This window comes from Promicromonospora sp. MEB111 (assembly GCF_030209445.1).
Classification (GTDB): domain Bacteria; phylum Actinomycetota; class Actinomycetes; order Actinomycetales; family Cellulomonadaceae; genus Promicromonospora.
The window spans coordinates 1-57,671 of sequence record NZ_JARVSD010000004.1 but is presented as its reverse complement, the minus strand read 5'-3'; the positions used below and the strand labels follow the sequence as shown (position 1 = coordinate 57,671).

At 71.8% G+C, this 57,671-nt stretch carries 48 protein-coding genes (1 of these 48 running past the window's edge); 10 read left to right on the top strand and 38 right to left on the bottom strand.

The window, feature by feature from the left end; translation table 11 throughout:
- Together QRN56_RS03955 and QRN56_RS03950 are read left to right on the top strand one after the other, a co-directional pair.
- Window positions 1-1,425, top strand: partial view of an enolase C-terminal domain-like protein gene (locus tag QRN56_RS03955; protein ID WP_285101344.1) — the 3' portion only. The gene continues 12 nt to the left of window position 1, outside the view; only the last 1,425 of its 1,437 coding nucleotides appear in the window; the start codon falls outside the window, past its left edge; its stop codon occupies window positions 1,423-1,425.
- Window positions 1,412-2,116 (top strand): FadR/GntR family transcriptional regulator, encoded by a 705-nt coding sequence (locus QRN56_RS03950; protein ID WP_285101341.1) that lies wholly within the window; start codon window positions 1,412-1,414, stop codon window positions 2,114-2,116. The genes QRN56_RS03955 and QRN56_RS03950 overlap by 14 nt, the downstream gene beginning before the upstream one ends.
- Before the next feature lie 25 nt (window positions 2,117-2,141).
- Here QRN56_RS03950 and QRN56_RS03945 read toward each other — a convergent pair whose 3' ends face one another.
- The 4 genes from QRN56_RS03945 to QRN56_RS03930 all read right to left on the bottom strand — a co-directional run bounded on the left by QRN56_RS03945 (window position 2,142) and on the right by QRN56_RS03930 (window position 6,865).
- The gene (locus tag QRN56_RS03945; RefSeq protein ID WP_285101339.1) at window positions 2,142-3,128 is read right to left on the bottom strand and encodes an ABC transporter substrate-binding protein; all 987 of its coding nucleotides are present in this window, start codon (window positions 3,126-3,128) and stop codon (window positions 2,142-2,144) included.
- A 73-nt stretch (window positions 3,129-3,201) separates the two neighbouring features.
- Entirely contained in the window at window positions 3,202-4,161 is a 960-nt protein-coding gene (locus QRN56_RS03940; protein WP_285101337.1) for an ABC transporter permease, read from the bottom strand.
- A complete protein-coding gene (locus tag QRN56_RS03935) occupies window positions 4,158-5,696 on the bottom strand; it encodes a sugar ABC transporter ATP-binding protein (protein WP_285101335.1) in 1,539 nt (512 codons plus the stop codon). The genes QRN56_RS03940 and QRN56_RS03935 overlap by 4 nt, the downstream gene beginning before the upstream one ends.
- A gap of 149 nt (window positions 5,697-5,845) precedes the next feature.
- A complete protein-coding gene (locus QRN56_RS03930) occupies window positions 5,846-6,865 on the bottom strand; it encodes an aldo/keto reductase (RefSeq protein WP_285101333.1) in 1,020 nt (339 codons plus the stop codon).
- Window positions 6,866-6,976: 111 nt separating this feature from the next.
- Here QRN56_RS03930 and ilvD point away from each other — a divergent pair, with 111 nt between their 5' ends.
- From ilvD to QRN56_RS03915, 3 genes are read left to right on the top strand one after another with little or no spacing between them, the layout of a single operon-like run.
- Window positions 6,977-8,686 (top strand): dihydroxy-acid dehydratase, encoded by a 1,710-nt coding sequence (ilvD, locus tag QRN56_RS03925; protein ID WP_285101331.1) that lies wholly within the window; start codon window positions 6,977-6,979, stop codon window positions 8,684-8,686.
- 59 nt (window positions 8,687-8,745) lie between these two features.
- Window positions 8,746-9,975: an MFS transporter gene (locus QRN56_RS03920; protein WP_285101329.1), complete on the top strand. Its 1,230-nt coding sequence runs from the start codon at window positions 8,746-8,748 to the stop codon at window positions 9,973-9,975.
- Window positions 9,976-10,017: 42 nt separating this feature from the next.
- Window positions 10,018-11,022 (top strand): hypothetical protein, encoded by a 1,005-nt coding sequence (locus QRN56_RS03915; protein ID WP_285101327.1) that lies wholly within the window; start codon window positions 10,018-10,020, stop codon window positions 11,020-11,022.
- A gap of 27 nt (window positions 11,023-11,049) precedes the next feature.
- On the opposite strand, the gene QRN56_RS03910 is transcribed toward QRN56_RS03915, so the two are convergent.
- The 8 genes from QRN56_RS03910 to QRN56_RS03875 all read right to left on the bottom strand — a co-directional run bounded on the left by QRN56_RS03910 (window position 11,050) and on the right by QRN56_RS03875 (window position 18,280).
- Entirely contained in the window at window positions 11,050-11,457 is a 408-nt protein-coding gene (locus tag QRN56_RS03910) for a MerR family transcriptional regulator (RefSeq protein WP_285101325.1), read from the bottom strand.
- 279 nt (window positions 11,458-11,736) lie between these two features.
- On the bottom strand, window positions 11,737-12,249 hold the full coding sequence (locus tag QRN56_RS03905; protein ID WP_285101323.1) for an AAA family ATPase: 513 nt from the start codon (window positions 12,247-12,249) through the stop codon (window positions 11,737-11,739).
- A gap of 11 nt (window positions 12,250-12,260) precedes the next feature.
- Window positions 12,261-12,914, bottom strand: coding sequence for a LysE family translocator (locus QRN56_RS03900; protein WP_285101321.1), 654 nt, complete (start codon window positions 12,912-12,914; stop codon window positions 12,261-12,263).
- Window positions 12,915-12,923: 9 nt separating this feature from the next.
- Entirely contained in the window at window positions 12,924-14,363 is a 1,440-nt protein-coding gene (locus tag QRN56_RS03895; RefSeq protein WP_502928743.1) for a peptide MFS transporter, read from the bottom strand.
- 154 nt (window positions 14,364-14,517) lie between these two features.
- Entirely contained in the window at window positions 14,518-15,213 is a 696-nt protein-coding gene (locus QRN56_RS03890) for a cytochrome b/b6 domain-containing protein (protein ID WP_285101317.1), read from the bottom strand.
- 10 nt (window positions 15,214-15,223) lie between these two features.
- The gene (locus QRN56_RS03885; RefSeq protein ID WP_285101314.1) at window positions 15,224-16,222 is read right to left on the bottom strand and encodes a GlxA family transcriptional regulator; all 999 of its coding nucleotides are present in this window, start codon (window positions 16,220-16,222) and stop codon (window positions 15,224-15,226) included.
- 64 nt (window positions 16,223-16,286) lie between these two features.
- Window positions 16,287-16,925 carry an HD domain-containing protein gene (locus tag QRN56_RS03880; RefSeq protein WP_285101312.1) on the bottom strand — a complete coding sequence of 213 codons (639 nt, stop codon included), beginning with the start codon at window positions 16,923-16,925 and terminating at the stop codon, window positions 16,287-16,289.
- 296 nt (window positions 16,926-17,221) lie between these two features.
- Window positions 17,222-18,280 carry a LacI family DNA-binding transcriptional regulator gene (locus tag QRN56_RS03875; RefSeq protein ID WP_285101310.1) on the bottom strand — a complete coding sequence of 353 codons (1,059 nt, stop codon included), beginning with the start codon at window positions 18,278-18,280 and terminating at the stop codon, window positions 17,222-17,224.
- Window positions 18,281-18,749: 469 nt separating this feature from the next.
- Here QRN56_RS03875 and QRN56_RS03870 point away from each other — a divergent pair, with 469 nt between their 5' ends.
- The 3 genes from QRN56_RS03870 to QRN56_RS03860 all read left to right on the top strand — a co-directional run bounded on the left by QRN56_RS03870 (window position 18,750) and on the right by QRN56_RS03860 (window position 22,484).
- Window positions 18,750-19,751 (top strand): ABC transporter permease, encoded by a 1,002-nt coding sequence (locus tag QRN56_RS03870; RefSeq protein WP_285101308.1) that lies wholly within the window; start codon window positions 18,750-18,752, stop codon window positions 19,749-19,751.
- Entirely contained in the window at window positions 19,748-20,716 is a 969-nt protein-coding gene (locus tag QRN56_RS03865) for a carbohydrate ABC transporter permease (RefSeq protein WP_285101306.1), read from the top strand. The genes QRN56_RS03870 and QRN56_RS03865 overlap by 4 nt, the downstream gene beginning before the upstream one ends.
- A gap of 136 nt (window positions 20,717-20,852) precedes the next feature.
- Window positions 20,853-22,484, top strand: a complete 1,632-nt coding sequence (locus QRN56_RS03860) for a type 2 periplasmic-binding domain-containing protein (RefSeq protein ID WP_285101304.1) — start codon at window positions 20,853-20,855, stop codon at window positions 22,482-22,484.
- A 431-nt stretch (window positions 22,485-22,915) separates the two neighbouring features.
- On the opposite strand, the gene QRN56_RS03855 is transcribed toward QRN56_RS03860, so the two are convergent.
- Window positions 22,916-23,314 carry a winged helix-turn-helix transcriptional regulator gene (locus tag QRN56_RS03855; RefSeq protein ID WP_285101302.1) on the bottom strand — a complete coding sequence of 133 codons (399 nt, stop codon included), beginning with the start codon at window positions 23,312-23,314 and terminating at the stop codon, window positions 22,916-22,918.
- Window positions 23,315-23,409: 95 nt separating this feature from the next.
- On the opposite strand from QRN56_RS03855, the gene QRN56_RS03850 reads away from it, so the two are divergent.
- Window positions 23,410-24,225 (top strand): SDR family NAD(P)-dependent oxidoreductase, encoded by an 816-nt coding sequence (locus tag QRN56_RS03850; RefSeq protein ID WP_285101300.1) that lies wholly within the window; start codon window positions 23,410-23,412, stop codon window positions 24,223-24,225.
- A 79-nt stretch (window positions 24,226-24,304) separates the two neighbouring features.
- On the opposite strand, the gene QRN56_RS03845 is transcribed toward QRN56_RS03850, so the two are convergent.
- The 23 genes from QRN56_RS03845 to QRN56_RS03735 all read right to left on the bottom strand — a co-directional run bounded on the left by QRN56_RS03845 (window position 24,305) and on the right by QRN56_RS03735 (window position 53,179).
- Window positions 24,305-26,029, bottom strand: coding sequence for an HNH endonuclease signature motif containing protein (locus QRN56_RS03845; RefSeq protein ID WP_285101662.1), 1,725 nt, complete (start codon window positions 26,027-26,029; stop codon window positions 24,305-24,307).
- Window positions 26,030-26,339: 310 nt separating this feature from the next.
- Window positions 26,340-26,708 (bottom strand): DUF2200 domain-containing protein, encoded by a 369-nt coding sequence (locus QRN56_RS03840; RefSeq protein WP_285101298.1) that lies wholly within the window; start codon window positions 26,706-26,708, stop codon window positions 26,340-26,342.
- A gap of 39 nt (window positions 26,709-26,747) precedes the next feature.
- Window positions 26,748-27,410, bottom strand: a complete 663-nt coding sequence (locus QRN56_RS03835) for a BMP family ABC transporter substrate-binding protein (protein ID WP_285101295.1) — start codon at window positions 27,408-27,410, stop codon at window positions 26,748-26,750.
- Window positions 27,411-27,421: 11 nt separating this feature from the next.
- Window positions 27,422-28,705 (bottom strand): WxL protein peptidoglycan domain-containing protein, encoded by a 1,284-nt coding sequence (locus QRN56_RS03830; RefSeq protein ID WP_285101293.1) that lies wholly within the window; start codon window positions 28,703-28,705, stop codon window positions 27,422-27,424.
- Between the two features lie 210 nt (window positions 28,706-28,915).
- Window positions 28,916-31,366: a purple acid phosphatase family protein gene (locus tag QRN56_RS03825; protein ID WP_285101291.1), complete on the bottom strand. Its 2,451-nt coding sequence runs from the start codon at window positions 31,364-31,366 to the stop codon at window positions 28,916-28,918.
- A gap of 209 nt (window positions 31,367-31,575) precedes the next feature.
- The gene (locus tag QRN56_RS03820; protein WP_285101289.1) at window positions 31,576-32,817 is read right to left on the bottom strand and encodes a HupE/UreJ family protein; all 1,242 of its coding nucleotides are present in this window, start codon (window positions 32,815-32,817) and stop codon (window positions 31,576-31,578) included.
- A gap of 147 nt (window positions 32,818-32,964) precedes the next feature.
- Window positions 32,965-37,395 carry an FtsK/SpoIIIE domain-containing protein gene (locus QRN56_RS03815; protein ID WP_285101287.1) on the bottom strand — a complete coding sequence of 1,477 codons (4,431 nt, stop codon included), beginning with the start codon at window positions 37,393-37,395 and terminating at the stop codon, window positions 32,965-32,967.
- A 1-nt stretch (window position 37,396) separates the two neighbouring features.
- Complete coding sequence (locus tag QRN56_RS03810) at window positions 37,397-39,181, bottom strand: discoidin domain-containing protein (RefSeq protein ID WP_285101285.1); 1,785 nt, start codon at window positions 39,179-39,181, stop codon at window positions 37,397-37,399.
- A gap of 43 nt (window positions 39,182-39,224) precedes the next feature.
- Window positions 39,225-40,907, bottom strand: a complete 1,683-nt coding sequence (locus tag QRN56_RS03805; protein ID WP_285101284.1) for a LysM peptidoglycan-binding domain-containing protein — start codon at window positions 40,905-40,907, stop codon at window positions 39,225-39,227.
- Window positions 40,908-41,021: 114 nt separating this feature from the next.
- Entirely contained in the window at window positions 41,022-41,768 is a 747-nt protein-coding gene (locus tag QRN56_RS03800) for a hypothetical protein (RefSeq protein ID WP_285101282.1), read from the bottom strand.
- Window positions 41,765-42,412: a hypothetical protein gene (locus QRN56_RS03795; protein WP_285101279.1), complete on the bottom strand. Its 648-nt coding sequence runs from the start codon at window positions 42,410-42,412 to the stop codon at window positions 41,765-41,767. The genes QRN56_RS03800 and QRN56_RS03795 overlap by 4 nt, the downstream gene beginning before the upstream one ends.
- Window positions 42,413-42,472: 60 nt before the next feature.
- Window positions 42,473-43,747, bottom strand: a complete 1,275-nt coding sequence (locus QRN56_RS03790; protein WP_285101277.1) for an NfeD family protein — start codon at window positions 43,745-43,747, stop codon at window positions 42,473-42,475.
- A gap of 84 nt (window positions 43,748-43,831) precedes the next feature.
- A complete protein-coding gene (locus QRN56_RS03785; protein ID WP_285101276.1) occupies window positions 43,832-44,116 on the bottom strand; it encodes a hypothetical protein in 285 nt (94 codons plus the stop codon).
- A 7-nt stretch (window positions 44,117-44,123) separates the two neighbouring features.
- Window positions 44,124-44,420, bottom strand: coding sequence for a WXG100 family type VII secretion target (locus QRN56_RS03780; RefSeq protein ID WP_182617598.1), 297 nt, complete (start codon window positions 44,418-44,420; stop codon window positions 44,124-44,126).
- A gap of 85 nt (window positions 44,421-44,505) precedes the next feature.
- Complete coding sequence (locus QRN56_RS03775; RefSeq protein ID WP_285101275.1) at window positions 44,506-45,324, bottom strand: hypothetical protein; 819 nt, start codon at window positions 45,322-45,324, stop codon at window positions 44,506-44,508.
- 20 nt (window positions 45,325-45,344) lie between these two features.
- Window positions 45,345-46,031, bottom strand: a complete 687-nt coding sequence (locus QRN56_RS03770) for a hypothetical protein (RefSeq protein WP_285101273.1) — start codon at window positions 46,029-46,031, stop codon at window positions 45,345-45,347.
- On the bottom strand, window positions 46,028-47,476 hold the full coding sequence (locus QRN56_RS03765; protein WP_285101271.1) for a hypothetical protein: 1,449 nt from the start codon (window positions 47,474-47,476) through the stop codon (window positions 46,028-46,030). Before QRN56_RS03765 ends, QRN56_RS03770 begins: the two co-directional genes overlap by 4 nt.
- Window positions 47,477-47,587: 111 nt before the next feature.
- Complete coding sequence (locus tag QRN56_RS03760; RefSeq protein WP_285101269.1) at window positions 47,588-47,869, bottom strand: hypothetical protein; 282 nt, start codon at window positions 47,867-47,869, stop codon at window positions 47,588-47,590.
- Window positions 47,870-47,873: 4 nt separating this feature from the next.
- On the bottom strand, window positions 47,874-48,170 hold the full coding sequence (locus QRN56_RS03755) for a WXG100 family type VII secretion target (protein WP_182617607.1): 297 nt from the start codon (window positions 48,168-48,170) through the stop codon (window positions 47,874-47,876).
- Window positions 48,171-48,394: 224 nt separating this feature from the next.
- On the bottom strand, window positions 48,395-49,747 hold the full coding sequence (locus QRN56_RS03750; protein ID WP_285101267.1) for a lipase family protein: 1,353 nt from the start codon (window positions 49,745-49,747) through the stop codon (window positions 48,395-48,397).
- A gap of 207 nt (window positions 49,748-49,954) precedes the next feature.
- Entirely contained in the window at window positions 49,955-50,584 is a 630-nt protein-coding gene (locus QRN56_RS03745) for a DUF6580 family putative transport protein (protein ID WP_285101266.1), read from the bottom strand.
- Window positions 50,563-51,012 carry a DUF4430 domain-containing protein gene (locus QRN56_RS03740; RefSeq protein ID WP_285101264.1) on the bottom strand — a complete coding sequence of 150 codons (450 nt, stop codon included), beginning with the start codon at window positions 51,010-51,012 and terminating at the stop codon, window positions 50,563-50,565. The genes QRN56_RS03745 and QRN56_RS03740 overlap by 22 nt, the downstream gene beginning before the upstream one ends.
- A 43-nt stretch (window positions 51,013-51,055) precedes the next feature.
- The gene (locus QRN56_RS03735; RefSeq protein WP_285101262.1) at window positions 51,056-53,179 is read right to left on the bottom strand and encodes a DNA gyrase/topoisomerase IV subunit B; all 2,124 of its coding nucleotides are present in this window, start codon (window positions 53,177-53,179) and stop codon (window positions 51,056-51,058) included.
- A gap of 198 nt (window positions 53,180-53,377) precedes the next feature.
- Here QRN56_RS03735 and QRN56_RS03730 point away from each other — a divergent pair, with 198 nt between their 5' ends.
- On the top strand, window positions 53,378-53,617 hold the full coding sequence (locus tag QRN56_RS03730; protein WP_051109391.1) for a DUF7455 domain-containing protein: 240 nt from the start codon (window positions 53,378-53,380) through the stop codon (window positions 53,615-53,617).
- Between the two features lie 119 nt (window positions 53,618-53,736).
- Here the strand turns inward: QRN56_RS03730 and QRN56_RS03725 are convergent, their stop codons facing one another.
- Window positions 53,737-55,329: a SpoIID/LytB domain-containing protein gene (locus QRN56_RS03725; protein WP_285101260.1), complete on the bottom strand. Its 1,593-nt coding sequence runs from the start codon at window positions 55,327-55,329 to the stop codon at window positions 53,737-53,739.
- 105 nt (window positions 55,330-55,434) lie between these two features.
- The gene (locus QRN56_RS03720; protein WP_502928742.1) at window positions 55,435-57,126 is read right to left on the bottom strand and encodes an RNA polymerase sigma factor; all 1,692 of its coding nucleotides are present in this window, start codon (window positions 57,124-57,126) and stop codon (window positions 55,435-55,437) included.
- Window positions 57,127-57,671: the final 545 nt, after the last annotated feature.

Here is a 57,671-nt window from a genome sequence, read left to right as displayed (position 1 = left end):
ACCGGAGTGCGCGTCGAGGACGTGCGGTTCCCGACGTCGGCCACCGCCGACGGCTCGGACGCGATGAACAAGGACGCCGACTACTCGGCGGCCTACGTCGTGCTGGAGACCGACGCGCCCGACCCCGCCGCCTCGGATTCCGCCGGCCCGTCCGGATCCGGAGGCACGCTCGGCGGGTACGGCCTGACGTTCACGATCGGCCGGGGCAACGACATCGTGGCGGAGGCCGCGCGGCAGCAGGCCGCGGTGCTCGTGGGCCGCGACGTCGACGAGCTCGTCGCGGACATGGGCGCGGTCTACCGCGACCTGACCGCCGACAGCCAGCTGCGCTGGCTCGGACCCGAGAAGGGCGTGGTGCACTTGTCGCTGGCGGCCGTGCTCAACGCCGCCTGGGACCTGGCGGCGCGCCGCGCGGGCAAGCCGCTGTGGCGGCTGCTCGTGGACATGACCCCCGAGCAGCTCGTCGACGTCGCCGACCTGCGCTACCTCTCCGACGCCCTGACCCGCGACGAGGCGCTGGCGATCCTGAGGTCCCGGGAAGCAGGACGGCAGGAGCGCCTGGACCACCTGGAGCGCACCGGCTACCCCGTCTACACGACGTCGGCCGGCTGGCTCGGCTACAGCGACGACAAGCTGCGGCGGCTGTGCCAGGAGGCCGTGGACGCCGGGTACCAGCACGTGAAGCTGAAGGTCGGGGCGAACCTCGACGAGGACGTCCGCCGGCTGACCATCGCGCGCGAGGTGCTGGGCCCCGACCGGAACCTGATGATCGACGCCAACCAGGTGTGGGACGTGCCGCAGGCGATCGAGTGGATGCGCGAGCTGGCGCGGTTCGACCCCCTGTGGATCGAGGAGCCCACCTCGCCCGACGACATCCTGGGCCACGCCGCGGTGCGCCGCGCCGTCGCGCCGGTCGGCGTCGCGACGGGCGAGCACTGCCACAACCGCGTGATGTTCAAGCAGCTCTTCCAGGCCGAGGCGATCGACTACTGCCAGCTCGACACCGGGCGGCTGGCCAGCATCAACGAGATCGTCGCCGTGCTGCTGCTCGCGGCCAGGTTCGGCGTGCCGGTGTGCCCGCACGCGGGCGGCGTCGGCCTGTGCGAGATGGTGCAGCACGTCTCCGTGCTGGACTACGTGGCGATCGGCGGCGACCTCACCGGCCGCGTGACCGAGTACGTGGACCACCTGCACGAGCACTTCACCGACCCGTGCGTCGTCGCCGACCGGGGCGCGGGCACCGCGTACGTGCTGCCGGCGCTGCCCGGCTACTCCACGCAGATGTACGAGGAGTCGATCGACCGGTTCCGGTTCCCGGACGGGACGTACTGGGTGGGCGAGACCTCGGTGGGCGGCGCTCCGGTACGCGACACACCTGTGCCGGATACTTCTGTGCGGGATACTTCGGGGCATGTCCCGCACTGACGAGGTCGTCGACGGCATCCGCAGGATGATCCTCGACGGCAGGCTGCGACCCGGCGACCGCCTGCCGGTGGAGAAGGACCTGGCCGACGAGCTCCAGGTCTCCCGCGGCTCCCTGCGCGAGGGCGTGCGCGCGCTGTCGATCCTCGGCGTGCTGCACACCCGGCAGGGTGACGGCACGTACGTCACCAGCCTCGACGCCGCGCGCCTGCTCTCCCCCATGGCCCTGGTCCTCGACCTGCAGGACGACGGCGCGCTGCCCGCCTTCCACAGCGTCCGCCGCGTCCTGGAGACGGAGGCCGCCGGGCTGGCGGCCACCCGGATGACCGACGAGGCGCTCGCCGAGGCCCGGGCCGTCCTGGACCAGGTCGCCGGGGTGCTGGACGGCGCAGAGGTGGACCACGACCGGTTCATCGAGGTCGACATCGCGTTCCACCGCGTGATCGCGGCGCACACCGGCAACCCGGTGCTGGAGGCGCTGATCGAGTCGTTCGCCGGCCGCACCGTGCGGGCGCGCCTGTGGCGCGTGCTGCACGCCGAGGGCATCGAGGCGCGCACGCACGGCGAGCACGAGGCCGTCTGGCGTGCGCTCGCCGCGCGTGATCCCGAGGCCGCCCGGATCCGGATGGCGGCCCACCTCCTGGGCGTCGAGGACTGGCTGCCGAAGCCGGAGAACCTGGACGAGGACTCCTGACACGTGCGGGAGGGTCTGCCACGCGCTACTCGTACAGCACCGCGGCGATCTCCTCGTCGTCGATGTTCGTCTGGTCGTACCAGTAGAAGCCGGAGTCGATGACGGGCTCGACCTCCTCGCCGTCGATCGCGGCGACGGCGGCCTTCACCGTCTCGTAGCCCATCTTGATCGGGTCCTGGGTGATCGCCCCGGCCATCAGGCCGTCGCGGATCGCGTCGGTCTGCGCCTTGCCGGAGTCGAAGCCGATCACGGTGAGCTCGCCCGACCGCCCGGACTCCTGGACCGCCTTGACGACGCCGATCGCCGACCCCTCGTTGGTGCCGTAGATGCCCTTGAGGTCGGGGTGGGCCTGCATGATCGCCTTCGCGGCGTCGGCCGACTTGAGCTGGTCGCCCGCGGCGTACTGGGTGTCGACGATCTCGATGTCCGGCGCGTTCTCGTGGATGTACGCGGTGAACCCCTCGACGCGCTGCTGCCCGGTCTGCGACGTCTGGTCGTGCCCCACGATCGCGATCTTGCCGCTGCCGACCAGCTCGGCCATGTGCTTGGCCGCCTCGGCCGACGCGGCGAGGTTGTCCGTGGACACCGTGGTCACCGGCACGTCGGAGTCCACGCCCGAGTCGAAGGCGATGACGGGGATGCCCCGCGACTGCGCGTCCGTCATCATCGGGATGGACGCCTCGGAGTCCAGGGCCGCGTAGCCGATCGCGTCCGGGCTCTTGTCCAGGGCCGTCTGCAGCATGGTGAGCTGCTTCTCCACCTCGGTCTCGGTCTCCGGCCCCTCGAACGTGACCTCGACGCCGAGCTCGGCCGCGGCGTCGTCGGCGCCCTGCTTGACCGCCTGCCAGAACTGGTGCTGGAAACCCTTCGAGACCAGGGCCACGTAGGGCTTGTCCCCCGTCCCGGGCGCCCCGCCTCCCGAGCCGCCCGAGGCGCACGCCCCGAGGGCGAGGACGGCGACGGACGCGGCGAGGGCCATCAGGCGCCTGCGCGTGGTGCTGCTGCTGTTCATCCGGGTCCAGCTCCTTCGGTGGTCGGTTCGAACGTCCGTGGTCGGTTCGAACGTCCGTGGTCGGACGGCGGCGTCAGGCTTCCTTGCCCCGCCGCAACATGTCGGCGTACACCGCCAGCACGATCACGATGCCGACGGCGACCTTCTGCCACTCCTGCGGGATCGACATGATCCGCAGGCCGTTGGTGAGCGTCGCCATGATCAGCGCGCCGATGACGGTGCCGAGGATCGTCGCCTTGCCGCCACGCAGCGAGGTGCCGCCGATGACGACGGCGGCGATGGCCTCCAGCTCGTACCCCAGCCCGAGGCCGGGCTGCGCGGAGTTGAGGCGCGAGGCCATGACGACGCCGGCGAGCCCCGTGAACAGGCCGGCCACGACGTAGATGACCACCTTCCACCGACGCACGTCGACGCCGGAGATCGCCGTCGCCTCCTCGTTGGAGCCGATCGACAGGGCGTAGCGCCCCGTGAGCGTCTTGCTGAGCGTCACGCCCGCCAGCACGGCGGCGACGAAGAAGATGAGGACGGCGTTGGGCAGCCCGGGCACGAGCTCGCCGCCCGCGAGCTGGCCGAACCCGGGCACGTCGCTGAAGTAGATGGGCTTGGTCCCCGAGATGACCAGCGAGAGCCCCTGCGCCACCATCATCATCGCGAGCGTGGCGATGAACGGCGGCAGCCGGAGGTACGCGACGTTCAGCCCGTTGAGCAGGCCGATCAGCGCCCCGATCGCCAGCCCGCCCAGCACCCCGACCACGAGCGGCAGCCCGAGGTTCGCCAGGAACACGCCGGTCATCACCGAGCACAGCGTCATGCCGGTACCCACGGACAGGTCGATCCCGCCCGTCGCGATGACGAGCGTGGCGCCCAGCGCCATGATCCCGGTGACGGCGGTGGCGAGCAGGATGCCCTTCACGTTGGCCCAGTCGAGGAAGTACGGGCTGGCCACCGAGAAGAACACGAAGATGACCACCAGCCCGCCGAAGGCGAGGAGCTGCTGGAGCTGCTGGCGGTTGCCGAGCCTGGTGACATTCATGCGTCGCCTCCGGTCGTGACGAGCGAGCGGTCGGCACCGAACCGCGTCGCGAGCTCCATGATGTGGTGCTGGGTCGCGTCGGCGTTGGCGAGCGTGCCGGTGACCCGGCCCTCGCACATGACGACGATCCGGTCGGCCAGCCGCAGCACCTCCGGCAGCTCCGACGAGATGACGACGATCGACTTGCCCTGCGCGGCCAGGCCCGTGAGCAGGGTGTAGATCTCGTCCTTGGCGCCGACGTCGATCCCGCGCGTCGGCTCGTCGACGATCAGCACGTCGCAGTCCCGCACCAGCCACTTGGCCAGGACCACCTTCTGCTGGTTGCCGCCCGAGAGGTTCTTGGCCCGCTGGGTCACCGACGGGGTCCGGATCGAGAGCCGGTCCACCATCTCGGCGGCGACCCGGCGCCCGTCGGCGTCCCGCACGAACCCGCCCCGCGTCATGCCGGGCAGCGAGGACAGCATGACGTTGCGGACCACGTCCTGGTCCAGCAGCAGGCCGTAGCGCTTGCGGTCCTCGGAGAGGTAGCCGATGCCGTGCCGGACGGCGTCGGCGGGACTGCGCACCGTGACCGGCTTGCCGTTCACCTCGACCGCGCCCGAGGACCGGTCCGCCCCGATGATCGCCCGGGCCACCTCCGTGCGGCCGGCGCCCATGAGCCCCGCGAGGCCGAGGATCTCGCCGCGGTACAGCTCGAAGGACACGTCCTTGAGCAGAGCGCGGGTGCTGAGGCCCCGCACCGCGAGCGCCACCTCACGGTCCGCCACCCCGGGTGCGGGCTCCGGCCGCACCCCGGTCGCGAGCTGTCGCCCCACCATGGCGGCGATGACGTCCCGCGTCGCGGTCCCCGCCGTGGGCAGCGTGTCGACGTACCGGCCGTCGCGCAGCACGGTGATGCGGTCGGAGATCTCCTTGATCTCGTCCATCCGGTGCGACACGTAGATGACGCCGGTGCGCGGGGAGACGAAGTCGCGCACGATGCGGAACAGCGTGGCGACCTCGGTCTCGGTCAGCGCCGCCGTCGGCTCGTCCATGATCAGCACGCGGGCGTCGAACGAGAGCGCCTTGGCGATCTCGACCATCTGCTGGCCGGCGACACTCAGGTGCGCCACGGGCTGCCGCGGGTCCAGGGGGATGCCGAGCCGCTCGAAGAGCCTGCCCGCGCGACGCTCCAGCTCGTCGTCGCGGATGAGCAGCCCGGCGCGCCGGGGCTCGCGACCGATGAAGATGTTCTGCGCGACCGTGAGGTCGGGCATGAGGTGGAACTCCTGGTGGATCACGCTGATGCCGAGCTCGTTGGCCTGCCGCGGGCCTGCAGGGCTCATGGGCGCACCGTCGAGCTCCATGGTCCCCGCGTCGGGCCGGTGGATCCCGGACAGCAGCTTGAGGAGCGTGGACTTGCCCGCCCCGTTCTCGCCGACGAGCGCCAGCACCTCGCCGTGCCGCAGGTCGAGGTGGACGTCGTCGAGCGCGCGCACCCCGGGGAAGGACTTGCTGATCCCCGTGGCACGAAGAAGTGCCGGGCCGTCCGTCACGTGAGCTCCCTTGCGTACGTGCCTCGCATCCAACCGCTGGCATTCAACCGCAGACATCGGATGCATCTCAAGACTTTCGGCAAGATTCATGCGAATTTGCCCCGTTCGACGGGGGTGGGGCACAGATAGATCGGACGTTTACCGTCCGGTCAGAGCTCTGCGTCCGGCACTGCGTCCGGCACTGTTTCCGGGACCGCGTCCGGGGCGAGCAGGCCGGCGTCGGCGAGCGCCTGCCACAGCTCCCCCGGAACCCGCACGGCCGCCCGCTGCGCGGCCTGCACCGCGTGCCCGGGCTCCCCGAGCCCCACGACGGTGCTCGCCACCGCCGGGTGCGTGCGCACGTAGGCGAGCGCCGCCTGGGGCAGCGTGACGCCGTGCTCCTCGCACACCGCCGCGATGCGGCGGGCGCGGTCGAGCGGTCCGGCGGGGACGGGCGCGTAGTCGTAGGTCGCGTCCGACGGCGGCCGGTCGTGCGCCAGGAGCCCCGAGTTGTAGACGGCGGCCGCGACGACCGCCACGCCGCGCTCGGCAGCGGCGGGGAGCAGGTCGGCCAGCGCGGGCTGCTCCAGGAGCGTGAACCGCCCGGCGCACATGACGACGTCGACGTCGGTCTCGCGCACGAACCGGGTCAGCATCGCGGACTGGTTCATCCCGGCGCCGATCGCGCCGACCACACCCTGGTCGCGCAGCTCGACGAGCGCGGGCAGCGCCTCGTAGGCCGCCTGCGCCCAGTGCTCGTCGGGGTCGTGCAGGTAGACGACGTCGAACCGGTCCAGGCCCGTGCGCTCCAGGCTGGCCTCGATCGAGGCCAGCACACCGTCGCGGGAGAAGTCCCAGACCCGGCGCGCGGTGGCCGGCACGTCGAACATCTCGGAGTCGGTGCGGTCGGCGGTCTCGGGCGACGGGACGAGCAGTCGTCCGACCTTCGTGGAGACCACCACCTCGCCGCGCGGCCGGGTGCGCAGGTAGGCGCCGAGCCGGCGCTCCGACAGGCCGAGGCCGTAGTGCGGCGCCGTGTCGAAGTAGCGGATCCCGGCGTCCCACGCGGCCTCGAAGGTCGCGTGGACCGCCTCGTCCGTGGTCGCCCGGTACAGGTTGCCGGCCGGGGCGGCACCGCATCCGAGCGTGGTGAGCCGGACGCCGGTGGCGCGCACCTCGGTGGTCAGCATGGGGGTCCTCCTCGACGGCACCGGCGAAAACATCAGATGTATAGCACGCCTGCGCCCGGAGCGGGTCCTCCCAGCGGCTGCTCGGCCGGCTCGCACGAGGCACAATGCAGGATGACCACTGACGAGAACCCCCCGGTCGACGTCAAGCCCCGCTCCCGCCAGGTGACCGACGGCCTCGAGGCCACCGCGTCGCGCGGCATGCTCCGCGCCGTCGGGCTGGGTGACGACGACTTCGCCAAACCGCAGATCGGCGTCGCGAGCTCGTGGAACGAGATCACGCCCTGCAACCTCTCGCTGGACCGGCTCGCGAAGGCGAGCAAGGAGGGTGTGCACGCCGCGGGCGGCTACCCGCTGGAGTTCGGCACCATCTCCGTCTCGGACGGCATCTCGATGGGGCACGAGGGCATGCACTTCTCGCTCGTGTCGCGCGAGGTGATCGCCGACTCCGTCGAGACCGTCATGCAGGCCGAGCGCCTGGACGGCTCGGTGCTGCTGGCCGGGTGCGACAAGTCGCTGCCGGGCATGCTGATGGCCGCCGCCCGCCTGGACCTGTCCAGCGTGTTCCTCTACGCGGGCTCGATCATGCCGGGCTGGGTCAAGCTGACGGACGGCACCGAGAAGCAGGTCACCATCATCGACGCCTTCGAGGCGGTCGGCGCGTGCGCGCGCGGGCTGATGAGCCAGGAGGACGTCGACCGCATCGAGCGGGCGATCTGCCCCGGCGAGGGCGCCTGCGGCGGCATGTACACCGCCAACACGATGGCGTCGGCGGCCGAGGCGCTCGGCATGTCGCTGCCCGGCTCCGCGGCGCCGCCCGCGGCCGACCGCCGCCGCGACACGTGGGCGCACCGGTCGGGCGAGGCCGTGGTGAACCTGCTGCGCAAGGGCATCACGGCGCGCGACATCCTGACCAAGGAGGCGTTCGAGAACGCCATCGCCGTGGTCATGGCGTTCGGCGGGTCCACGAACGCGGTGCTGCACCTGCTCGCCATCGCGCACGAGGCCGAGGTGGAGCTCACCCTCGACGACTTCTCCCGCGTGGCCGACCGCGTGCCGCACCTGGGCGACCTCAAGCCGTTCGGCCGGTACGTGATGAACGACGTCGACCGCATCGGCGGCGTGCCCGTGGTGATGAAGGCGCTGCTCGACGCCGGGCTGCTGCACGGGGACGCCCTGACCGTCACGGGCCGCACCATGGCCGAGAACCTCGCCGACATCGCGCCGCCCGACCCGGACGGCAAGATCCTGCGCGCGATGGACAACCCGATCCACCGCACCGGCGGCATCACGATCCTGAACGGGTCGCTGGCCCCGCAGGGCGCCGTCGTGAAGTCGGCGGGCTTCGACTCGGACGTGTTCGAGGGCACCGCGCGCGTGTTCGAGCGCGAGCGGGGCGCGCTCGACGCGCTGGAGGACGGGACGATCCAGGCCGGCGACGTCGTCGTCATCCGCTACGAGGGCCCCAAGGGCGGGCCGGGCATGCGCGAGATGCTCGCCATCACCGGCGCCATCAAGGGCGCGGGCCTCGGCAAGGACGTGCTGCTCATCACCGACGGTCGCTTCTCCGGCGGCACCACCGGCCTGTGCGTGGGGCACATCGCGCCCGAGGCCGTGGACGCAGGACCCATCGCCTTCGTGCGCGACGGCGACCGCATCCGCCTCGACGTGGCGAGCAAGACCCTCGACCTCCTGGTGGACCCGGTCGAGCTGGAGGCCCGCTCGGCGGGCTGGGCTCCCCTGCCCCACTCCTACCAGCGCGGCGTGCTCGCCAAGTACTCGAAGCTGGTCCAGTCGGCGTCGAAGGGGGCCGTGCTCGAGTAGACAAGCCCACACTGCGGACCAGGTCGTTGCCGAAGGTAACTATCTGGCACGATGGCGGTGTGACGAACGACGGTGGTAGCGGCGGTTCAGGGGACGATCGGGACTTCCGCTTTCGCGACATCGCCGTCGTCGCCTACCTGCCGTCCGTCGTCAGCTCGATCGGCCACGGCGCGGTCATGCCCGTGCTGGCGATCCACGCCGGCGACCTCGGGGCGGGTACCGCGCTGGCGGCGCTCGTCGTCGCGCTGCTGGGGATCGGTCAGCTCGCCAACTCGCTGCCGTCGGGCGCGCTCGTGGCGCGGCTCGGCGAGCGCCGCACCCTGGTGATCGCCGGGCTGGTCGACGCGGTGGCGATGCTGGTCGCGTTCTTCGTGCCCTCGGTCTGGCTGCTGTGCGTCTGCGTCTTCGTCAGCGGCATGAGCTGGACGGCGTTCCTCCTGGCCCGGCAGGGGTTCCTCATCGACGCGGTACCGGTGAGCCACCGGGCGCGCGGCATGGCGCTGCTCGGCGGGTCGATGCGGCTCGGCATCCTGGTCGGCCCGTTGCTGGGCGCGCTGCTGATCCACCTGTTCGACGTGCGCTCGGTGTTCCTGCTCGCGGCGTGCGCGTCGGTCGCGTCCGCGCTGATCGTCACGCGGATGCCGGACTTCGGCCGCGTACGCCGCGGCGCCGTCCCGCTGCCGGTGCACTCGGTGCTCCGGGAGCACCGCCGCACGCTGCTCACGCTCGGCGTGGCCGTCATCATCATCGGCGCGTCGCGGTCGGTGCGCACCGGCCTGCTGCCGCTGTGGGCCGACCACGTGCACATCTCCGCCGCGGTGGTCTCCCTGCTGTTCGCGGTCGCCGCGACGATCGACATCGCGCTCACCCTGCCGGGCGGCTGGCTGCTCGACACCAAGGGCCGCCGGGTGGTGGCGGTGCCGGTCGTGCTCGCCGTCGGCGTCGGCTGCCTGCTCCTTCCCCTCGCCGACTCGGCGCTCACCGTCGGCCTGGTGATGGCGCTCATCGCGCTCGGCAACGGGCTGGGCTCGGGGATCGTCATGACCCTGGGCGCCGACGTCGCGCCCGAGGAGGGCCGGTCGCAGTTCCTCGGCGGCTGGCGGCTGTGCGGCGACATCGGCAACACCGGCGGGCCGCTGCTCGTCTCGGCGGTGGCCGCGATCGCGCCGCTCGCCGCCGCGCCCGTCCTCATCGGCGTGCTGGCGCTGCTCGGCGCGATCTGGGTGGGGCACTGGACCGGCAAGGCCGACCGGGACCGCCGCGCCGGGGGCGGCGCCGCCCCCGCGTAGGGACGGCGGGCGCGACGCGCTCCTCCGTGCCACGGTGAGACCGTGACAGCGTCGCCCGCACCTCCGGACCCGGCTGAGTCCGCTGACCCGACAGGCCCGGCCAGCCCGGCCAGCCCGGCCGCCATCGACGCAGCCGTCGACGCCCTCTACACGCAGCCGCTCGACGGTTTCGTGGCCGCCCGCGACGCTGCGGCCCGCAAGGTGGCCGACGGCGGCGACCGGCTCGGCGCGGAGCGCCTCAAGCGGCTGCCCAAGCCGTCGGTCGCGGCCTGGGTGATCAACCACGTGGTGCGGGAGCGGCCTGACGACGTCGCGGCGCTCACCACCGTGGGCGACGAGCTCCGCGCCGCCACGCAGGACCGCGACCGCGCCCGGATCAAGGCGCTGGACCACCTGCGCCGCGAGCGGACGGAGGCCCTGGTCGGCGCGGTGCGGGACGCCGGCGAGGTGGACGGGCGGCCCGTCTCGGCCGCCGTCCTCGACCGTCTCACCGAGACCCTGACCGCCGCCGTCATGGACGCGGACGCCGGCGCGGCCGTGCGCGCCGGACGCCTCTCGCGCGGCCTGCAGCACGCCGGGTTCGGGATCGTGGACGAGCTCGGCGAGGAGGCAGACCTCGTGGCACTGCGCCCGGAAGCGGCGGAGCCGGACGCGACAGAGGCAGAGCCGGAGACGGCAGAGACCGAGCCGGACAAGGTCGCCGCAGAGCCGGACAGCGGGCGGGACACGGCGGAGGCCGCCGAACGGGCCGTCGAGGAGACCTCCGCGCAGGTGGACCGGCTGGAGGCCCGACGCGACGACGCCAGCGACCGCCTGCGCGCCGCGGACGCCGCCGTCGAGCACGCGGAGGGCGAGACGGCACGCCTGGACGAGGAGCTCGCACGGCTGACCGCCGAGCGCGACGCGGCGCGCCGTGTCCTCGACGAGGCCCGGGCGGCGGCGGACGAGGCGCGCACCGGCCTGACCGCCGTCGAGGAGGAGCTCGACGACGCGGAGGCGCGTGCGGCGCAGGCCCGCCGTCGTCGCCGGGCGGCGCGGGGGCGCTGAGTGCGGGCGCTGAGTGCCGGCAGGACGTCAGTCGTCCGGGCCGGGCTCCCGGACCGTGTGCAGCACCCGGACGTGCTGGTCGTCGACCGGCGCCGCATCCGGTCCGAGGTCCGGCGTGGCCCCGTGCTCCCGGAGCACGGCGATCACGGCCCGCCGGCTGGTGTGCCGCCGGATCTCGGCGGCCGCCTCGCGGTCGAGCCGGTCCAGGAGCTCAGCGGCGGCGGCGGGGTCGTCGAGCACGTCCGGCAGCTCTGCCGGCGGCACGCCCAGCTCGGTCAGTCGCGCGATCCGTAGCAGCCGGGCCAGGTGGCGCACGTCGTACTCGTGGTCGTCGTCGGCCGTACGTCTCGGCTCCTCGAGCAGCCCGATCTGGTGATAGTGCCTCAGGGCACGGATCGTCACGCCGGCGAGACCTGCCAGCTCGCTGCTGCGCACGGTCACCTCCTTCGGCGGCTCGACGACGTACGCCCCCGAGCGGAAGGCCTGCCTGCCCCTCCGCAGGGGCCCGCTGCGGAGGGGTTTGCTCGGTAGTTCCCGTCCCAGACACGGGAACTACCAATCGCAACGTATCAGGTGGGATGTGGCCTTCACCCGCAAGAATGCGCGGAAAGTCGGTAATGAGCTAGATCAATTCATCCACCTTTGTCACCCCTCTCGCCCCCGGAGATTTCTTATCGCGAAGACGGCCGGACGTCGGCCGGACCGGCCGGCCCGTCAGGGGCCACCAAGCGCCACCAACAGCTTCTCCACGGTCTCCTCGACGGTCGACTCCTGCCCCACGACGAACTCCTCCTCGACGCGCAGCCGGTCGTCGGGGGTGAACCAGTCCGCCATCTGCTCCGGCGTGAATTCGGCCGCCTGCGGCCGGGTCGTGTGCCGGCGGAGCGTCTCGTCGAACGGCACGTCCAGGTACGCGCACGCCGTCGTTCCGGCGTGGTCGGCGACCAGGGCGGTGAGCATGGGCCCGTAGTGGTCGCCGGCCAGGATGCCCTCCAGCACCACGGAGCAGCCGGCGTCGAGCGAGTGGCGCACCACGGTGTCGATCAGCCCGATGTTGACCCCGCCGGGCACGTCCTTCTCCCACAGCAGGATGCGGCGCAGGTAGTCCTGCTGCACGAGCGCCGTCCCCCGGCCCATCCGGCGGCGCAGCTCCGCGGCCACGGTCGACTTGCCCGCCCCGGACGGGCCGCGTACGACGGCGAGGCGGGTCTCGGCGCTCCCGCTCAAGCCCTGCCCGCTCAAGCCCTGCTGCCGGTGAGCGCGAGCGTCCCGCCGAGGCCGATCATCATGCCGCCGCCGGTGGCCCTGATCGCGGAGAGGCGGCTCGGCGACGACGCGAACCACGTGCGCGCGGCACCCGCCAGGAGCGCCCACAGGCTGTCGAAGACCAGGGCGACGAGCGTGAACACCAGGCCGAGCACCATCATCTGCAGCGGCACGTGCCCGGCGCGCACGTCCACGAACTGGGGCAGCGCGGCCACGAAGAACACGATCGTCTTGGGGTTGGTCACGCCCACGACGAAGCCCTGGCGCAGGATCACCCAGCGCGACGGCGCCCGGCGCCCCGGTGCGCCGTCCACCTCGCCGTCCGGCCCCACGCCGTCACGCCGGTGCCGGATCGCCTGCACGCCCAGGTAGACCAGGTAGCCGGCGCCCAGCAGCTTGAGCACCGTGAACGCCACGATCGACTCGGCCACGACGGTGCCGACGCCGAGCGCGACGGCCGCGACCAGCGGCAGGGCGCCGAGCTCGTTCCCGAGCACACTGAGCAGGCCGCCGGGGCGGCCCAGGGAGAGCGAGCGTCCGACGACGAACAGGACGCTCGGCCCGGGGATCACGATGAGGATCACGGACGCCGCGACGAACGCGACGAGGGTCTCGATGGTCGGCATGGCGCCACCCTATTCCCCGCTCGTGTGCACCCCTTCGAGCTGGTCGGCCCGGCGCACGTGCCGGGTGACCCACGGCCCGAGCAGCGCGAGGACGGCCGCGAAGCCCAGGGCGACGAGGCCGATGCCGCCGAAGTACGCGGTGTCGGACGCGCCCTCGGTGGCCTGGACGAGCTGCGCCGTGATGGCCTGCCCGGCGGCGGGCGCGAGGAACCACAGCGCCATGGCCTGCCCCTGGTAGGCGCGCGGCGCGAGCAGGGTCGTGGCGGCCAGGCCCACGGGCGAGAGGCACAGCTCGCCGAGGGTCTGGATCACGTACACGACGACGAGCACCCAGCCGGGCGTGAGGTCGTCACCCGCCAGGGCCGAGGCGCCGGCCAGCACCAGGAACGACAGGGCCGCGAGCGCCAGGCCGATCGCAAACTTGTACGGCGTCGGCGGCCGGTCCTTGGTGCGGACCCACAGCCAGGCGAACGCGGGGGCCAGGATGATGATCGCGGCAGGGTTGATCGACTGGAAGAACTCCGGGCTGACTGTGAACCCGAGGATCTCGCGCGAGGTCCGGTCGGCGGCGAACGTCGCGAGCGTCGTCGCCGCCTGCTCGAAGATCATGAAGAAGAGCATGGCCGCGACGAACAGGGGGATGTAGGCGACCAGGCGGGGCCGCTCGGCGTCGGTCACGCGCGGCGACCGGTACATGGTGATGAAGAACGCGATCGGCGCGAGGAACGCGATGTAGCTGAGGGTGTCGATGAGGGCGTGCACGCCCCACTCGCCCGAGACGAGCCGGGCCACGAGGTACACCAGGATCACGGCGCCGAGGATGATCGCGAACATGCGCACCACCGCCGGCCGCTCCCCGGGCCGCACGGGGTTGGGCACGACGTCGCCCGCGCCCTGCAGGTTCTTGCGGCCGAGCACGAAGAACACGAGCGCGATGCCCATGCCGATCGCGGCCACGGAGAAGGCGGCGTGGTAACCCCAGACGGCCCGCACGGCGCCGACGATGATCGGCGAGAAGAACGAGCCGATGTTGATGCCCATGTAGAAGATCGAGAACGCCGACTCGCGCCGGGGGTCCTGCCGCTCGTACAGCGCGCCCACCATCGAGGACACGTTGGGCTTGAGCAGGCCGGTGCCGAGCGCGACGAGCACGATGCCCAGGTAGGAGAACCCGGCGGTGGGGACCGTGAGGCACACGTGGCCGGCGGCGATGATGATGCCGCCGTAGAGCGTGGAGCGCCGGGCGCCGATGACCCGGTCGGCGAGCCAGCCGCCGACCACGGACAGCAGGTAGACGCCGGTGCCGTAGATCGAGACCACGGCCTCGCCCAGCGTCTCCTCGAGGCCCAGGCCGCCGTTCGCGATCGTGTCGGTCAGGTAGAAGACCAGGATCGCGCGCATGCCGTAGTAGCTGAACCGCTCCCACAGCTCGGTCGTGAACAGCGTCATCAGACCGAGGGGATGCCCGAAGAAGCGCCGGTCGCCCGCCACTGCGGCGGGTGGGGTCGGGTCCGGTCCGGTTCCTGACGGCGGTGTCGCCGAGCCTGTGCTCATCCCCCGATCGTCGGTGCCGCGACGGAAGGCCGCACGTCGGGCGGGAAACTCACCGCGCGGCCGCCGACCGCCCCCAGAGCATCCGGCCCACCACCCGCCGTCGGACCACCACGCCGACGTGCACCGCCAGTGCGGCGTAGAAGCACAGGTGCGCGGCGATGTGCAGCGGCAGGAGGTCGGAGCTGCCCAGCACCAGCGCGATCCCGGTCGCGGGGACCACGAAGAGCATCGCGAGCAGGATGCGCTCGGCGTGGTGCAGCACCTTCCGGTCGGTCCTGGTCAGCCGCGGGTCCCAGGGCGGGAGCGGCGTGGTGCTGCGCCACACCACGCGCAGCACGCCGATCGCGACGATCGCCAGCCCGAGCAGGACGTGCCACGCCGGCAGCGCGAGCCCGCCCTGGCCGTCGAGGAGGCCACTCGCACCGCTACCTGTCCCGCTCCCCGCCCAGTCGCCCGTCCACAGGTCCGCCCACGCGGAGCCGACGGCGTCGTCGGCGTCCTGCTCACGCAGGTCCTGGGCCTGCTCGCAGGCCTCCTCGAGCCGGTCGAACCGGTCCTCCTCGGCGTCGGTCGTGTCGCCGCCGCTGCGGTCCTCCCCCACCGGGTCGCAGTCGACGTCGGGCACGTCGCCGTCGTCGTCCATCGCGTAGCCCACCGCGAGCTGGGCGGCCAGGAGCGCGACCGTCGACCAGTGCAGGACCTTCGTGACGATGCCGTAGCCGTGCCCGCCGTTGCGCCACCTCATGCGGGCAACCTCAGCGCAGGCGGGCGGTCCTGTCCAGCCCGCGACCCCAGGTCGCGGCAAAACGCGCGCGGTACTGGCTCGGCGAGGTGCCGAGGCGGGCGACGAAGCGGCGGCGCATCGTCTCGGGGCTCCCGAACCCGGCCGCACCCGCGGCCGCGGTGACCGAGTGGCCCGCGTCGAGCAGCGACCGGGCGCGGTCCAGGCGGGCGTCCTCGACGAACCGCGCCGGTGAGGTGCCGAGCTCGGCCGCGAACAGGCGGGTGAGGTGCCTCGGTGAGACGCCGGCGACGGCGGCGAGCGACGTCGCGGTGTGATCGAGCGCGGGCTGCGCCGCGACCAGGTCGACCACCTCCCGCAGCGCGGAGGAACGGGGCGGACGCAGCTCGAGCGGAGCGGAGAACTGCGACTGGCCGCCGGGCCGCCGCATGAACATCACCAGGTTGCGCGCGACGTCCCGCGCGAGCTCGGGGCCGTGGTCCTGCTCGACGAGCGCGAGTGCGAGGTCCATGCCGGCCGAGACCCCCGCGGACGTGAACACACCGCGGTCCTCGACGAACAGCGCGTCGAGCTCGACGACGACGTCCGGGTAGGTCCGGGCGAGGACCTGACCGTGCCTCCAGTGGGTGGTGGCACGGTGCCCGTCGAGGAGACCGGCCGCGGCCAGGACGAACGATCCGGTGCAGATCGATACGAGCCTGCGCGCTCGGGGCCCGACCTCGCGGACGGCGGCGGTCAGCCCGCCCGGCACCGGCCGGCGGACGAGCTCGTCCCCGCCTGCGACGACGACCGTGTCCACCTCCCCGAGACCGGACACCGCCGCGTCGACGGGCAACCGGGTCCCGATCGACGTGCGCACGGGCTCGCCCGACACCGAGGCATAGCTGAGGCGGTACGCCGCACCGAAGGTGTTGGCCTCGGCGAGAACCTCGGCCGGACCGGAGACGTCGAGCATCTTCATGCCGTCGAACACGACGAACACGACGTCCCGCTCGGTCACCACCTGGCTCACCTCCGTCACGCTCTGCGGGCCCGGCGGCCCAGCGGTCACACTCAAGCACGACCTGGAGGGGCGGTCACTCGGGCCAGTCGTTGTCCTGGATGATCCGCACGAAGTCCTGCCGCCGGAACGACGGGTCGAAGTGCGCGAGCACGTCGTCGTTCATGGTGCCGAACGTCGTGCCGGGCCGGCCGGCCATGCCCTCGTAGAAGGCCCGCAGGATGCGGTTCTTGAAGTCCGGCCGCGGGTGCGCGGCGACTGTCTCGGCGCGCTGCCAGGGTGCGATCTCACCGAGGTCGAGGCCGAGCACGTCGGTCTCCACCCCCAGGGTCACGACGGCGACCTCGGGCGCGAGCAGGTGCGGCACCTCCGGCGTCGTGTGCAGGGCGACGGCAAGCCAGACGGCGCGGACCTCCTCCGGCGAGCGGCCGTGGCCGCGCAGGAACGCCGACGCCGCCTCGGCACCGTCGATCTCGAAGCGACGGTCCTGGGTGCCGTACGCCGCCGTCAGACCGAGATCGTGGAACATCGCCCCGACATAGGCGAGCTCGGGATCGACCGGCAGACCACGGGCGGCCGCCTTGAGCATCCCCCAGACGAAGACCCGGCGGGAGTGGTGGAACACGAGGTCGTCGGCGGCCTGCCGCACCAGCGCGGTCGCGTCCCGGACGAGCTCGGTGTCCGGGACGGCGATCCCGGCGATGGTCTCAGGCATGTGGGGCTCCTCGGTCGATGGCTGGGCACGGTGCGTACGTCGTCGCACCCGCCCACCGTCCCCGGTGCCGGGCCGTCGGCGCACCGTCCGGACGGACCGGTACCCCACAGATCCGGCCATCGCGGTGCGCGGCCTCGCGCCCGCTGGATCACCGCTCCTCAGCCCGCACGACCGTCGCGGACACGGCGTCGTCCCCATACGCCATCCGTTGTCGAGAGTTGAGTGCTGGGTTTTCGCCCTTCTGGCACACGAAAAAGGGCGAAAACCCAGCACTCAACGATGACCCCGGCGGGCGGTCAGGAGGGCGCCGGGCCCGTCGAGCCGCGCCAGATGATCGTGTTCAGCGGCCCGTCCGACGCCGCCTCGGCCTCGCGCGCTGCGGCCGTCTCCGGCTGGAGCGTGGCGACCAGCCGCGCCATGGCCGCCCGGCCGAGCTTGCGGTGGTCGACGTTGACGGTGGTCAGCGTGGGCTCCAGGTACGCCCCGAGCTGGTTGTTGTCCCAGCCGGTCACGCTGAGGTCGCCCGGAATGGTCCACCCGCGCTCCCGGGCGCCCAGCACCACGCCGGCCGCGCCGACGTCGCTCGCGGCGATGACGGCGGTCGGGTGGTCCTTCTCGGGCAGGGACAGGACGGCGGCGTGGGCACCCTCGGCCGACCAGTCGCTCTCGATGACCTGGGCCGGGCCCAGCCCGAGCCGTTCGACCGTGGCGACGAAGACGTCGCGGCGGCCGCGGGCGGAGGCGTAGTCGAGCGCGCCGGTCACGTGCAGGAACCGGCGGTGACCCAGCTCCGCGAGGCGTACGACCAGGTCCTCGACGGGCGAGCCGTCGGCCAGCTCGCCGACGCCGCGGAACTTGTCGTCGTAGTCGGCGGACACGACGATCGCGGCCCGCTCGGGAAACCTCCCGCCGGAACCCGGCGGCAGCGGCGCGAGGGCGAGGACGCCCTCGACCTGACCCGAGTCGGCGAGCTCCCGCACCCGCTCGAAGCGGTCGGCCGGCGTGCCCTCGACGCTGAACGCCTCGACGGTGTAGCCGTGCTCGTGGGCCACCTCCATCACCCCGCTCAGGATCTGCGGCGGGCCGTACGTGGCCACCGCCGGGAGCAGCACGGCCACCCGGCCGCTGCGCCGGGTGCGCATGGACCGGGCGGTCAGGTTGGGGCGGTAGTCGAGCTCCTCGACGGCCTGGCGCACGCGCGCCACGGTCTCGGGCCGCATCTTGGCGTCGTTGCGCAGGTAGCGGGAGACGGTCTGGTGGGAGACCCCGGCGGCCTTCGCGACCTCCCAGATCGTGGCGCGCCGCCGGTCGGTCGCAGTGTCCGTCGACGTGTCGGTCGAGCTCTCGTTCGCCATGCCCCGTCCTCGCTGGTCGTCACTGCTGGTCATCACGGCTGGTCACCGCTGGTCATCACCGTTGGTTGTCAACGCTGGTCAGCGCCGCTCATCACCGCTGGTCAGCGCCCGCGTCCGTGTGGCACGCGAGCATTCTGGCACGCCCCCGCAGATCACCGTCGCGTGAGAGGCCCTTGCGAAGTGATCGATCACCTCCTAGCCTAACCCGCAAGCGGTGATCGATCACTCTGCAATGGTGCAGCCCCGTGGCAATGGAGCTGGCGATGGAGCAGGTCGTGGCAGATCGCCCTTGGAACAACGATGTACCACCCAACGACGAATGAGCCGGCAGCGCCCGGACCCGCATGGCGGGTCGTCCGAGCCCGGGGAGAGGCCCCGGGCCATCAAGTTCACCATCAGTCCGTTCACCGAGGAGCGACACCATGCCTGAGAACGCGCCGCACGTCCGTGACGTGCCGGGGATCGCGGGATGACCGCGGTCGACGAGACCCGCGCGGGACGCGCCGGTTCCCGTCCTCGCGCGCCGGAAGGCGGCGACGGATCACCGCCGATCCGCCGGCCCATGCCCTGGTGGCGGCGGCTGGCGCGCGACCGGGCCGTGCTGCTGCTGGCGCTGCCCGGGATGGCGGTCATCGTCGTCTTCCAGTACCTGGCCCTCGGCGGCAACGTCATCGCCTTCCAGGACTACCAGCCGTACCTCGGCATCGAGCGCAGCCTCTGGGTCGGGTTCGAGAACTTCCAGATCCTGTTCTCCGGCGACCCCGAGTTCCTGGCCGCGCTGCGCAACACCCTGGTCATCACGCTGCTGCAGACGGTCTTCGTCTTCCCCGCGCCGATCGTCCTGGCCCTGCTGCTGCACAGCCTGGTGTCCAACCGCGTGCGCCAGTGGGTGCAGTCGATCCTGTACCTGCCCCACTTCCTGTCGTGGGTGATCGTCGTCGCGGTGTTCCAACAGATCCTCGGCGGGGCCGGGCTGATCAACAACTTCCTCCGGTCGCACGGCTGGCAGCCCATCGACATCATCGGCAACTCCGACGCCTTCTACGCGCTCATCACGTCGCAGGTGATCTGGAAGGACACCGGGTGGGCCACCATCCTGTTCCTCGCCGTGCTGGCCGGGATCGACAAGTCGCTGTACGAGGCCTCGGCCGTCGACGGCGCGTCGCGCTGGCGCCAGACCTGGCACATCACCCTGCCCGGGATGCGGCCGATCATCATCATGCTGCTCATCCTCAAGCTCGGCGACTCCCTGAGCGTCGGGTTCGAGCAGCTGATCCTTCAGCAGCAGGCGGTCGGGCTCGGCGTGTCGGACGTGCTGGACACCTATGTCTACAACCAGGGCGTCTTGGGCGGGTTCTGGGGCGTCGCGGCCGCCGTCGGCCTCGTGAAGGGAGCGATCGGGCTGGTCCTGGTCCTCGTCGCCAACAAGACCGCCCACGCCTTCGGCGAGGAAGGGGTGTACCGAGCATGAGCACCACCACCACCGCAGGACCTGCCCCGACCACGGCGGGCCCCACCATGAACGACGACCGACCGCGCGGCCGCATGCGCCCCGTGATCGACGGCGTGGCGATGCCCGGCCCCATGGAACGCACCGTCAAGGGCATCGTCCTGACGATCGCCTGCGCGCTGGTGATCCTGCCGTTCGTCGGCATCATCTCCACGAGCCTGGCCACGCCGGAGCAGGTCACCGAGGCGGGCGGCTTCGTGCTCCTGCCCACCGGGATCGACCTGAGCGCCTACCGGATGATCTTCGCCGGCGGCGTCGTCACGCAGGCGCTGTGGATCAGCATCCTCGTCACGGGCATCGGCACCACGCTGAGCCTCGCGCTGACGACGACGCTCGGCTGGGCCCTGAGCCGCAAGGGTGCGTTCGGCGTCCGGGCGATGCTGCTCGTGGTGCTGATCAGCCTGCTCTTCAACCCCGGGATCATCCCGAGCTATCTCGTGGTCCAGCGGCTCGGCCTGCTGGACACGCTGTGGGCGCTGATCATCCCGACGTCGGTCTCGGCCTTCAACGTGGTGGTCGTGCGCGCGTTCTTCGTGCAGCTCCCGAACGAGGTGATCGACGCCGCGCGCATCGACGGCGCCACCGAGTGGCAGCTCTTCTGGCGCATCGGGCTGCCGCTGTCCAAGCCGGTGCTCGCCGTCGTCGGCCTGTTCTACGGCGTCGGCTACTGGAACGCGTTCTTCAACGCGCTGCTCTACATGTCGGACGCGAGCAAGTGGCCCCTGCAGCTCGTGCTGCGCACCTACGTGGTCGACGGCGCCCAGCTCGGCTCCCAGGACCTGGGCATCGACGCCGCGTCCCTGCCGCCCCAGACGTCGCTGCAGATGGCGATCCTCGTGGTCTCCATCGTGCCGGTGCTGCTGGTCTACCCCTTCCTGCAGCGCCACTTCGCCAAGGGGATGCTCACGGGCGCGGTCAAGGGCTGACCCGCGCGGCCGGCGTCGTCGGGCGCCTGCCCGGTCTCCTTCCCGTTCTTCCCTTGCGGCTGTCCCCGTTGTCCCCGCTTTCCCCTGCTCAACCCTGCTTTCTCCGCTTTCTCCCCCCGCTCGATGAGGAGTAGTCATGAACCGTTTGCTCACGGAGACGAACATCAGCCGCCGCAGCCTGCTGATGGGAGGCATGGGCCTCGGCGCGTTCGCCGTGCTCGGCCTCGCCGGCTGCAGCAACGAGGGCCGCGGTGGCGGTGCCCTGACCGGCAACGCCACCGTCGCCCTGCCCACGTACGTCCCGTACGACGGCGTGCCGATGGACATCAAGGGCGCCGACGGCGTGCCCGACACCATGCTGAAGTACCCCGCCAGCCCCCAGAAGGTCACCAGCGGCCAGCCCGGCGACGGCGAGGACGTCGGCATCTTCGGGATGACCAACACCCCGGTGCCGCCGTCGGTCGACAACAACGCCTACTGGCAGGAGCTGCACGAACGGCTCGGGTTCGCCCTGACGATCGCACTCACGCCGGCCGGCGACTTCTCCGACCGGTTCCAGACGACGGTGGCCGGCGACCGGCTGCCGGACATCTTCGAGATGTTCCCCGGCGACGTCCCCGGCCTGCCGAGCCTGCTGGAGGAGCGGGCGACCGACCTGACCGAGTTCCTCTCGGGAGACGCGGTCAAGAAGTACCCGTTCCTCGCGAACATCCCCACGGAGAGCTGGCAGTCCTGCGTCTACAACGGCAAGATCTTCGCCGTGCCGGTCCCCCGCGGCCCGGCGCAGAGCGGTGTGTTCTACGCGCGCCAGGACTGGTTCGAGGCCGAGGGCATCGACCCGCAGGTGACGTCGGCCGAGGAGTTCTACGACCTGTGCAAGGAGCTCTCGGGCGGCAACACCTGGGCGCTCGGGCGTGTGCCGCTCGGGCACCTGCGCCAGATGTACGAGATCCCGAACGGCTGGTCCGAGGACGGCGGCAAGCTCACCAGCGCCAACCTGCACGAGCGTCAGCAGGAGGCCCTGGAGCTCGGGCGGCGCCTGGTCGCGGACGGGTTCGTGCACCCGGACGGCGTCCCCGCCACCCAGCCGCAGCGCAAGACGTGGCTCGTCAACGGCACCATCCGCATGCTCGACGACACGTTCAGCGCGTGGCCCGACTTCTCGAACTACCCGATCGACGAGAACTTCCGGCTCTCCGTCGCACCGCCCCCGCTCGCCGAGGGCGGCGGCACGGCGGGCATCCACCTCGGGGCGCCCGTCCAGAACATCACGTCGATCAGCAAGAAGTCCGCCGGCCGCGTGGAGGCGCTGCTCGACGTGCTCAACTACCTCGCCGCCCCGTTCGGCTCGGAGGAGCACCTCTTCCGGACCTACGGCGTCGAGGGCGTGCACCACGAGCTCGACGGGACGGACCCGGTGCTCACCGAGAAGGGCCGCACCGAGATCCAGCTCGGGCTCAAGTACGTCGTCGAGGGCCCCTGGGTCAACTTCCAGGCCGGCGACCCCGACGTCGCGCAGGCCGAGCACGACGCCCAGGCCGCCGTCGTGCCGACCGCCGTGGCCAACCCGGTGCAGGGTCTGTTCAGCGACACGGCCAGCCGCAAGGGCGGCCAGCTCGGCGAGAAGCTCGTCTCCGTGGAGTCCGACATCCTCGCCGGGCGCAAGCCCGTCACCGCCTGGGCCGACGCCGCCGCGGCGTGGGCGAAGGGCGGCGGCGACAAGATCCGCGACGAGTACCAGACGGCGCTGGCGGAGCGGCAGGGCTGACCCGCACCCGCCCTCGTCCACCGCGGAGTGCTGGGCATGTGCGGGATCGGGCTACCTGATCCCGCACATGCCCAGCACTCAACAGGTCGTGCGGCTGGACGGGCGGTTCAGTCCTGTGCGGGACGGCCGGCGGGGTGTCCGGGCGACGGCGCTGCCGCCGCGCATCCGACGCGCCGCTAATCGGCGGAATTCCGCCGCTCAAGACGTGACCATGAGGTCCGGGAGGCGAGTGCGGTCGCGCCCGCGGTGAGGCGGACGGCGCGCGGTGGGGCGGGCGCGCCGCGCAGTGAGGCCGACGGCGCGCGGTCGGGCGGACAGCCCGCGGACGGGCGAACGGCCCGCAGGGGGCGGACGGCGCGCGCGGCGGCACGGGCGGAGAGGCTGGCGCGAATGGGCGCGAACGGGCGGGCCGCCTAGGCTGCCCGGTCCCGCTAGGCTGCCCGGTCCCGCACGACCCAGTCCGCGAGGGCCGACAGCGGGACCAGCAGCTCGCGGCCCCGTTCGGTGAGCTCGTACTCGACCCCGGGCGGAACCGTGGGGAAGACGGTCCGGGCGACCAGCCCGTCGTCCTCGAGCGCCCGGAGGGTACGGGTCAGCATCCGCTGGCTGATCCCGTCGACGCGCCGGTGGAGCTCGTTGAACCGGTGTGCGCGTTCGGCGAGCAGCATCAGCACGAGCAGCGTCCACTTGTCGCCCAGCATCCGCACCACGTGCGTGACGGGGCACGCCTCGTACTCCTCGGTCGGGACCCGTCCCGGCAGGCGGCCGCCGACGGCGGCGGCAACCATGTGGGCGTCGGGGTGGGGCACATCGGTGTTCCCATCTGACATGAAAGTGCCTTCTTCCGAGACGTCCGCGGTGCCGTGAGGATCGATGACGTCACCGTACCCAACGGTCACGACCGCGAGACGACGAGGAGACACGAGTGAGCACTTCCCCCACGCTGCTGGTCCTGGGCGCCGGACCCGGCCTCGGCATGTCGGTGGCCCGGCGGTTCGGCAAGGAGGGGTACCAGGTCGGTCTGGTCTCCCGCAGTGCCGACCGTCACCCCGGTTACCTGGACGACCTCCGCTCGGCCGGCGCTCGCGCGGTCGCCGTCGCCGCGGACGTGCGTCGGCCTGGTGACCTGCGACGCGCGATCAACGAGGTCGAGGCGGAGCTCGGGCCCGTCGAGGTCGTCTATCACGGGCCGGGCGCCGACAACCCGGCGGCCGCCCCGATCGGCATCCTCGACACGAGCGCCGACGACGTCCGCGGCGCAGCCGCCCAGGTCGTGGACCCCGCCGTCGAGCTCGCCGGGCTGGTGCTGCCGGGTATGCGGGAGCGCGGCAGCGGAGCGATCGTCTACGTGTCGGGGCTCAGCGCCGTCGTCCCGCTGCCGTTCCTCGGTCCGTTCGCGCCGGCCTCGGCCGCGCTGCGCACCTACGCCCTGACCCTCGCCGAGGCTGCCGCGCCCGACGGCGTCCACGTGGGCTCGCTCGTTGTCGGCGGGCTCATCGAACGCGGCGACATCCACAGGATGCTGACCGCGGGCCAGATGGACGTCGGCGGGACGGATGCGCCGCAAGCAACGCTCGATCCGGCGCCCGACCTCGCGTCGGACCTGACGTCGGACCCGGCTCCCGGCTCGGCTCCCATCCCGGTTCTCGACCCCGACGACCTCGCTGATGCGGTCTGGCGCATCGCAACAGGCGCCGAACGCGAGGTCGTCTTCAACGCGCTCGTCCCGAACGCGGTCTGACCGGCGTCACCGTGGCCCTGGCTCGTCACCACCTCGCACAGCCGTCGAACAGGCGAGAAGAGGCAGAGCCAGGGCATGGTCATGCCGCCGTTGCGGGTGGCATGGCGGACGGGTCGTCGGGGTCGGCAGCCTCGCCGGGTGCAGGTGCGGGGTCGATGGGTGCTGGGTCGAAGGGTTCGGGCACACGGATGCGGTGACCACGCGGATCGGTGAAGACCAACCCCGTCTCCACCAGCACACCGCCCGCGGTGTTGGCGTGGAGGGGTTTGCCGGCCCAGGACATCGTGATGCCCCGGGTATCGACGAGCTGGTGATGGAACCAGCACAACAACGCACTATTGGCCACCGACGTGGCGCCACCATCCGCCCAGTGCGTCACCGCGTGATGGACCTCGCACCGCGACGGCGGCTGATCACACCCCGGGAACACACAATGCCCATCCCGCGCGATCACCCCACGCCGCATCTGCCCCGACACCGTGCGCTGCGCCCGCCCCACATCCAACACCGCACCATCCGCACCGAACACCACCCGCGTCACCGCACTGTCACACGCCAACCTGCGCAACAACCCTCGCGGGATCCGTCCACCCGACTCCGTGAACACCGCACCACCGGAACCCAACAACCCCGTGCCAGCACCCACGTCCGAGTTCGGCGCCCCTGAGTTCGGCACACCTGGGTTCGGCACGCCTGGGTTCGATGCACCTGGGTTCGACGCATCCCCGGTCGCCGACCGGTCCGGGACCCTCTGTCCGCAGGTCAGGCACGACCCCTCACGCGTGCGGGTGACCTGAGTGACCAGCTCCGACCAGGACACCGTCACACTCAGGTGCGGCCGGATCGACGCGCCCGGCGAGACCTGATTCGTGTCCAGCACCAAACGCGCCACATCGGCCAGGCCCTGCGCACGGCGCTGACCAGGAGTCCTGGAGTCCTCCGCGGCCGGTGCACCGACCACCGCGTTCAACGCCGTGGTCAACAGCAGACCGTGCTCATCGGTCAAGAACCCCGCCACATGGAACCCGCCCAGGGTCCTGGACACATCCAGGAACTCACCCCGGGCAGCCCTGTCGTCGTCCACGTCATCGGTATCCGGATCCGTGACCGTCGCGAACCGGCGCGCCACCACCCGAAACTGATCTGCGTTGAGTACCCCGGCCTCCCGCAGGACCAGGCCCTCACCCGTCACCAACGTCCCCTCGGCCACGGCTCCCTCCAGCACTTTCGTGATCCGGGCCCTGGTCTCCGACCCGTCCGGATCATCAGCCGGGTCAGGCAGATCCACCGCGACCGTGTCCACGAACGCCTCCGGCGTCGTGGTCTCCCCGGTGCGGGCATCGACCAACCACGCCAACGCGTCCTCACGGCTCCGGCTCGTGGGCGCGACCTCGCTCATCACCCGCGCATGATCCACACCCAGGACGCCCGCGACCAGACCCTCACGCGTGGCCGGCAACGCCCGCGCCAACCGACGCGCCATCACCACGTCCTTCCGCGCCGTGGACGCCGACACACCCTCCCGCAGCCGCAACCACGCAGAGAACGTGCGCGACATCCCACCACTACGCCACGACCCGTCGTCCTCGATCCGCGGCAACACCGTCAACCGCACGCCCTCCAAACGACCCGTCACCCGCCGGATCCGGGCATGCGCGTCCACCAGACGCGCCACCGACAGCGCACCCCAACCATCCGCCACCCCCGGCGCGACCAACTCCGCCAGCTCCCCGACCACGGCCTCGATCCGGGCCAGCACCCCCTCCAGCGAACCCGGGGACACACCACCGGACGCCACCCCCATCGAATCCACCCGTGCCACCCCCTGTGCTCGCCTGACACCATTGTCTCGAACATTCATACGCATCGCGAGGCACACATGAAATCTGTGGATAACTCTTCGCGCGCGAGAAGGCTTCGCGCCACGCGGAAGGCAGGCTGACCTTGATCAGGAGGACCTGGCTCGGCCACGGCCGTTACGGCAGCGTGCCCCGCTACGCACGGAGGCTCCCGGAGAGGGGCACGACCTCACCGAGGTGCACGTCGACACAGCCGCCCCGGGCCCGGCGCCGTCCCGGACATCGTCCCGGCAGCGGCGCCCGTGGAGTGCGGGCTCAGATGCCGGCCGTCGCGCTCCCCCGCAGGATCGAGGTCATCTTCTTGCCGCGTGCCAGCTCGTCGACCAGCTTGTCCATGTACCGGATCTGCTGCATCAGCGGGTCCTCGATGTCCTCGACGCGGTACCCGCAGATGACGCCCTTGATCAGGGACACGTTCGGGTTCATCGCGGGGGCCTGCGCGAAGAAGGTCTCCAGGTCGACCCCGCTGTCGATCGCCTGCCGGAGGCCGGCGTCGTCGTAGCCCGTGAGCCAGGAGAGCACCTGGTCCAGCTCGGCCGTGGTGTGGCCCTTCCGCTCCACCTTCTGCACGTAGAGCGGGTAGATGCTGGCAAAGCTCATCGCGAAGATCCGGTCTCGTGCCATCTCCCGACTGTATCCGGGCCCACCGACACCCCGAAGGAGCTAGCCGAGCTCGATGACGATGCCCGTCAGGTCGTGCAGCACGCTCGCCGCCCCGGCGGCGACCGCCTCGCGCGCACGGCCCGCCGTGACGGCGGCAGGGTGGGCGTCGTCGTTCCCCAGCCCCGTTCCGCGGAACTCCGCCCCCGGCCAGACGACGGCGGTCACGTTGTGGGTCGGCTCCGGAAGCTGCGCACCGACCACCAGGAAGTCGGTCTCCAGGTACTGGGCGGTGATCAGGGAGAACACGTCCACCACCCCGTCGCCGACGCCGACCACGAGGTCCGGCGCGGCCGCCACGGCCTCGTCGATGCGGCGCTCGACCTCGTCGTCGCTCCGGGCCGGCAGGACCGTCAGGTCCGCCCCGTGCTCCGCGGCATAGTGCTCGACGGCGTCCGTCAGGGTCGCGGTCGCGGCGTCGTCGCCGCGGGCGACGACGACGATCGTGTACCCGGCGGGGACGGCGACGTCGTCCCACGTGCCCGGCGTGGGGCGGACCGTCGCCTCCGGCGCCGGCTCGTGGCTCGACCCGACGAACCGCGCGGCGAACCCGGTCAGGGACGCCGGGCTGGCGACACCGTCCGACGTCGGGCCGGGCGTGACGGCGCCACACGCGGCGAGGGTGAGCGCGACGGCGACCGCCGCCAGGCTCACGGTGAGTCCCACTGCCGGCCGCCTCACGGCGCGACCACCTCGGACTCCTCGGCGGCTGCCTTGTCAGAGCCCGTTGCCCCCTCGGCCCGGACCGCCTCCTTCACCGCGCCTTCCACAGGAACACCCTCCGCCGCCGCGCGCTCCGCGAGCGCCTTCGCGACGGCCGCCTGGACACGGGCGTCCTCGCGCTGCCCGCGGGTCCGGCGGCGGCGCACCATCACGACGACGGCTCCGACCAGCAGCACGACGACGACGAGCGGCAGCCACGGCACGGCCCACCCGGACGCGTGGGCCTCGACGGGGGCGACGCCGGGGGTCGCGCCCGCGACGTCGGGCAGCTGGGCGACGAGCACGATGTCGGCACCGAGCCAGAACAGCGGAGCCACGCCGTCGACCGGCACGGACACCGGCCAGGACTCACCCGGGAGGAGCTCGGGCACGTCGTCGGCGGCGCCCTGCGCGCCGAGCCAGCCGAACGGGCCGGCGACGCCGACCTGCTGGTTCGCGGCCAGGCGGACGTTGCCGTCGTTGCGGACGGTGTAGGTGACCGTCGCGTCCCCCGGCCCGAAGGGGTTGAGGGTCTGGTGGTACTCGACGTGCGCGTCGGTGACCGTCAGGCTCGGCGCGAGGTCGCCGGCGACCCGCAGGTACACGCGGATGCCGGACCGGGTCTCGTAGTCGAGCCCCGCGTCCTGGGCGGTGACGGTGCGCGAGGTCAGGATCGCTCCCGCGTAGTCGCCGGGCGTCGCGTCGTCGGGCACCTGGAGCGTGAAGGGGACGTCGGCGCTCTCGCCGGGCGCGAGGCGCACCTGGTCGACGGCGGGGTCGAGCCAGGACCCGACGTTCACGGAGCCGGTGTCGTTGGACCCGGTGTCGTCGGGCCCTGTGTCGTCGGACCCGGTGTCAGCGGCGTCATCCCGCGTCAGCACGTCGAGCTGCCCCGCCGTCGTCGTGTAGCCGTCGGCCGCGTAGATGTCGAGCCTCAGCGGGGTCTCGCCGTGGTTGGTGACGACGAGCTCGTCCGACACCTTGGCGCCCGGGTCCACCGTGTAGCGGAAGTTCTCCCGCTCGGTCCCCTGGTCGTTGGTCGCGGTGCGCACGCCCCAGGTGACGTCGTCGGTGGGTACGGCGGACGGCGCAGCAGCGATCGGCACAGCAGCGACCGGCACAGCAACGGCCGAGGGCCCGGCGAGCGCCGTCCCGAGGGTGACGACCAGGGCCACGAGCCCCACGGGCAGAGCCCTGAGCGCGGCTGAGGAGCGAGCGGCGACACGGCGCGTGGTCGCGCGGGCGGCAGGCACGGGCATGGAGGTTCCTTCGATGGTGCCGGACAGACAGGTTTCGGGAAGAGGGTTGACCGGGTCACCGGGCGGGCGACGCTCCTCGTGAGAGCGCCGCCCGCCCGGCGCGGGTCAGCCCCGCTCGGGTCAGCCCCGCTCGGGTCAGCCCCGCTCGGGTCAGCCCCGCTCAGGTCAGCCCCGCTCAGGTCAGCCCCGCTCAGGTCAGCCCCGCTCAGGTCAGCTCAGCGCGGTGAGCGTGAGCGTGGCCCGGTAGGTCCCGTCGGTGACGTCGACGGGGATCTTCAGGTCGAGGTCGGCGCCGAAGAGCGCCGAACCCGTGGTGTGCCCGGCCGCGGCGCGGCCGAGGGTCGCCGACTGGGACAGGCCCGGTCCGCCGGTGAACCCGGTCGCGACCTGCGCGCCGGCGACGGATCCGCCGCCCGCCTCGATCACGTCCGGCGTCCAGCCGAGGTACTTGCCGGAGAACGACTGGTCACCGGAGGTGAAGTCGCCCACCTGGGCCGACAGCGACCACTGCGGGCCGCCGCGGCGCGTGTCGGTCACCCGGATCGGGTTGATCGAACCGTCGGCGGCGTAGTGGTCACCGGCGGCCTCGGCGGTGCCGAGGTCGACCAGTGTGTTGGCGCCGTCGATGCTCCAGACGAACTCGCCCGGGGCGCCCTGCGGCACCACGACCTGCAGCTTCTGCGTGTCGGGGTCGACCGGCTTGGCGATGGTCACCTGGTCCACCACCGAGTTCACGGGGCGGTCGGCGTCCTTGGCCTCGGAGCGGATGGTGCGCACCGAGATGGCGTCGTCGGACACCTCCACGGCCGTGTAGTTGCGCACGTTCTCCTGGTTGAAGGCGGAGAGCCACCACGAGCCGGCCGCGTTCGCCGAGTAGTACTTCGAGCCGGACGCCGAGTTGGCCGTCACGTACAGCACGCCGCCGGGACCCGGGGTGAGGACGTCGGCGCCCGCCTCCTCGGCGGGGTCGGCCTTCTCGCCGTTGCGGATCAGGTACGAGCGGGCGTAGCTGTGGTCGTGGCCCTGGAGCACCAGGTCGATGCCGAGCTCGGAGAAGAGCGTGGGCCACGTGTTGCGGCGGTCGATCACGTCGCTGTCGGTGGCGTGCGGGCCCACCGAGTAGATCGAGTGGTGGAACGACACGACCTTCCACTTCGCCTCGTCGCCGTGCTCCGCGACGACGTCGCGCACGAACCGCTCGTGCGAGGCGTAGTCCCGGCTGTTGGAGTTGAGGTTGAGGAACAGCACGTCGTTGTAGACGAACCAGTAGTCGCCGCCCGAGCTCGTGCCGGAACCAGGGCCGGCCGTCTCGTCGAGGTTCGGCGTGTTGAAGTGCTGGCGGTACGCCTTGTTGCCGACGTCGTGGTTGCCGTTGTTCGCCACGAACGGGATCTGGCGCAGGTGGTCGGTCGACAGGAAGGCGTCGTACTGCGCCTCGCTGCTCGCCGACTCCACCTGGTCACCGGCCGAGAAGAGCATCTCGGCGTCCGGGTAGGCGGCCGTGGCGACGTCGAGCGTGTCGACCCAGCCCTCGGTGTCGCGCGGCACGTTGCCCGAGGAGCCGAGCTGCGGGTCGCCGAAGAACAGGAAGTCGAAGTCGCCGTCGAAGTCCTGCGTACGGAACGTGGAGACCGCCGACCAGGCACCCTCGGTGCCGGCCCGGCCCTCAGTACCGACCCGGTAGGAGTACGCGGTGTTCTCCTGCAGCCCCGTGAACGTCGCGTGGCGGTAGAACTCGCCGCTCGACGACGGCCCGCCCGTGGCCGCCACGCTGATCGCGTCGGCCGGGAAGACGCCGTCCACGACCTCGCCCGCGGGCGCGATCTGGGCCACCTGCTCGGTGTCCTGGTCCGAGTACCACGCCAGGTTGCGCTCGGCCTGGGTCGCGCCGATGCCGAGCACGAGGTCGGTCACCGTGGTGGTCGGCTCCTCCTCCGGCACCTCGACGGGAACCAGCGACTTGAGGTCGAGGTACACGTCGGAGCTGGCCGCCCGGTCGTTGTAGAGGCCGATCGCCAGCGTGTTCACGCCGGCCTGCAGCACGTCGGCGGGCACGCTGAACTGCTGGTTCACCGGGTCGCCGGCGCTGGAGCCGGCGTAGGTGAGGTTCTTCTGCGCGTCGGGGACGGCCTCGACACGCTCGTCGACGAAGCCGGCCACCTTGGTGCCGTTGACGAAGATCTGCACCGCGTCGTCGAACGTCACGTCGCCACGCAGCGACGCGATGTCCGCGAGCTGGTCCGCCGTGACGTCGAACGTGGTGCGCAGGTGGTACGTGGGGATCGCGACCTTGGTCGCCGCGGCCGGGTCCACGTAGTGGTCGAGCACCGTGGTCACGGGGAAGCCCGAGCCGAGGTCCGGCGTCGCCGAGCCGTTCTTCGCACCGAACGGTCCGGTGGCGCGCTTCCAGCCCGCGTCGTCGAACCCGGCGTAGGTCCAGGTGAGCCGGTCGCTGCTGCCTGCGGCCGGGTCGGTGTTGGTGTCCGAGTACGCCCAGGTGGTCGTGCCGCCCAGGAACGTCGAGGGCAGGTCAGCCGCGCCCGCCGACGTCGCGGCGTAGGTCAGGCCGCCGGCGACGACGGAGACGAGCCCCACCGCCGCGACGGCTGAACGACCCCAGCCGCGCACGGACGCGGCCGGGCGATGGTCATTCGCTTGCATGAGTCCTCCAGTGAAGGGAGCGCCGAGCGGCGCCGAGCAGACACTTGCCCCGGGAGACGAATCGGTGCCGACGCCGGGGTGAGCGGCAGATGAACATGCGGCGCGGCGGCGGGTGATCTTTCGGCCCTGGACGCGAAGCCCCTGGTCAGCCAGCCGGTCAGCCCATCCGGTCAGCCCAGCAGGTCAGCCCAGCAGGTCAGCCCAGGAGATCAACCCAGCCCGAGCAGCCGCTGGCCGAACCAGAACAGCCCGACGAGCGTCACCCCGGCCGCGACCACGACGCCCGTCCACAGCGCGGTGCGCGGTGCGCGGCGGCGCAGCAGGGTCAGCAGCGGGAAGACGACGGCGATGACGCCGAGCTGCACCACCTCGATGCCCACGTTGAACACCAGGAGCGACCACAGCAGCGTCCACGAGAACGGCTCGTCGATGCCGAGCGCACCGGCGAACCCGAGGCCGTGGACCAGGCCGAAGCCGAAGACCACGGCGAGCCGGAACCAGTCGGCTCGATCCAGTCCGGCCCTGTCGAGGTGGAGCCGCCCGACCCGAGCCGGCTCCAGCACGCCCTCGTGTGGCGCCGCCGCGCGTCCCCGCCACATCCCCCACACGTGCCAGGCCGCCACCACCGCGATCGACAGCGCGATGACCGGCTCGACGACGGCCGCCGGCGCGCTGACCACGCCCAGCGCGGCCAGCAGGAACGTCACCGAGTGCGCCAGCGTGAACGACGTCGCGGCGAGCACCACGTCCCGCAGGCGGCGCGAGCCCACGATGAGCGCGAGCAGGAACAGCAGGTGGTCCGGGCCGAGCAGCAGGTGCTCCGCGCCCAGCACGAAGAAGTGCCCCATGCGCTCGTACCAGTGTTCGACCGTCGAGAAGGACGGCGTGTGCTGCGTGAGCGCGGCGCTGCCGGCGGCGCCGTCGAGCTCGTAGTCGAGGATCGTCGTGGTGCCGGTGACGTAGCCCTCGTCGTCGGCGAAGAGGGTGCTGCGCACCTCGTAGTCGACGGGCTCGCCCGAGTCGGTCGGAGCCCCGCAGTCGTGGTCGAGCACCAGCACGGCGTACGGCACACCCTCGCGGTCGGTGATCTCGACGTCGCCGACCTGCGCCGGGGCGCACGCCACGCCGTCGGCCGTCACCTCGAAGCGGTCGGTGACGTAGCCGAGCACGGTGTCGGCGTGGGCGGCGAGCGCCGTCGGCTCCTCGCCGGTCTCCCAGACGGCCATCCCCTCGTCGAAGAAGGCGCGGTCGTCCTGGTACTCGGCGGCGGAGACGACGAGCAGGTCGTACTCCAGGCCGAGCTCGGTGCGCACGACGCCGGGCTCAGGGGTCGAGGCGTCGGCGTAGACGGTGGACGTGAAGCCGTGCGCGCCCGCCGAGGGGGCGAGCGCGGGCAGGAGGAGGAACGCGAGCAGCGCGGAGGCTGCCGCGACAGTCGGAGAGCGACGCACGGGCGGCACCCTCCACCACCGGGATGAACGGCCCGCGAACACCCGGCGAACCATTCCCGGCGAACCAGTCCCGGCCAGCAAGACCAGCGAGCCGGGACCGGCAGTCCGGCCCCGGCTCGCGACAGCCTCCTCCAGCAGCGACACCAGCTACAGCGTCGGCACCAGCACCGTCATCAGCTCGCCCGACCCCAGGTGCACCAGCGCCTTGCCCGGTGTCACCTGCGTCGAGACCGCCGAGCGCGGCAGGCTCGCCCCGACGAGGTCGCCGTCGAACCGGTCCTGTGGGCTGAGCAGCGCACCGCGCCGGCTCTTCTTGACGTCGACCTGCCAGCCGGAGAACCCGCTGGCCACCTCGGAGGCGTCGCCGCCGAGGATCAGGCCGCGCCGGTTGTCGGCGGCCGTGCGCAGGTACGCGCGCAGCCAGGTCTTGGCGGGGACGTCGGCCACCAGCTCGCCGTCGTCCACGACGAGCACCACGGGCTCGCCGTCGGGGTCGAGGTGCGGCGCCAGCTCCTCCTCGGTGATCTCCGTGCCGGTCAGGACGGCGCGCACGCCCGCCCTGCCCTCGAGGTCGCGCAGGATGCTCGGGCGCGGCGCCAGGACGACCACCTGGGTGCCGCCGCGCAGCAGCGACTCCGTCATGACCGCCAGCATGGTGGACCGCCCCGACTTGGACGGGCCGCCCACCAGGAACGCGGGCGCGTCCCCGGCGAGATCCATGCCGAACGCGGTCAGGTCGTCGCCGCCGACGCCGAGCAGCGCCCACATCGGCTGGGCCGCCTCCGGGCCCACGTACTGGTAGGCGGCGTCGACCGTGATCGTGGAGGGCAGGTCGTCCACGCGGAAGGGACCGGTGCCGGGCACGACGTCCTCCCGCTCGCGGATCGTGGCGGCCATGAGCCGCGCGGCGCTGGTCTGGGCGCGACCCGACGGGTCGTCGCCGAGGATCGCCACCTGCACCTCGAGCCCGCTGCCCGACCGGAACGCGCGGCCCGGCTGGATCTCCTCGGGCAGCTTCTTGTGGTCGATGCCCACCATCCCGTAGTCGAACCGGTCGGTGAGCCGCAGCACGAGCGCGTCGTCGGTCAGCACGCTCATCCGGCTGGAGAGCAGGCTGCGGTCGCCGGACACCAGCAGGTGGATGCCCGCGCTCGCACCGTCGCGCAGGAGCTCCTGGACGGTCTCGACCAGCTTGCCGCTGTCGACCTCGCCGTAGGTGCTCATGAAGCTCTCCCAGCGGTCGATCAGCACGAGCACGCGCGGCAGGCGGGTGCCCGGCTCGGCGAGCTCGCGCTGCTCGGTCACGCTGGCGAAGTTGCCGGCGGCGAGCACCTGCTGGCGCCGGCCGAGCTCGGCCTGCAGGCGGGTGAGCAGGCGCTTGGCCCGCTCCGCCTGCCCGCGCTGCACGACGGCGCCCGTGTGCGGCAGCTCGTTGAGCACCGTCAGCGCGCCGTTGCCGCAGTCGATCGCGTACAGGTGCAGGTCGGCCACCGCCATCTGGCTGGCCGCGGCGAACGCGCTGGTGCGCAGCACCGTCGACCGGCCGCTGCCTGGTGCGCCCACCACGTACCGGTGCCCGAACTCGTCCAGGTCGATCAGGGCGGGACCCTGCCGCTGGTCGGACGGCGAGTCCTCCAGCGCCCAGGCGAACTGCGACTGCGCGCTGGTCTGCACCAGGTCGTCGAACGGCAGCAGGTCCGGCAGCGCGGGCAGCCACGGCCGCCGCGGCTCGTCCCAGCCGCCCACGCGCGCCGTCTCGCGCAGCGTCTCGACCAGCGCCGCGAGGTCGGTCTCGACGTCCTCGCTCCGCTTGACCCGGGGGCGGGCGGGCGCCGGGGCCCCGAGATCGGTCACGGAGATCCGCGCGACGAACGGCGCCTCGACCTGCCCGACGTCGGACAGCGACAGGCGCCGTCCGCCCACGCGCGCGGACTGGAACGGGACCAGCGACGAGTGCCCGAGCCGGGCGTACGCGCGGCCGGGCTGCGACTTGGCGATCTCCGCCGCCTCGTTCGCGTCGATGACGTCCTTGGACTCGCTCTTGTCCGTCATCCGCAGGGCGATGCGCAGGTTCGTGTTGGCGCGGATCTCCGGGGAGATGACGCCGGACGGGCGCTGCGTGGCGAGGATGAGGTGGATGCCGAGCGACCGGCCCCGCTGGGCGATGTTGACGAGCCCGGTGACGAAGTCGGGCAGCTCGCGCACCATCGAGGCGAACTCGTCGATGACGATCATCAGGCGCGGCAGCGTGGGGCCGACGTACCCGCGGCTCTGCGCGTCGAGGTAGTCCTCCAGGTCCTTCGCGCCCGCGGCGGCCAGCACGTGCTCCCGGAAGGTGAGCTCGGCGCGGAGGGAGTCGAGCGCGCGCTCCACGAGGTGCGTGTCGAGGTCCGTGACCATGCCGACCGTGTGCGGCAGCTGCTCGCACTGGCTGAACGCGGCACCGCCCTTGTAGTCGACCAGCACGAAGTTCATGGTCTCCGGCGTGTTCACCACGGCCAGCGAGGCGACGACGGTCTGCAGGAACTCGGACTTGCCGGAACCGGTGGTGCCGCCCACCAGGGCGTGCGGCCCGTCGCGGACCATGTCGAGCACGAACGGCCCGTCCAGGGACACGCCGACGACGGCGGCGGTGCTGCCCTTGCCGCCGCTGGAGATCATCCGCCACCGGGCCACCATCTGCTCGGCGTCGACCTCCTCGATGTCGAGCACCTCCACCAGGCGCGCCGAGTCGGGGATCAGGCCCTCGCCCTCGCTGGCGGTCACGTCGTGCACCGCGGCGACGGCGCGGGCCACCGGCTCGTACCAGTCGTCGTTCACCTCGTCGACCAGGATGGTGCGCAGGTCGTCGGCGTCCTGCCGGCGCAGCGTCATGCCGCCGTCCACACGGGCGAGCGCCACGACCGTGCACTCCTCCGGCAGCATCTGCTCGTCGCCGTCCAGGCAGACGACGCTCACGCCGACGCCGGGGCCGTCGCGCAGGATGGACACGACGCCGGGCAGGGCGCGCAGGCGGCGGGCGCCGTCGAGCACCACCACGACCTGCGGGCCGGACATGACCTTGCCGCCGGCCCCCTCCATGGCGGCGCGGCGCTGCGTGATCAGGGAGTTCACCTCGGCGACGCGGGCGGCGAGCGTGTCCGTCGTCGTACCGATGAGGGCGACGGCCTCCTGGCCGAACGCCGGGCGAGCGTGCGGCAGCCACGCCGCCCAGGCCCAGTCCTGCACGTGCTCGGAGCTGGTCAGCACGTAGACCTGCACGTCACGCGGGCTCTGCAGCACGCCGAGCTGGCCCACCATCCACCGCGCGCGGCGGCGCGGCCAGTCCCCGGGGCCGGCCAGGCCGACCACGCCGGCCTCCTTGAGCGACACCGTGACCGGCACGGACCGGACGGTCGCGCGGGTCTTGCGGCGGTGCTCCGGCTCGGCGCTGTCCTCCACCTCGACCCGGCTGGTCGCGTCCGCGAGCCCGAGCCGCACCGTGAGGTGGTCGCCGTCCGTGCTGCGGCGCTCCCACAGGCGGCGCGTCGGCGTGGTGGCGATGAGCCGCAGCTCGGCGGCACCCGGGCTGGAGACCCGGCGTCGGTGCTGCTCGCGCCGCACCGCCTCCAGCACCTCCTCCTCCAGCGCCGCCCGCTCCTCGGCGTGCTGCTTGAGCCGCTCCTTGTGGGTGGTCACGCCGTTGCGCTTCTGCATCCACCAGTTGCCCCAGCCCATCAGGGGCGAGGCCAGGGCGAACATCAGGTAGTACGGCTGCCGGAACACGATCGCCATGACGATGCCCAGCACCGCGGGCATGGCCATTCCGAGCCACGGCAGCGGGTTGCGGGCGGGCGCCGCGGGCTCGGAGGGCAACCGGAAGTGCGTCGGCGGCATGGGCGGCAGCAGCCGCGGCGGCCGGTTGTAGTCCAGGTGCCCCGGCTCGCTGGCGGGTCGCAGGTCGGCGTCGGGCCGCGTGGCCGGCTGGACCGTCAGCACGCTCGGGCCGATCCGCAGCTGCGTGCCCGCGGGCCACGGCGCGTCCTCCTCGCCCAGCGGGTCCTCGGACCGGTCCAGGTGGACCGGTCGGCCGACCGAGCGCGGGTCCGGCACGCGCCGCACCCGCACGGCGCCGTCCAGTCCCACGACGACGGCGACGGCGGCGAGCCCGCCCTCGCGCGGCTCGTCCACCCGGACCCGGCCGTCGGGACCCACCTGCAGGACGGACTCACCGACACCGAGGCGGACGACGGCTCCGGTGCCCGTGCCGCCCGTGACGCACAGGTCGACGGGGCCGCCCGAGCCGGCGCTGTCGATCACCGGCTCGGCGAACGAGACGACGGCGCCGTCCCGGATCCCCGAGTCGGCGACGAGCAGCTCGGCGCCCGGGCCGGCCGCGACCGCGTCGCCGTGCACGGAGCGGTCCTGCACCCCGTAGCCCTGGACGGCCCGGCCGTCCACGTACATGGTGCTGCCCCGGGGCGCGCCCACCTCGGCGGCCAGCCGCTCGGCCAGGTCGGCCGCCTTGGTGCGCTCGTCCAGGTCCAGGGACAGGAGCGTCTCGCGCGCACCGTGGCGCACGGTGATCAGAGCGTGCATGTCATTCGCCTCCCCGCCGCACGGCGGTCTGCTCGTCGAAGCGCACGTCGGGCAGGAACCCGCTGCGCAGCCAGCCGTCGTCGCCCGCGGTGAAGCGCCACTTCGCGGACGGGGACTGGCCGAGGACGATCACCACCCAGGTGAACTCCGGGCTCGCGAACCGGGCCGCGAGCAGGTCCTGCTGCGCCGCGGAAGGCGCCTGCGACAGGACCAGCACGCCGCCGTCGCCCACCTCCAGCTCGGGCAGCACCTGCTCGATCCCCGCCAGGTGCTCCACCTGCTCGGGCCGGGGCAGGCCGTTGCCCACCATGACCACGCGCGGGTCGTTCGACCACGGGTTGCCCGTCAGCTCGCCCAGCCACCGGCGCAGCACCTCGTGCCGCACCCGGGTGGGGCCGTCCAGGCTGATCACGCCGCGGGCCACGGAGAAGTCCACGAGCACCCGGCCCGTCTCCCCCATACCCAGGTTGACCAGCCGCGAGAACCGGGTGGTCGGGCTCTCCGACGCCGCCCCGGACTGCAGCCTCGCCAGCGGCGCGGACCAGCTCTGCCCGTCCTCGCTCACCTGCCACGGGGCCGGGGCCGGGGAGGCCGGGTTCGTCAGCCGCAGCCGCAGGGAGCTGCCCTCGATGAACACCCCGGTCGTGCCCGGCACGTCCAGGCCGTCGCGCTCGCAGGCCGCCATCAGCACCCGTAGCGCCCGGTCGACCGTCCACGCCGCCGAGGTGTCGGTACGCAGCAGGCTGTCGTCGAACGGCTCGTGCCGCTTGCGCCTGCGCACCAGCCAGAACGGCACCAGCCCCAGGAGCGCGACGAGCACCAGACCGCCGACGACCAGCAGGATCGGGACGACGGGTACGGAGACGGCGGCCTCCTCGGCCCCGGCCACGTCGCTGGTCGGCGTCGGGGTCGGGGTCGGCTCGAGCGAGGGCGTGGCCGACGGCGAGGGGGACGCCCCCTCGTACCCCGGCAGCGGGCCGAACTCCAGGCCCTCGCCCACCGCGTCCTTCGGCATCCTGAGCACCCAGCCGGGCGTCAGGGTCCTCGGGTCGGTGAGGTACTCGCCGTCGGGCTGCCGGTGCCCCTCGGTGAGCGCGGCGATCTCCGGCCAGCGCTCCCGGTCGCCCAGGAACCGCTCGGCGATGTCGTTGAGCTTCTCCACGTTGTCGTCGGGCGTCGCCCTGACCACGTAGTACAGCACCGAGCCCGGCGGGCCGCTGCGGCTCGGCACCGGCGTGGGCGTGGGGGTCGGCGAGACCTCCGCCTGCTGCGTCACGCTGGGCTTCGGGGTCGGCTTCTTCGGGGTCGGCGTCGGGGTCGGCGTGGGCTCCGGCTCGCCGTAGACCCGCATCTCCCAGATGGAGTTGCCGGCCGTGCCGACGCGCGCCCCGGAGTACATCCGCACGTAGCGGCCCTCACCAAGGAAGTTGAGCACGTCGTTGCCGCCGTCGCCCGCTTGGATCGAGGCCGCCTCCCAGGTCTCGCCGTCGTTCGACAGCTCGATCCGGTAGTCCGTGGAGTAGGAGACCTCCCAGTCGATCTCGACCCGGTGGATGGTCGTGGACCGTCCCAGGTCGATCCGGAGCCACTGCGGGTCGCTGAACGCGCTCGACCACCGGGTGTTCGGGTTGCCGTCCACGGCCTGGCGCGCGGGGAACTCGGGCTTCTCGAGCGACGACGCGACGGCCGGCTTGCCCTGCGAGAGCAGTACCGGGTCCTCCTGCGCCTGCGCCGGGGTGACCCCCGGGAGAACGGTGCCGACGAGCGCGACGAGCAGTGCGGTCACCAGGGTCGTCGCCAGGCAGAGGCGCGCGACCCTTGTCAGTCGTTCACTCACCGGCCCGACGCACCGCCGTCTGCTCCGTGTAGCGGACGTCGGGCAGGAAGCCGCTGCGCAGCCAGCCGTCGTCGCCGGCGGTGATCCGCCACTTCGCCGACGTCGACTCGCCGAGCACGATGACCACCCAGGCGAAGCGCGGGTCGGCGAACCGGGCGGCCAGCAGGTCCTGCTGCGCCACCGACGGCGCCTGCGACAGCACGAGCACGCCACCGCCGGTGGCGTCGAGCTCCGGGATCACCTGCTCGATCGCCGCCAGGTGCTCCACCTGCTCCGGCTGCGGCAGGCCGTTGCCGACCATGACGACGCGCGGGTCGTTCGACCAGGGGTTGCCCGTCAGCTCGCCCAGCCAGCGGCGCAGCACCTCGTGCCGCGCGCGGGTGGGCCCGTCCAGGCTGATGACGCCGCGGGCGCGGGCGAAGTCGACCAGCACCCGGCCGGTCTCGGCCACGCCGATCGTGACCAGGCGCGAGAACCGCGCGGTCGAGGCCTCGCTGGCAGGCGCCGCCTGCAGCCGCGCCAGCGGGGCCGACCAGCTCTGGCCGTCCTCGTTCGCCACCCACGGCTCGGGCGCCGGGGAGACCGGGCCGGCCAGCCGCAGGCGCATCGCGCCGCCCTCGATGAAGACGCCGGTGATGCCCGGCACCTCGACGCCGTCGCGCTCGCACGACGCGAGCAGCACCCGCAGCGCGCGGTCCACCATCCACGACGCCGAGGTGTCGGTGCGCAGCAGGCTGTCGTCGAACGGCGCCTCACGGCCGGCGCGCGAACGGCGCACCGCGTAGACCACTACGAGCACGAGGGCCGCCGCGACCACGGCGAGGCCGACGCCGATCAGGACGGGCTCCAGCCCGGACCCGCCGGTGGACTGCTCGCCCGAGCCGGCCGGCGCGGTCGCCTCGGTCGGGGCGTTCGCCTCCGCAGACGGGCTCGCGCCCGGGAGCGGGCCGTGCTGCAGCCCCTCGCCCTCCGCGTCCTCGGGAAGCTGGAGCACCCAGCCCACCGTCACGACCGCCGCGTCGGTGAGCTTGCCGCCGTCGGGCTGCGTGCGGCCCTTGTTCAGCTCGAAGATCTCCGTGTACCGCTCGCCGTCGCCCAGGAACCGCTCGGCGATCATGTGGAGGTACTCGGGCTCGCCCTCCGGCGTCGTCGCGATCACGTAGTAGGGGACCGACGGCGCGGCCGGCGCCTCGGGCGAGCCGCTCGCCTCTCCGGCGCCCTCCGCGGGCCCGGTCGGCAGCACGCCGACCTCGATGCCCTCGCCCTCGGCGTCGTCGGGCAGCTGCAGCACCCAGCCCGGCAGCAGGACGGTCTCGTCGGTCAGGGCGTTGCCGTCGGGCTGCGTGCGGCCCTTGTTGAGCTCGAAGATCTCCTTGTACCGGTTGCCGTCGCCGAGGAGGCGCTGGGCGATGTCGAACAGGAACTCCTGCTCACCCTCCGGCTTGGCCGGCACCACGTAGTACTTGACCTTCTCGCCGTCCTTCGTGGCCGTGGCGAGGTGGTGCGTGGCGAGGTGGTGCGTGACAGGGCCGGCGTGGACCGCGGTGTGGGCGGCGCCCACGAGAACGGGACCCGTGGTGGCCGCCTGGGCGGCGGCCGCGAGAGGAACCGTGACGGCTGTCGTGAACAGGGCCGCCGCTGCGATAGCGGCGGCGATACGGGGTGCGTGCTGCACAGTTGCTCCGTCTTCAGATGTGTCGCGCTCCAGGTGAGCCGCGTCAGTCAGGGGTGGTGCGCCGGGTGGTTCAGGCCCGGGTGGTTCAAGAAGGGTCTCGCGCAGGAGGCTCGCTCAGGCCGAGCCGGGAACGCTTCGCTCCGGCAGCCTGAGGGGGTTCGTGCCGGGGCCGGCCCAGCGGAAGGTCGTCATCACCGCGTCGAAGAAGAGCACCATGGCCTCGGCCAGGCGCTCGGTGTTCTCGCTGTTCCAGATCGTGGTGAACGACAGGACCAGCCACTCGCCGTCGGCCTCGTCCCGGGAGACCGCGTACAGCACCTGCCGGGTCGACAGCTCCAGGTCCTCGCTCTTGACGCCGTGCTCGGTGTGCACCACGCGGACGCCGGGGCGGCCGTCGATCTCGACCAGCTCGCTCTGCTCGTACCCGTCGCTCAGGATGCTGGTGACGATCCGGGTCGGGTCGGTGCCGACGTCGCTGACCACCTCGATCTCCGCGATCGAACCCGGGACGATCACGCCCTCCATGGGCTCCGTCGGCAGGTAGACCGCGCCGGTGCCGGCGTCGCGCGCCTGGCCCAGGGTCTTGTGCAGCTCGTCGCGCAGCATGCGCCGGAACGGCTCGGCCTTGTCGCGGGGCAGCGAGTCCGGCAGGGCCCGGGCGACGACCTGCTCGACCGCCTCGTCCAGCTCGCGCTGGCGGCCCTCGCCCGTCGGGAACCGGGCCCAGCCGGGTGGCAGGAGCATCACCCAGGCATCGGTCGGCTTGCCGCCCGCCTGCCCGTTCCCGGGGGTCTCGCCCGCCCGGGTCTCGCTCGCGGGGGTCTGGCTCGCAGGGTTCTCGTTCACGGGGCTCTCGCTCACGGTTCGCTCCGGATGATCTTCACGGCCGACAGCAGGCCGACGAGCGTCTCCAGGATCGTGGGGACGAGCACGAGGTCCTGGCTGCGCCAGATCAGGGCCGTGTCCACCACCGCCTCCGGGTGCTCGGTGCGCCGGCCGACGGCGACCGTCACCCAGGCGCCGCCCGCCTCGTCGATGTCCACGCGGGTGACCTGGATGCCGTCGCCGTCGGGCAGCTCGGGGTACTCGATGCTCGGCGGGTTCACCGGGTTGCCGCCGGTCGCGCCGAGCACCGTCATGAGCGCGTCGTCCGACTCGGCCGGGTCCATCATGCCGACGGTGACGAGCACGGGGACGGGGCCGCGGTCCAGCAGGCCGAGGCCCGCGATCGCCCGGGCTCCCTCGGTCGCCGCCTCGTCGGCGAACGCCACCAGGCTCGCGACCGTCTGCGTCAGGGAGTCACGGACGAGCTCCACGTGGCCGGCATCGGGCTGCGCCCCGCCGTCCGAGTCCTGCGGCAGGAACGACGTGAGCAGGAGCTCGACGGCCTCCCCCTGCCACGCGCCGACCGTCTCGGCGGGCTCGGTCACCGTGGAGGGCACGACCAGCCAGCCGGCCGGGGCCTCGATGGTCCAGGTCCAGTCCTGGACGCCGACGCCGCTCATGCCGGCCCCCTACGTCTCGTCGCACACAGCGAAGTCGCAAACACTGAATCGGCTCCTGGCTCAGGTGGTGAGGTGGTTGTACTCGTAGTCCGTCGGCGCGGTCCAGTCCCCGCGCTTGTCCTCGCCGGGGAAGCTCGTGGGCGGCACGGCACCCCAGAGACCGCTGATCAGGCCTGACAGCATGGCACCCGGACCGGCCACGTAGATCCACGGCTTGATCGTGAACTTCGCGCCCCAGAGCCCGAGCAGGCTGAGCTCCCTGAGCCCGCCGAGGCCGAGCGCGCCGCTGAGCGACCAGGACTTGATCGGGGCGACGATCGAGGCCCAGCCGGGCAGCTTCGTCGAGATCATGATCGAGATCTTCTGGATCGCCATGGGCTTGATGATGAGGCCGCCCAGGGTGCCGATGAAGGGGCCCGAGGCGCCCTTGCCGGCGAGCACCGCACCCTGTGCCGCCTTCACCGACGCCGTGATCGACTTGGCCACGACCATGCCGACACCGGCCGCCGCGACGCCGATGACGCCGAGGATGACACCCATCCAGCTCGCCTCGCCCTGGGCGGCGAGCACGATCGAGGCGACCAGGCTCACGACGCCGACGATCAGACCGGCCAGCGCCAGCGCACCCACCCCGGGCAGGAGGATGGCGAGCACGGCGAGCGCCATGCCGATGTAGCCGAGGATCTCGACCAGCCCCTTGAGGAACTTGTTGAACCCGTGCACGAAGGCTTCCCAGCCGCTGTGCTTGAGCCCGTCGTCGCCCCAGTTCTCCTTGATCTTGGCGGCCGCCCGCTCGGCGGCCGAGTCGAGGGCCGACATCGCGGCGACGGCGATGGCCTTGGCCGCCGCCAGCTCGCCCTTGGCGCCCTCGATCTTGTTCGCTCGGTTCTGGGACTCCTGCTTCTGCTGCTCGGTGAGCGGCGGCGCGTCGTCCGGCCGGTCCGCGTTCACCGGGTCGGGCATGCCCTCGGCGCCCTTCTGGGCCGCGGCCGCGTCCTCGGCCTTCGCCAGGGCCTTGCCCGTCTCCGAGCGCGCGGTCTCCAGCTCGGGACGATAGGCCTCCAGGGCCGCGCGGACGTCGTCGTAACGACCCGCGGCGGCGGCAAGGTGCTCGTGGCTCTCCCCGGCGCGTCCTCGCATGGCGTCGGCCGCCTCACCCTTGAGCAGGGTCTCGTCGCCGTCGCCGATCTTCTTGAGGAGCGCCGCCTGCGTGGTCATCATCTCGGCGATCTCTTTGTAGTGCTTGATCACCGCATCCAGACCGGACGCCTCGGCCGGAACAGGGTCGTCGTCGTAGTCCAGCAGATGCCACTCACCCACGCGGGCGGCGCTCATCCGGCCTCCTCATAGTTCGGGCCTGTGTCGCGCCGTCCGGCGTCGACCAGGTCTTCGGGTCTGTCGAGCTTCAGGTGTGTCGGGTCAGCCCTCGGGCGTCAGTGACTTCTCCAGCTCGATCTCGGTGTCGTTCCAGGTCTCGGCGGCCTTCTCCATCTTGTCCTGGAGGTCCTTGAGGTTTTCCTGGAGCTTCTCCCGCTTGACCCACCAGCTGTCGACGAAGTCGCCCATGGCGTTCTTCACCGTCCTGTGACCCCAGAGGTCGCCGTCGTCCCAGAGCTCTTTCATGTTCTCGAGCTCGTGGAGCACCGACTTCAGCTGCTCGGCAGCTTCGTCGACGGCGATCGAGGTAACGACGAGGTCGGCCATCCGACGACTACTTGTTCAGCGCGTTGGCGAGTTCCTCGTCGGTCTTGCGCAGCGCCTCGGCGGCCTGCTTGAGGTACTCGCCGATACCGGTCAGACCCTCCATGACCTGCTTGCCACCCTTGTCGAGCTCCTTGTAGGACTCGTCGAACCGCTTGGAGGACTTGTCCGTCACGTAACCGTCCTGGACGAGGTTGTCCACCATCGAACGCAGCTGGTCCAGCTTGTGCTGCATGTCGTCCGCCTCCTGCTTCATGCGCTGGGAAGCGTCCTCCATCTGCTGGAAGGTCACATTGATGTTGGCCATGATCGGTCCTCTCAGGTTGCCTCGTGGAAAACAGGGCGATCGTACATGAACCGGACACCCCTGGGGTGAATCTTCGGGTTATCCCTTACGCGGATCCGGGGACCCTCCGTTCGGGCAGGTTCACGGGGTTCGAACCGGGACCGGTCCAGCGGAAAGTGGCCATGACGGCGTCGAAGAACTCGACCAGTGTCTCGGCCAGCCGCTCGGTGTCCCGGCTGCTCCAGCCGGTGCTGAAGGACAGCACCAGCCAGTCGCCGGCCGCCTCGTCCCGGGAGACGACATACGTCACCTCACGCGTGGAGCGCGCCGGCCGACCGCCCTCTCGGTGCACATCGTGCCCGGTCCGCACCACCCGCGCACCCGGACGTCCGTCCAGGTCAACCGCCTCGCTCGTGTCGCGGGTCCGGCCCAGCACGCGCTCCGCGACCTCGGCGGGGCTGCGCCCCACCTCGCCGAAGAGCTCGGACTCGGTGATCGACGCCGGGACGGCGATGCCGGCGATCGGAACGGTCGGGAGGTAGACGGCTCCGGTGCTGGTGCTCGTGCTGGTGCTCGTGACGGTGCTGGTGCTCGTGACGGTGCTGGTGCTCGTGACGGAGCTGGTGCTCGTGCCCGCTTCGTCGTCGGCGCCGCCCGCACCGGTGAGCGCCGCGCGGAGCGAGGCCCGGAGCAGCTCCCGGCGCGCGGCGAGGTCGGCGTCCTGCGGACCGCCCGCGAGGGCCCGGTCCCGGGGCAGCGCACGTGCGACCACCTCGTCGACGGCGGCGTCGCGCTCCTTGCCGCGCCCCGCGCCGAGCGGGAACCGCGCCCAGCCCGGGGGCAGGAGGAAGGCCCAGGTATCGGTAGGCGTCGCCGGCGACCCTGTCGCTGATCCTGCCGCCGGGCCTGTCACCGGTCCTGCCACCGGTCCTGTCGCAGGCCCGGTCATGCCGCGGTCCGGTCGATCCGCACGGTAGGCATCAGCTGGTCGAGCAGCTCCACCATCACCGCGCCGAGCACGAGGTCCTGGGTGCGCCAGACCAGTACCGTGTCCACCACCGCGTCCGGGTGCTCGGTGCGCCGCCCCAGTCCCACGCTCATCCAGGCACCGCCGGACTCCTCGCCGATGTCGAGGCGGATCACCCGCACGCCGTCGCCGTCGGGCATGTCGGGGTACTCGACCGTGGGCGGCGCCGCGGGGTAGCCGCCCGTTGCGCCCAGCGCGGCCATGAGGTCGTCGTCGGGCGCCGCCGGGTCACTGGTCCCGACGGCGACGAGCACCGGCACCGGCCCGCGCCCCATCACCCCGAGGGCCGCGACGACGCGATGGTCGCCGGGGGCCATGCCGTCGGCGAACTCCCGGAGGTTCGCCACCGAGATGGCGGCAAGCTGGTCGAGCTGGGCGCGTGCGTCGTCGTCCAGCTCGACCGTCGTGCCGGACTCGTCGGGTACGGGCTCGAGCGACTCACGCACGACTGCCGTGGCCCCGCGCTCCCAGGCGGCGAGGTCGTGGGACGCCCCGGTGATGCCGCCCGGGACCTCGAGCCAGCCCTCGGGCAGGTCCAGCCGCCACTCCCAGGACGACGCCAGGGCACGGGGTGTGCCGGTCGTGCTCGTCTCCGGTGTCGTCACAGGCCCGTCTGCTCCGAGTAGAGGCCGCTGTAGTCGGCGTCCCGCCAGCCGTCGAGGCTCCAGCGCGGGTCGGTCGGGTTGAAGTTCGACGGGTTGATCAGGCTGAACGGCCGCATCGACCAGCCGAACGTGTACGAGATGGGGCCGATGTACATCCACGGCTTGATCGCGAATCCGGTGATCCCGAGCTGGCCGAGGGCCGCGTTGATCTTCTGCACGTCCTTGATGTCGCTGATGCCGATCAGCCGGTCCCAGCGCCACGGGCCGCCCTTGATCGCGGTCATGAAGCGGCTCGAGTCGTTCTTGAACCACGCACCGAACTTGCTGAAGTCGCCCTTGACCCACGCGTTCGGCTTCCCGATCTGCCACCAGCCGGGTGAGACGCGAGTGGTCTGGATGAAGTTGCCCCAGTTCGTGAACGGCTTGATCTGGGCCCCGAGCTTGCCGGTCATGAACCGGTCGAACGGACGCATCGGGTTCTTCGAGTAGATGGCCAGGCGGCTGGCGAGGCTGTTGAGCTCCTTGATCGCTCCCGGCGTGAACTTCACCTTGGAGCCGAGCTGCGCGGCCTGGATGGTCTTGAGCGAGCCGGCCATCTTCGCCGCGACGCCGATCAGGCCCAGGCTGAGGATGCCGATGATGACGCTCAGCCAGCTGCCCTCGCCCTGCACCGCCAGGATGAAGCTCGCGGCGACGGAGACCACTGTCGCGATCACGCTCAGCAGCGTGAGCATGCCCAGGCCCGGGATGAGGATGCTGAGCACCGCCAGCGCCATCCCGATGTACATCAGGATCTCGACCAGCTTCTTGAGGAACTTGTTCAGCTTGTGCAGGAACGCTTCCCAGCCGCTGTGGTGCAGACCGTCGTCGCCCCAGTTCTCCCGGATCTTGTTCGCGGCTGCGGTGGCAGCGGCGTCGAACCTGACCATGGCCGCACGCGCCTTGGCCTTTGCCGCCTCCAGGTCACCCTTGGCCTCGTTGATCTTGCCCGTGCGGCTCTCGGACTCCTGCTTCTCCTTGTCGGTGAGCGGCGGCGCGTCGTCCGGCCGGTCGGCGTTCACCGGGTCGGGCAGGCCCTCGGCACCCTTCTGGGCGGCGGCCGCGTCCTGGGCGGCCGTCAGTGCCAGGCCCGTCTCCGAGCGTGCGTACTCCAGCTCCGGCCGGAAGGTGCGCAGCGCGTCCCGGATGTCGTCGTACCGGCCGGACGCCTTGTTCAGCGCGTCGGCGCTCTCCCGGGAGCGCTTGCGCATGGCGTCGGCCGCCTTGCCCTTGAGCAGGGTCTCGTCGCCGTCGCCGATCTTCTTGAGCAGCTTGGCCTGTGTCGACATCGCCAGCGCGATGTCCTCGTAGTGCTTGATCACCGGGTCCAACCCGGCCACGTCGGCCGGGACGGGGTCGGAGTCGTAGTCGAGCAGATGCCATTCCCCGGCCCGGGTGTCGCCCATCCTCGTCCTCCTACTGCGCGTGAACTGCTCATCGAACTGCGGGGCACCGAACTTCTGGGCACAGGACTGCTGGGCGTCGGGCTGCTGGGCGTCGGCCCGTTCCCTGGGGAGCTACTGCTCGTCGAACGAGGCCGCGAGCTCGATCTCCAGGTTGTTCCACTGCTCCGCGGCCTGCTCCATCTTCTTCTGCAGGTCCGAGAGGTTGGTGGTCAGCTTCTCCCGCTTGACCCACCAGTCGTCGACGAAGTCGTCCATCGCCTTCTTGACCGTGTCGTGGCCCCAGACGGTGCCGTCCTCCCACAGCTTTCCCATGTTCTTGAACTCGTCGACGATCGCCGCCAGCTGCTCGGCGGCCTCGTCGACGGCGACCGACGTGACTACGAGGTCGGCCACGGGGCTACTTGTTCAGGGCGTTCGCGAGCTCTTCGTCGGTCTTGCGGAGCGCCTCGGCGGCCTGCTTGAGGTACTCGCCGATACCGGTCAGACCCTCCATGACCTGCTTGCCACCCTTGTCGAGCTCCTTGTAGGACTCGTCGAACCGCTTGGAGGACTTGTCCGTCACGTAACCGTCCTGCACCAGGTTGTCGACCATGGTGCGCAGCTGGTCCAGCTTCGCCTGCATGTCGTCCGCCTCCTGCTTCATGCGCTGGGAAGCGTCCTCCATCTGCTGGAAGGTCACATTGATGTTGGCCATGACAGAACCCCTCGTTCGTGCGTTGGTCGTGCTCGGACGGACTCACGTACCCGGCAATCGTCATCAATGGGACTAACCGGACGGCGACGCGCGAGTGAACAGCCGGGGAACGGCACGCGGCATGGCGACGACGGGCCCGGGGATCACCCCGGGCCCGTCGTCGGTCGCGCAAAAAGTGGGTCCTACCTGCGCTTTTGCATGGAGTTTCAGTCAGCGGCAGCGCATCAGCAGTGCGCCAGGAACGGCCGGTCCTCGAACCGCCGGTCGAGGAACGCGATGACACCCGGCGCCCCGGTCACCATCGTCGAGACGTGCTCGCCGAGGTGCCACTCCCACTGGACCTCCGCGCCGGCGGCGCAGTACTCGTCCCGCAGCGCCCGCGCCTGGCCCGGTGCGACGATCTCGTCGAGCGTCCCGTGGAACAGGCGGATCGGGACGTCCGGCGGGTTGTCCCCGAGCCGGTTCTCGTCGAGGCGCGCCCGCCACTGCGGCGACTGGAGCGGGTTGGTCGAGGTGAACATCCCGATGTTCTGGAACGCGTGGGCGATCGTGGCCTCGACGCAGGCGACCTTCTCGCGCTCGTACGTCTCCCGGCCGCGCTCGTTGAGGTAGGACCCGAGATCGAGCTCGGGGTAGGCGGCGTCGAGCCCGTAGGCCGCGAACAGGAGGAAACCGAACCCGACCTGCCCGTCGAGTCCCTCGGCGACCTCGCTCAGGTCGGCGGGCACGCCGCCCGCCGCGACGCCGACGAGGTCGAGCTCCGGCGCGTACTCGGGCTGCAGCTCACCCGCCCACATCGCTCCCCCGCCGCCCTGCGAGTAGCCGGAGAACGCGACCCGGCCACCGGCCTGCAGCCCGGTGGCCGGCAGGTTCGTGGCCGCGCGCACGATGTCGATGACGGTGCGCCCCTCCGACTGCCCGACGACGTAGGTGTGCCCGCCCGGCGTGCCGAGCCCCTCGTAGTCGGTCACCACGACCGCCCAGCCCGCCAGCAGCATCGGCTCGATGAAGGGCCGCTCGTAGTCGAGCCAGCGCGACGGCGCGCACGTGTCGCCGACGCCGCGCGTCCCGCTCGCCACGGACACGATCGGCCGCGGGCCTTCGCCCCGCCAGGGCGTGGTCGGCACCAGCACCCGGCCGGTCACCGGGATGTCCTGGCCGGTCGCGTTCGTCGAGTGGTACATCACCAGGTAGTTGCGGGCGCTGAGCTGCCGAGGCTCCTCGCGCCACCGGACCACCTCGCCGTTCGCACCGTCGGGCAGGGGCGTCGGCGGGGTGTAGAAGTCGTCGAGCGGGACGGCCTGGTTCGGTACGACGGGCACGTCGGGCACGTCGGGCACGTCGGACGCCGAGCTGGACCGGTTGGGCGAGGCGGCCGCCGTGCTGGACGGGCCGGCCGGCTCGGACCGGTCGGAGGTCGCGGCGGCCGGGACGGCGACCGCGGGCAGCGCCAGCACGGTCAGGGCGGCGGCGACGGCGGTCCAGCGGAGCCGGGTGCGGCGTCGACCTGCCTGGGGAACAGCCTTCGGGACGGCGGACGAGGCGTGGGAGGCGTGCGAACGGTGGACGAGCGGCATCGGATCTCCTCGGTGAGGTCCTCGGACGCTCGGCCTTGAGCGCCCGCGCCCGCGAGCGGGCCGCTACTGACTCTAACCGCAATAACGCGACCCGAACAGCATCCGGACAGAAGAGTCCGCTTCCGGACCAGGAGGTCGCCGAGCTCGGTCAGCAGCAGATCCTGTGCAGCGTGCCGGAGTGCGCTCCCGGCCCGCGCGGCGGCCGGGCTAGCCCTTGGCGACCGCCGGGGCCGGCGACGCGGCCGCCTCGGCGCGCTCCACCAGGCCGGCGAGCAGCGCGGCGAACGGCACCAGCACCAGGTTGCCGAGCAGCATGGTGCGCAGGAACGGCAGCCCCGCGACGTAGCTCGCCAGCAGCCCGTCCAGGGTCGACGGGTACAGCCCGTCCAGCAGCCAGACACCGAAGTTGGTCCAGGCGAAGAACCACAGCGAGCCGCCCACGCCCACGCCGAGCGCGGCCGCGTACCGGCCGGGCCCGCGCAGGTGCCGCGCGAAGATCGCGCCGGCGCCCACGACGGCCCACGCCGACCAGGTGAACCACATGATCTGCGTGTTGCCGAGCACCGCGTCGCTCACCGCGACCACGGCGAACGGGACCACGGCAGCCCACCGGTTGCGCAGCAGGAGCACGGCGAGAAAGGTCGCCGCGGTGGCGATCTCCAGGTTCGGTGGCGCGCTGAGCCCCGGCGCGACCAGCCGCCACACCACAGCGGTGGCCAGCACCAGCACCACGGTCGCGGGCCGCCACCAGCGGTGGGCCAGCTCCCGGACCGTCAGGTCACGACGCGCCCCATCGCGCCCGTCCGACGACGGCGTCAGTACGTCTCGAGTGTCCACGTGATCTCCTGGCCGTCCTCGGTCTCCAGCGATCCGGCACCGACCTGCGCGAGCTCGCCGTCCACGGAGAGCGACCAGAACTCGCTCTTCGAGTCGTCGGCGACCCGGCCGCCGATCGCGGTGACGAACGCGTTCGCGCCCTCTCCCGTGACCTCGGCCGACGGGTCCGCCTCGAGCAGCAGCTCCAGGGCGGTCGCACCCGTCCGACCGGAATAGCTGAGGCTCTCGACCTCGCCCGACGCGTCGGTCGACAGCGAGGCCTCGGCGGACGGCGACGCCTCGGCGGCCGACTGCTGGCCCAGCGTGGCCGAGACCATCGGCTCCGGCTCCGCCGTCGTACCGCCACAGGCCGCGAGCAGGCCGGCGACGAGAAGGGCGGCCGCCGCGGAGGCGACGGTCCGGAGGGGATGGCGGGAAGTCGTGTTCACGCCGGCCAGTCTAGGTCGGCGTGGACACGACGGCGCCGCCGTCTCAGGCGTCGATCCGGGACCGGTCCAGCTCGGCCGCGCCGGCGATGAGGAACTCCTTGCGCGGCGCCACGTCGGTGCCCATGAGCAGCTCGAACGCCCGCTCGGCCGCCTCGGCGTGCTCCGCGGTCACGCGACGCAGCGTGCGGTGGCGCGGGTCCATCGTGGTCTCCGCGAGCTGGTCGGCGTCCATCTCGCCCAGGCCCTTGTACCGCTGGATGTCCGGCTTGTAGCGCCGGCCCGCCCGGTCGAGCTTCTTCAGCGTGATGCCCAGCTCGGCCTCGGAGTACGTGTAGATGTACTCGTTCTTGCGCCGGCCGTTGCCGATCACCTCGACCCGGTGCAGCGGGGGCACCGCCGCGAACACGCGGCCGGCCTCCACCATCGGCTTCATGTAGCGGTAGAAGAGGGTCAGCAGGAGGGTGCGGATGTGCGCGCCGTCCACGTCGGCGTCGGTCATCATGATGATCTTGCCGTAGCGCGCGGCCTCGATGTCGAAGGACCGGCCGGAGCCCGCGCCGAGCACCTGGATGATCGCCGCGCACTCGGCGTTGCGCAGCATGTCGCTGATCGACGCCTTCTGGACGTTCAGGATCTTGCCGCGGATCGGCAGCAGCGCCTGGAAGTCGCTGGACCGGGCGAGCTTGGCGGTGCCGAGCGCGCTGTCGCCCTCGACGATGAACAGCTCGGAGCGGTCCACGTCGTTCGAGCGGCAGTCCGCCAGCTTGGCCGGCAGCGAGGAGGTCTCCAGCGCGTTCTTGCGGCGCGAGATCTCCTTCTGCTTGCGGGCCGTGATGCGTGCGCGCATCTCGGCGACGATCTTGTCCAGGAGCAGCGAGGCCTGCGTCTTGCCGTCGCGCGTGGTGGAGGTCAGGCGGGCCTGGATCTCCTTCTCGACCACACGGGAGACGATCTGGCGCACCGGCCCGGTGCCCAGCACCTCCTTGGTCTGCCCCTCGAACTGCGGCTCGGACAGGCGCACCGTGACCACGGCCGTGAGGCCCGCGAGCACGTCGTCCTTCTCGATGCGCTCCGCGCCGTCCTTCGTGGACACCTTGAGCTTGCGCGCGTTGGTCTCCACGCCCTTGCGGATCACCTTGAGCAGGCCCTGCTCGAAGCCCGTCAGGTGCGTGCCGCCCTTGGGGGTCGAGATGATGTTGACGAAGGACCGCACCTCGGTGTCGTAGCCCGTGCCCCAGCGCAGCGCGATGTCGACCTCGCACTCGCGCTGCACCTCGCGCGGCGACATGTGGCCGCGCTCGTCCAGCACCGGCACCGTCTCGGTGAAGTTGCCCGACCCCTGCAGCACCCACGTCGCCGTGACGGGCGTGTCGGGGGCCAGGAACTCGACGAAGTCGGCGGCGCCGCCGGTGTGCTTGAAGGACTCCTCGTGCGGGCCGTTCTCGCCCGGCGTGCCGGGCAGGCCGCGCTCGTCCCGCACCACGATCTCGAGGCCCGGCACCAGGAACGTGGTCTGCCGGACGCGCGTGACCAGCTCGTCGTAGCTGAAGACCGCGGACTTGGGGAAGATCTGCCGGTCGGCCCAGTAGCGCACGCGCGTGCCGGTGCGGCCGCGCGGCACCTTGCCGACCACGCCGAGCTCGGAGTGGTCCACGAAGGGGTGGAACACCGCGTCCGGGCTGGGGCCCGAGGCCGGGTCGGAGAACGTGCCCGGCTCGCCCCGGTGGAAGGTCATGCGGTGCGTCTTGCCGCCGCGGTCCACCTCGACGTCGAGGCGCGAGGACAGCGCGTTCACCACGGAGGCGCCGACACCGTGCAGACCACCGGACGCCTGGTAGGAGCCGCCGCCGAACTTACCGCCCGCGTGCAGCTTGGTGTAGACCACCTCGACGCCGCTCAGACCCGTCTTGGGCTCGATGTCGACGGGGATGCCGCGCCCGTCGTCCGAGACGGTCACCGAGGTGTCGGCGTGCAGCACGACGCCGATCTTCGTGGCGTGGCCGCCCAGGGCCTCGTCGACGGAGTTGTCGATGACTTCCCAGAGGCAGTGCATCAGGCCACGGGAGTCGGTGGTCCCGATGTACATACCGGGACGCTTACGAACCGCCTCGAGGCCCTCGAGGACGGACAGGTGGCGAGCGGTGTACGACTCGGACGTTGCGGTCACGGCGACAGCGTAGACGAGGTCACCGACATCCCACGTCAGGCGCCCCGTGACGTGACTCGAACGCCGTGCGAACAGCCGTGTGACGCCAAGATTCACCCCATGACGGAAATTACCCTTTCAGCGCAATTGGGGGCGGAAGGGCACCAGAAGTGTGAGCGACGCCGCTATGCTCGCAGCGAACCGGCCACATGGGCTGGCATGAACCGCGCGAGCGAATGGTTGGATGGAGATGTGACGACCTTGACGACCGAACCGCTCACCGCCCTCGACCGCTGCGACCGCTGCGGCGCGCAGGCCTACGTGCGCGTCGTTCTGCCCGTTGGCGAGCTGCTCTTCTGCGGCCACCACGCGCGCGCACACGCGTCCGCCTACGCGGACGTCGCCACCCATGTCCAGGACGAGACCGACCGGCTCCACGCGGAGCACGGCCAGGCCTGACACCCAGGCCGGACGACCACCGGACCCACAGACGCCGACAGACCGACGCCGGCGGTGAGCCACCCCGAAGGGTGACCCACCGCCGGCGTCGTCATGTCCGGGCAGAGCTGCCGCCTGGCTCACTTCCGCGCGGTCACCGTGTCCGCCCAGGAGGCCCGGAACCCGAGAGTGGTGCGCCAGCCCTCCGCCGTCTTGGTCAGGTTGCGGGTGGTGCCCTGCACCGAGACCGCCTGCATCGTCTTGATCTGGCCGCTGGAGTAGCGGGCCGTGACCTTGACGGACTTGACCCAGGCCAGGTCGAAGACCGTCTTCGCCTTCGTCTGCGTGAGCGTCCCGGTCCAGGAGGTGTTCGGGTTACCCGGCGCCTGGGCCGAGTAGGGGTCGGCGACGTGCGCGAGGTGGGACTGCGCGGCGGTCCCGAACGCGTCCTGGTTGTTCGTGGTTCCGGAGTAGCTGCCGCCGTGGCCGGTCGAGGCGAAGTACGGCGTCTCGGCGATCTCGCCGGCGGGGTTGCGGACGATCGAGACGGTCGAGGCGCCGTCCTGCCGGGTCGCGTCGACGGCGGCGCGCCACGTCGAGCCCGCCTCGCCGCCCTCCTTCTTCCAGCCGGTGTAGTTCTGGCTGCTGGTGTCGTCGTAGAGGTGGCAGTCGCACGAGGTCTTCAGGCCGGCGGTCTTGGCCAGGACGGCATAGTTGCGCGCGACGATCGCCTGCGCCTGGAGCGCGGCGGCGCCGCCGTAGCCGCTGGTGCCCCACAGCGACGGCATCTCGTCGAGCCCGTAGAGGTACTCGTCGTTGAGGACCACCTGGTTGACCACGTTGGGGCGCGGGTTGGGGCTGGTGATCCGCAGCCGGCCGTGCCGGTAGCTGCCCTGCGCCCCGGAGACGGTCACGGTGCCGGCGGTGCCCGTCCAGTAGTCGGTGCCCGTCCATTCCAGCCAGAGCGTGCGGCGGGCGCTGATCGTCTGGCGCACCGTGCCGTTCTCGGTGATCTTGGCGGTCACGCCCGCCGTGGTCCGGGCGATCGAGAGCTTGCGGGCCGACGTGCCGGTGGCGAGCTGCGCCCGTGCGCCGTCGAGCAGCCGCCACGAGCCGGCGGACAGGCTGATCGTGGTGGTGGTCGGGTCGGCCGCCTTGCCCAGCACCTGGACGTCGATCGACGTGCGCGGGTTGTTGGCGGTGCCCACGGTCGCACCCGGGTAGTAGTGCCCCAGGATCTGGGTCGCCGTGCTGCCGGTGCGCGCCATCTGATAGGCGCCGTACTGGGCCATGCCCACGCCGTGCCCGTTGCCCGAGCCGGCGATCGCCCACGACCCCGGCACGACCGTGATCGTGAGGGTGGCGCTGGTGGCCTTCACCGTCTTGAAGCGGTACTTCGTGGTGACGGACGGCTTGACCGACGTCGTCGCCTTGCCGGTGGAACCTGTGGTCACGGTCTTGATCCGCACCCAGGCGCCGTCGCGGTACTGCTGGACGGCCACCGACGCGTTCTTCCGGGCGGCGCCGTTGTAGCGGTAGACCACCGAGAGGGTCTTGGCTGTGGCCGCCGTGGTCGTGGCGGAGCCGGACGCCGTCAGCGTGTACCCCGCGGCGGCGGCGGGGACGGCGGACAGGCCGACCGTGAGGAGCGTGACTGCGAGGCACGTGACGAGGACTGCCGCGAGCGTCCGGACACGTCGTGCTCCGGGAGCGGCGCTGATCGATGGGGACACATCGGGCACGCTTCCATACGAAGACGCCGGGCGGGTGACCTTCCGAAGAAGTTCACCCGCCCGGCGTCGGTCCCGGATCGCGCCGGGCTCGATGGAGGAAGTCGCTCAGTCGAGGTAGTCGCGCAGCACCTGCGACCGCGAGGGGTGGCGCAGCTTCGACATCGTCTTGGACTCGATCTGACGGATGCGCTCACGCGTCACGCCGTAGACCTTGCCGATCTCGTCGAGCGTCTTGGGCTGGCCGTCCTGCAGGCCGAACCGCATCGAGACCACGCCGGCCTCACGCTCCGAGAGGGTGTCGAGAACCTGGTGCAGCTGCTCCTGGAGCAGCGTGAACGACACGGCGTCCGCCGGGACGACGGCCTCGGAGTCCTCGATGAGGTCACCGAACTCGCTGTCGCCGTCCTCGCCGAGCGGGGTGCTCAGCGAGATGGGCTCGCGGCCGTACTTCTGGACCTCGACCACCTTCTCGGGGGTCATGTCCAGCTCCTTGGCCAGCTCCTCCGGCGTGGGCTCGCGGCCCAGGTCCTGGAGCATCTGGCGCTGGACACGGGCCAGCTTGTTGATGACCTCGACCATGTGCACCGGGATGCGGATGGTGCGGGCCTGGTCGGCCATGGCACGCGTGATCGCCTGCCGGATCCACCAGGTCGCGTAGGTCGAGAACTTGTAACCCTTGGTGTAGTCGAACTTCTCGACCGCACGGATCAGACCGAGGTTGCCCTCCTGGATCAGGTCCAGGAACAGCATGCCGCGGCCCGTGTACCGCTTGGCCAGCGAGACCACGAGGCGGAGGTTGGCCTCCAGCAGGTGGTTCTTGGCCCGCTTGCCGTCGTGCGCGATCCACTTGAGGTCGCGCTCGAAGCGGCGCTGGTCCTTGTCGTTCCGGTCGAACTCCGTGGTGGCAAGGCGCTCCTCGGCGAACAGGCCGGCCTCGATGCGCTTCGCGAGCTCGACCTCCTGCTCCGCGTTCAGCAGCGCGACCTTGCCGATCTGCTTCAGGTAGTCCTTGACCGGGTCGGCCGTGGCACCGGCGGTGACGACCTGCTGTGCGGGCTGGTCGTCGTCGTCCCGGTCGGAGACGACGAAGCCGGAGCTCTCGTCGCCTTCCTTGGCCGTCTTGCCGGCTCGGCCGCGAGTCGTCTTGGTGACGGTCTCGGGACCGGAGTCGGTCTCGTCCTCGGGGTCCTCGACGGCGACGCCGTCGGGCTCGATGTTGTCGTACTTCGACTTGCCCCGAGCAGCAGGCTTCTTCGCGCCGGCCTTCGCCGCCGGCTTCTTGCGCGTGCTCGTCGTTGCCTCGTCATCGTCATCGTCGACGTCGTCGAAGTCGAGATCGACGTCGTCGGGCATCTCGTCGTCGTCCTTCGGCTTCGCGGTGGAGCGCGCCGGGGTCGACCTCTTGGCGGTCGTGGTCTTCGCCGCCGTCGCCCGGGTGCGCCGGGCCGGCTTCGCGGAGGCCTCCGCCTCGTCGGCGGGCGCCTTGGCGGCGACCGCTGTGGAACGGGTGGCCGACGCCGCGGCCACCTTGGTAACAGTGGGGAGCCCCACCTGCACACCGGCGTTGGCCAGTGCGCGCAGCACCGCCTTCAGCCGCTTGGCGTCACCGACCTGCGCCGTCTCGCATGCACGCCGGAAGTTCTCGGCGTCGACCGAGCCGTCGGCGGCACCGCGAGCGAGGAGCTCCTGCAAGGCAGGATGCTCGAACTCACGGGGCAGGTTGTCGCGTGCAGGGACAGGAGCGGTGTCCTGGGGGGCTTTCAGCGGAGTGGGCGCCACAAACCGACCTTTCGGCATTCGAGGGGGCGGTGTACCGCCGGCGGGGCCGTCACTGGACCTTCTTCTTCCGCCGGCGAACATATATATTGTACCGTCGGCCTCCCTGTACCCCGCGACGAACGCGGTGATATGGGCAAAGTCAGTGCGAAGTCACGTCGGGCGGGACTACCCCGCGGGGTTTCTGATTTCGCGTGCCAAGAGTCAACGACTGGCACCCCCGCACCATTCCCAGTTCGGCGAATCTGCGGCGAACTCGCGCTGGACCAGGCGCTGGACCAGGCCCGCGACGGAGCCCTGGACCAGGCCCGGGACCGGCGGTCCGACGGCCCCGGACCCGGACAGGGCCTGACGGACCTGGTCAGGGCCTGCCGCGACGTCGTCGGGACCGGGGCAACCGACCGGGCCCGGGCCGGATCGAACGTCGCCCCGGGATCACCCGCGGCTCACCCGCGCCAGCTCGAACGCCGCAGGACCCGACGCGTCAGCGCCGCGATATCGGACGCCGTGAATCAGACACCGCAGGATCAGACACCGCAGGATCAGACACCGCAGGATCAGACACC

Excerpts from the sequence above, each read along its gene's own strand:
- QRN56_RS03950 (WP_285101341.1), top strand. The coding sequence starts at position 1,412 with ATGTCCCGCACTGACGAGGTCGTCGACGGCATCCGCAGGATGATCCTC.
- QRN56_RS03945 (WP_285101339.1), bottom strand. The coding sequence starts at position 3,128 with ATGAACAGCAGCAGCACCACGCGCAGGCGCCTGATGGCCCTCGCCGCG.
- QRN56_RS03940 (WP_285101337.1), bottom strand. The coding sequence starts at position 4,161 with ATGAATGTCACCAGGCTCGGCAACCGCCAGCAGCTCCAGCAGCTCCTC.
- QRN56_RS03930 (WP_285101333.1), bottom strand. The coding sequence starts at position 6,865 with ATGCTGACCACCGAGGTGCGCGCCACCGGCGTCCGGCTCACCACGCTC.
- ilvD (WP_285101331.1), top strand. The coding sequence starts at position 6,977 with ATGACCACTGACGAGAACCCCCCGGTCGACGTCAAGCCCCGCTCCCGC.
- QRN56_RS03900 (WP_285101321.1), bottom strand. The coding sequence starts at position 12,914 with ATGCCGACCATCGAGACCCTCGTCGCGTTCGTCGCGGCGTCCGTGATC.
- QRN56_RS03895 (WP_502928743.1), bottom strand. The coding sequence starts at position 14,363 with ATGACGCTGTTCACGACCGAGCTGTGGGAGCGGTTCAGCTACTACGGC.
- QRN56_RS03890 (WP_285101317.1), bottom strand. The coding sequence starts at position 15,213 with ATGAGGTGGCGCAACGGCGGGCACGGCTACGGCATCGTCACGAAGGTC.
- QRN56_RS03880 (WP_285101312.1), bottom strand. The coding sequence starts at position 16,925 with ATGCCTGAGACCATCGCCGGGATCGCCGTCCCGGACACCGAGCTCGTC.
- QRN56_RS03875 (WP_285101310.1), bottom strand. The coding sequence starts at position 18,280 with ATGGCGAACGAGAGCTCGACCGACACGTCGACGGACACTGCGACCGAC.
- QRN56_RS03870 (WP_285101308.1), top strand. The coding sequence starts at position 18,750 with ATGACCGCGGTCGACGAGACCCGCGCGGGACGCGCCGGTTCCCGTCCT.
- QRN56_RS03865 (WP_285101306.1), top strand. The coding sequence starts at position 19,748 with ATGAGCACCACCACCACCGCAGGACCTGCCCCGACCACGGCGGGCCCC.
- QRN56_RS03860 (WP_285101304.1), top strand. The coding sequence starts at position 20,853 with ATGAACCGTTTGCTCACGGAGACGAACATCAGCCGCCGCAGCCTGCTG.
- QRN56_RS03855 (WP_285101302.1), bottom strand. The coding sequence starts at position 23,314 with ATGTCAGATGGGAACACCGATGTGCCCCACCCCGACGCCCACATGGTT.
- QRN56_RS03845 (WP_285101662.1), bottom strand. The coding sequence starts at position 26,029 with ATGGGGGTGGCGTCCGGTGGTGTGTCCCCGGGTTCGCTGGAGGGGGTG.
- QRN56_RS03840 (WP_285101298.1), bottom strand. The coding sequence starts at position 26,708 with ATGGCACGAGACCGGATCTTCGCGATGAGCTTTGCCAGCATCTACCCG.
- QRN56_RS03830 (WP_285101293.1), bottom strand. The coding sequence starts at position 28,705 with ATGCCCGTGCCTGCCGCCCGCGCGACCACGCGCCGTGTCGCCGCTCGC.
- QRN56_RS03825 (WP_285101291.1), bottom strand. The coding sequence starts at position 31,366 with ATGCAAGCGAATGACCATCGCCCGGCCGCGTCCGTGCGCGGCTGGGGT.
- QRN56_RS03815 (WP_285101287.1), bottom strand. The coding sequence starts at position 37,395 with ATGCACGCTCTGATCACCGTGCGCCACGGTGCGCGCGAGACGCTCCTG.
- QRN56_RS03795 (WP_285101279.1), bottom strand. The coding sequence starts at position 42,412 with ATGAGCGGCGTCGGCGTCCAGGACTGGACCTGGACCATCGAGGCCCCG.
- QRN56_RS03790 (WP_285101277.1), bottom strand. The coding sequence starts at position 43,747 with ATGAGCGCCGCCCGCGTGGGTGAGTGGCATCTGCTGGACTACGACGAC.
- QRN56_RS03785 (WP_285101276.1), bottom strand. The coding sequence starts at position 44,116 with ATGGCCGACCTCGTCGTTACCTCGATCGCCGTCGACGAAGCTGCCGAG.
- QRN56_RS03780 (WP_182617598.1), bottom strand. The coding sequence starts at position 44,420 with ATGGCCAACATCAATGTGACCTTCCAGCAGATGGAGGACGCTTCCCAG.
- QRN56_RS03765 (WP_285101271.1), bottom strand. The coding sequence starts at position 47,476 with ATGGGCGACACCCGGGCCGGGGAATGGCATCTGCTCGACTACGACTCC.
- QRN56_RS03755 (WP_182617607.1), bottom strand. The coding sequence starts at position 48,170 with ATGGCCAACATCAATGTGACCTTCCAGCAGATGGAGGACGCTTCCCAG.
- QRN56_RS03750 (WP_285101267.1), bottom strand. The coding sequence starts at position 49,747 with ATGCCGCTCGTCCACCGTTCGCACGCCTCCCACGCCTCGTCCGCCGTC.
- QRN56_RS03730 (WP_051109391.1), top strand. The coding sequence starts at position 53,378 with ATGAACCGCGCGAGCGAATGGTTGGATGGAGATGTGACGACCTTGACG.
- QRN56_RS03720 (WP_502928742.1), bottom strand. The coding sequence starts at position 57,126 with ATGCCGAAAGGTCGGTTTGTGGCGCCCACTCCGCTGAAAGCCCCCCAG.